Source organism: Haliea alexandrii, from assembly GCF_003719295.1.
Lineage (GTDB): Bacteria > Pseudomonadota > Gammaproteobacteria > Pseudomonadales > Halieaceae > Haliea > Haliea alexandrii.
Genome location: NZ_RFLW01000002.1, coordinates 574,841 through 631,315, shown reverse-complemented (window position 1 = coordinate 631,315; position 56,475 = coordinate 574,841). Strand labels below are relative to the sequence as shown.

59 protein-coding genes (2 of these 59 only partly in view) are annotated in these 56,475 nt (G+C 60.3%); 41 read left to right on the top strand and 18 right to left on the bottom strand.

Annotated elements, in window-relative coordinates; all coding sequences use genetic code 11:
- The 3 genes in view from EGJ68_RS18405 to EGJ68_RS11100 are tightly spaced (at most 49 nt apart) and all read right to left on the bottom strand, a layout consistent with a single transcriptional unit that may run on beyond the window.
- Positions 1 to 28: the 5' end (the start) of a DUF2933 domain-containing protein gene (locus EGJ68_RS18405; protein WP_123034595.1), read on the bottom strand. It extends 254 nt beyond the left edge of the window; 28 of the gene's 282 nt are visible here — the first part of the coding sequence; it begins with the start codon at positions 26 to 28; the stop codon falls past the left edge of the window.
- Positions 29 to 77: 49 nt separating this feature from the next.
- Positions 78 to 2,384 (bottom strand): heavy metal translocating P-type ATPase, encoded by a 2,307-nt coding sequence (locus EGJ68_RS11105; RefSeq protein ID WP_123034594.1) that lies wholly within the window; start codon positions 2,382 to 2,384, stop codon positions 78 to 80.
- 17 nt (positions 2,385 to 2,401) lie between these two features.
- Positions 2,402 to 2,860: a MerR family transcriptional regulator gene (locus tag EGJ68_RS11100; protein ID WP_233248772.1), complete on the bottom strand. Its 459-nt coding sequence runs from the start codon at positions 2,858 to 2,860 to the stop codon at positions 2,402 to 2,404.
- A 1,142-nt stretch (positions 2,861 to 4,002) separates the two neighbouring features.
- On the opposite strand from EGJ68_RS11100, the gene EGJ68_RS11095 reads away from it, so the two are divergent.
- Genes EGJ68_RS11095 through EGJ68_RS11075 form a run of 5 tightly spaced genes read left to right on the top strand, consistent with a single transcriptional unit; the run spans position 4,003 to position 10,995 of the window.
- Positions 4,003 to 5,268, top strand: coding sequence for a TolC family protein (locus tag EGJ68_RS11095; protein WP_233248771.1), 1,266 nt, complete (start codon positions 4,003 to 4,005; stop codon positions 5,266 to 5,268).
- Positions 5,261 to 6,817, top strand: coding sequence for an efflux RND transporter periplasmic adaptor subunit (locus EGJ68_RS11090; protein WP_233248770.1), 1,557 nt, complete (start codon positions 5,261 to 5,263; stop codon positions 6,815 to 6,817). The genes EGJ68_RS11095 and EGJ68_RS11090 overlap by 8 nt, the downstream gene beginning before the upstream one ends.
- Entirely contained in the window at positions 6,810 to 10,004 is a 3,195-nt protein-coding gene (locus tag EGJ68_RS11085; RefSeq protein WP_123034592.1) for an efflux RND transporter permease subunit, read from the top strand. Before EGJ68_RS11090 ends, EGJ68_RS11085 begins: the two co-directional genes overlap by 8 nt.
- Positions 10,001 to 10,492, top strand: a complete 492-nt coding sequence (locus tag EGJ68_RS11080; protein WP_123034591.1) for an ion channel — start codon at positions 10,001 to 10,003, stop codon at positions 10,490 to 10,492. The genes EGJ68_RS11085 and EGJ68_RS11080 overlap by 4 nt, the downstream gene beginning before the upstream one ends.
- Before the next feature lie 44 nt (positions 10,493 to 10,536).
- Positions 10,537 to 10,995 carry a DUF411 domain-containing protein gene (locus tag EGJ68_RS11075; protein ID WP_233248769.1) on the top strand — a complete coding sequence of 153 codons (459 nt, stop codon included), beginning with the start codon at positions 10,537 to 10,539 and terminating at the stop codon, positions 10,993 to 10,995.
- A gap of 477 nt (positions 10,996 to 11,472) precedes the next feature.
- Here the strand turns inward: EGJ68_RS11075 and EGJ68_RS11070 are convergent, their stop codons facing one another.
- Positions 11,473 to 12,081 (bottom strand): transposase, encoded by a 609-nt coding sequence (locus EGJ68_RS11070; protein WP_408609908.1) that lies wholly within the window; start codon positions 12,079 to 12,081, stop codon positions 11,473 to 11,475.
- Between the two features lie 255 nt (positions 12,082 to 12,336).
- Positions 12,337 to 12,744: a Cd(II)/Pb(II)-responsive transcriptional regulator gene (gene cadR / locus EGJ68_RS11065; RefSeq protein ID WP_123034590.1), complete on the bottom strand. Its 408-nt coding sequence runs from the start codon at positions 12,742 to 12,744 to the stop codon at positions 12,337 to 12,339.
- Positions 12,745 to 12,825: 81 nt separating this feature from the next.
- Between cadR and EGJ68_RS11060 the strand changes: the two genes are divergently transcribed.
- A complete protein-coding gene (locus EGJ68_RS11060) occupies positions 12,826 to 13,731 on the top strand; it encodes a cation transporter (RefSeq protein ID WP_123034589.1) in 906 nt (301 codons plus the stop codon).
- A gap of 106 nt (positions 13,732 to 13,837) precedes the next feature.
- Here the strand turns inward: EGJ68_RS11060 and EGJ68_RS11055 are convergent, their stop codons facing one another.
- From EGJ68_RS11055 to EGJ68_RS11025, 8 genes are all read right to left on the bottom strand, one after another.
- Positions 13,838 to 14,746 (bottom strand): cation diffusion facilitator family transporter, encoded by a 909-nt coding sequence (locus tag EGJ68_RS11055; protein ID WP_123034588.1) that lies wholly within the window; start codon positions 14,744 to 14,746, stop codon positions 13,838 to 13,840.
- 132 nt (positions 14,747 to 14,878) lie between these two features.
- Entirely contained in the window at positions 14,879 to 15,073 is a 195-nt protein-coding gene (locus tag EGJ68_RS11050) for a DUF6316 family protein (RefSeq protein ID WP_123034587.1), read from the bottom strand.
- 78 nt (positions 15,074 to 15,151) lie between these two features.
- Positions 15,152 to 18,298, bottom strand: coding sequence for an efflux RND transporter permease subunit (locus EGJ68_RS11045; protein WP_123034586.1), 3,147 nt, complete (start codon positions 18,296 to 18,298; stop codon positions 15,152 to 15,154).
- Positions 18,299 to 18,311: 13 nt separating this feature from the next.
- Entirely contained in the window at positions 18,312 to 19,526 is a 1,215-nt protein-coding gene (locus EGJ68_RS11040; RefSeq protein ID WP_123034585.1) for an efflux RND transporter periplasmic adaptor subunit, read from the bottom strand.
- A 23-nt stretch (positions 19,527 to 19,549) separates the two neighbouring features.
- Complete coding sequence (locus EGJ68_RS11035) at positions 19,550 to 20,821, bottom strand: TolC family protein (protein ID WP_199228009.1); 1,272 nt, start codon at positions 20,819 to 20,821, stop codon at positions 19,550 to 19,552.
- A 99-nt stretch (positions 20,822 to 20,920) separates the two neighbouring features.
- Complete coding sequence (locus EGJ68_RS18135; protein WP_158283625.1) at positions 20,921 to 21,268, bottom strand: hypothetical protein; 348 nt, start codon at positions 21,266 to 21,268, stop codon at positions 20,921 to 20,923.
- Between the two features lie 138 nt (positions 21,269 to 21,406).
- Positions 21,407 to 21,730, bottom strand: a complete 324-nt coding sequence (locus EGJ68_RS11030) for a YkvA family protein (RefSeq protein ID WP_199228008.1) — start codon at positions 21,728 to 21,730, stop codon at positions 21,407 to 21,409.
- A gap of 83 nt (positions 21,731 to 21,813) precedes the next feature.
- Positions 21,814 to 22,089 carry a metal/formaldehyde-sensitive transcriptional repressor gene (locus EGJ68_RS11025; protein WP_123034583.1) on the bottom strand — a complete coding sequence of 92 codons (276 nt, stop codon included), beginning with the start codon at positions 22,087 to 22,089 and terminating at the stop codon, positions 21,814 to 21,816.
- 73 nt (positions 22,090 to 22,162) lie between these two features.
- Between EGJ68_RS11025 and dmeF the strand changes: the two genes are divergently transcribed.
- Positions 22,163 to 23,089 (top strand): CDF family Co(II)/Ni(II) efflux transporter DmeF, encoded by a 927-nt coding sequence (dmeF, locus tag EGJ68_RS11020; protein ID WP_123034582.1) that lies wholly within the window; start codon positions 22,163 to 22,165, stop codon positions 23,087 to 23,089.
- Positions 23,090 to 23,197: 108 nt separating this feature from the next.
- Here the strand turns inward: dmeF and merR are convergent, their stop codons facing one another.
- Positions 23,198 to 23,620 carry an Hg(II)-responsive transcriptional regulator gene (gene merR, locus EGJ68_RS11015; RefSeq protein WP_441316913.1) on the bottom strand — a complete coding sequence of 141 codons (423 nt, stop codon included), beginning with the start codon at positions 23,618 to 23,620 and terminating at the stop codon, positions 23,198 to 23,200.
- A gap of 201 nt (positions 23,621 to 23,821) precedes the next feature.
- Here merR and EGJ68_RS11010 point away from each other — a divergent pair, with 201 nt between their 5' ends.
- The 11 genes from EGJ68_RS11010 to EGJ68_RS10960 all read left to right on the top strand — a co-directional run bounded on the left by EGJ68_RS11010 (position 23,822) and on the right by EGJ68_RS10960 (position 32,372).
- Positions 23,822 to 24,016: a helix-turn-helix transcriptional regulator gene (locus EGJ68_RS11010; protein ID WP_123034580.1), complete on the top strand. Its 195-nt coding sequence runs from the start codon at positions 23,822 to 23,824 to the stop codon at positions 24,014 to 24,016.
- Positions 24,017 to 24,516: 500 nt separating this feature from the next.
- Positions 24,517 to 25,929, top strand: a complete 1,413-nt coding sequence (locus EGJ68_RS11005; protein WP_158283624.1) for a ParB family protein — start codon at positions 24,517 to 24,519, stop codon at positions 25,927 to 25,929.
- Complete coding sequence (locus EGJ68_RS11000) at positions 25,916 to 26,500, top strand: DUF2857 domain-containing protein (protein ID WP_123034578.1); 585 nt, start codon at positions 25,916 to 25,918, stop codon at positions 26,498 to 26,500. The genes EGJ68_RS11005 and EGJ68_RS11000 overlap by 14 nt, the downstream gene beginning before the upstream one ends.
- Complete coding sequence (locus tag EGJ68_RS10995) at positions 26,478 to 27,764, top strand: STY4528 family pathogenicity island replication protein (RefSeq protein WP_158283623.1); 1,287 nt, start codon at positions 26,478 to 26,480, stop codon at positions 27,762 to 27,764. The genes EGJ68_RS11000 and EGJ68_RS10995 overlap by 23 nt, the downstream gene beginning before the upstream one ends.
- A gap of 154 nt (positions 27,765 to 27,918) precedes the next feature.
- The gene (locus EGJ68_RS10990) at positions 27,919 to 28,761 is read left to right on the top strand and encodes a PFL_4669 family integrating conjugative element protein (RefSeq protein WP_158283622.1); all 843 of its coding nucleotides are present in this window, start codon (positions 27,919 to 27,921) and stop codon (positions 28,759 to 28,761) included.
- A 9-nt stretch (positions 28,762 to 28,770) separates the two neighbouring features.
- Positions 28,771 to 29,115: a hypothetical protein gene (locus EGJ68_RS10985; protein WP_123034575.1), complete on the top strand. Its 345-nt coding sequence runs from the start codon at positions 28,771 to 28,773 to the stop codon at positions 29,113 to 29,115.
- 9 nt (positions 29,116 to 29,124) lie between these two features.
- On the top strand, positions 29,125 to 30,276 hold the full coding sequence (parM, locus tag EGJ68_RS10980) for a ParM/StbA family protein (protein WP_123034574.1): 1,152 nt from the start codon (positions 29,125 to 29,127) through the stop codon (positions 30,274 to 30,276).
- Between the two features lie 201 nt (positions 30,277 to 30,477).
- A complete protein-coding gene (locus tag EGJ68_RS10975; RefSeq protein ID WP_123034573.1) occupies positions 30,478 to 30,882 on the top strand; it encodes a DUF3577 domain-containing protein in 405 nt (134 codons plus the stop codon).
- Between the two features lie 105 nt (positions 30,883 to 30,987).
- On the top strand, positions 30,988 to 31,503 hold the full coding sequence (locus tag EGJ68_RS10970; RefSeq protein ID WP_123034572.1) for a JAB domain-containing protein: 516 nt from the start codon (positions 30,988 to 30,990) through the stop codon (positions 31,501 to 31,503).
- Between the two features lie 93 nt (positions 31,504 to 31,596).
- On the top strand, positions 31,597 to 32,025 hold the full coding sequence (locus tag EGJ68_RS10965) for a DUF6573 family protein (RefSeq protein WP_123034571.1): 429 nt from the start codon (positions 31,597 to 31,599) through the stop codon (positions 32,023 to 32,025).
- A 152-nt stretch (positions 32,026 to 32,177) separates the two neighbouring features.
- Positions 32,178 to 32,372, top strand: a complete 195-nt coding sequence (locus EGJ68_RS10960) for a carbon storage regulator (RefSeq protein WP_123034570.1) — start codon at positions 32,178 to 32,180, stop codon at positions 32,370 to 32,372.
- Positions 32,373 to 32,572: 200 nt separating this feature from the next.
- On the opposite strand, the gene cueR is transcribed toward EGJ68_RS10960, so the two are convergent.
- Together cueR and EGJ68_RS10950 are read right to left on the bottom strand one after the other, a co-directional pair.
- Entirely contained in the window at positions 32,573 to 33,076 is a 504-nt protein-coding gene (gene cueR / locus EGJ68_RS10955; RefSeq protein WP_123034569.1) for a Cu(I)-responsive transcriptional regulator, read from the bottom strand.
- 41 nt (positions 33,077 to 33,117) lie between these two features.
- Positions 33,118 to 35,673 (bottom strand): heavy metal translocating P-type ATPase, encoded by a 2,556-nt coding sequence (locus tag EGJ68_RS10950; RefSeq protein WP_123034568.1) that lies wholly within the window; start codon positions 35,671 to 35,673, stop codon positions 33,118 to 33,120.
- Positions 35,674 to 36,551: 878 nt separating this feature from the next.
- Between EGJ68_RS10950 and EGJ68_RS10945 the strand changes: the two genes are divergently transcribed.
- The 8 genes from EGJ68_RS10945 (at position 36,552) to EGJ68_RS10910 (ending at position 42,894) form a co-directional block, all read left to right on the top strand.
- A complete protein-coding gene (locus tag EGJ68_RS10945; protein WP_123034567.1) occupies positions 36,552 to 37,415 on the top strand; it encodes a phage integrase N-terminal domain-containing protein in 864 nt (287 codons plus the stop codon).
- 88 nt (positions 37,416 to 37,503) lie between these two features.
- Positions 37,504 to 37,953, top strand: a complete 450-nt coding sequence (gene pilL2 / locus EGJ68_RS10940) for a PFGI-1 class ICE element type IV pilus protein PilL2 (protein WP_123034566.1) — start codon at positions 37,504 to 37,506, stop codon at positions 37,951 to 37,953.
- A 2-nt stretch (positions 37,954 to 37,955) separates the two neighbouring features.
- Positions 37,956 to 38,201, top strand: coding sequence for a hypothetical protein (locus EGJ68_RS10935; protein WP_123034565.1), 246 nt, complete (start codon positions 37,956 to 37,958; stop codon positions 38,199 to 38,201).
- Between the two features lie 58 nt (positions 38,202 to 38,259).
- Positions 38,260 to 38,964: a TIGR03759 family integrating conjugative element protein gene (locus EGJ68_RS10930; RefSeq protein WP_158283621.1), complete on the top strand. Its 705-nt coding sequence runs from the start codon at positions 38,260 to 38,262 to the stop codon at positions 38,962 to 38,964.
- A gap of 2 nt (positions 38,965 to 38,966) precedes the next feature.
- A complete protein-coding gene (locus EGJ68_RS10925; protein WP_233248794.1) occupies positions 38,967 to 39,536 on the top strand; it encodes a lytic transglycosylase domain-containing protein in 570 nt (189 codons plus the stop codon).
- 1 nt (position 39,537) lies between these two features.
- Entirely contained in the window at positions 39,538 to 40,065 is a 528-nt protein-coding gene (locus tag EGJ68_RS10920) for a PFL_4695 family integrating conjugative element protein (RefSeq protein WP_158283620.1), read from the top strand.
- Positions 40,062 to 42,167, top strand: coding sequence for a type IV conjugative transfer system coupling protein TraD (gene traD / locus EGJ68_RS10915; RefSeq protein WP_123034561.1), 2,106 nt, complete (start codon positions 40,062 to 40,064; stop codon positions 42,165 to 42,167). Before EGJ68_RS10920 ends, traD begins: the two co-directional genes overlap by 4 nt.
- Positions 42,160 to 42,894, top strand: a complete 735-nt coding sequence (locus EGJ68_RS10910; RefSeq protein WP_123034560.1) for a TIGR03747 family integrating conjugative element membrane protein — start codon at positions 42,160 to 42,162, stop codon at positions 42,892 to 42,894. Before traD ends, EGJ68_RS10910 begins: the two co-directional genes overlap by 8 nt.
- 118 nt (positions 42,895 to 43,012) lie before the next feature.
- Here EGJ68_RS10910 and EGJ68_RS10905 read toward each other — a convergent pair whose 3' ends face one another.
- On the bottom strand, positions 43,013 to 43,324 hold the full coding sequence (locus EGJ68_RS10905; RefSeq protein WP_158283619.1) for a hypothetical protein: 312 nt from the start codon (positions 43,322 to 43,324) through the stop codon (positions 43,013 to 43,015).
- Between the two features lie 43 nt (positions 43,325 to 43,367).
- Here EGJ68_RS10905 and EGJ68_RS10900 point away from each other — a divergent pair, with 43 nt between their 5' ends.
- From EGJ68_RS10900 to EGJ68_RS10830, 15 genes are all read left to right on the top strand, one after another.
- Entirely contained in the window at positions 43,368 to 43,670 is a 303-nt protein-coding gene (locus EGJ68_RS10900) for a hypothetical protein (protein WP_123034558.1), read from the top strand.
- Positions 43,671 to 44,121: 451 nt separating this feature from the next.
- A complete protein-coding gene (locus EGJ68_RS10895) occupies positions 44,122 to 44,424 on the top strand; it encodes an integrative conjugative element protein, RAQPRD family (protein WP_123034557.1) in 303 nt (100 codons plus the stop codon).
- 3 nt (positions 44,425 to 44,427) lie between these two features.
- Positions 44,428 to 44,658, top strand: a complete 231-nt coding sequence (locus EGJ68_RS10890) for a TIGR03758 family integrating conjugative element protein (protein WP_123034556.1) — start codon at positions 44,428 to 44,430, stop codon at positions 44,656 to 44,658.
- Between the two features lie 86 nt (positions 44,659 to 44,744).
- Entirely contained in the window at positions 44,745 to 45,095 is a 351-nt protein-coding gene (locus EGJ68_RS10885; protein ID WP_233248768.1) for a TIGR03745 family integrating conjugative element membrane protein, read from the top strand.
- Positions 45,096 to 45,482 (top strand): TIGR03750 family conjugal transfer protein, encoded by a 387-nt coding sequence (locus EGJ68_RS10880; RefSeq protein WP_233248767.1) that lies wholly within the window; start codon positions 45,096 to 45,098, stop codon positions 45,480 to 45,482.
- On the top strand, positions 45,454 to 46,113 hold the full coding sequence (locus tag EGJ68_RS10875) for a PFL_4703 family integrating conjugative element protein (protein WP_123034555.1): 660 nt from the start codon (positions 45,454 to 45,456) through the stop codon (positions 46,111 to 46,113). Before EGJ68_RS10880 ends, EGJ68_RS10875 begins: the two co-directional genes overlap by 29 nt.
- Complete coding sequence (locus EGJ68_RS10870; protein ID WP_123034554.1) at positions 46,100 to 46,909, top strand: TIGR03749 family integrating conjugative element protein; 810 nt, start codon at positions 46,100 to 46,102, stop codon at positions 46,907 to 46,909. The genes EGJ68_RS10875 and EGJ68_RS10870 overlap by 14 nt, the downstream gene beginning before the upstream one ends.
- Positions 46,910 to 46,923: 14 nt before the next feature.
- On the top strand, positions 46,924 to 48,333 hold the full coding sequence (locus EGJ68_RS10865) for a TIGR03752 family integrating conjugative element protein (RefSeq protein ID WP_123034553.1): 1,410 nt from the start codon (positions 46,924 to 46,926) through the stop codon (positions 48,331 to 48,333).
- On the top strand, positions 48,290 to 48,700 hold the full coding sequence (locus tag EGJ68_RS10860) for a TIGR03751 family conjugal transfer lipoprotein (RefSeq protein ID WP_123034552.1): 411 nt from the start codon (positions 48,290 to 48,292) through the stop codon (positions 48,698 to 48,700). The genes EGJ68_RS10865 and EGJ68_RS10860 overlap by 44 nt, the downstream gene beginning before the upstream one ends.
- A complete protein-coding gene (locus tag EGJ68_RS10855; protein WP_123034551.1) occupies positions 48,697 to 51,465 on the top strand; it encodes a conjugative transfer ATPase in 2,769 nt (922 codons plus the stop codon). The genes EGJ68_RS10860 and EGJ68_RS10855 overlap by 4 nt, the downstream gene beginning before the upstream one ends.
- A complete protein-coding gene (locus EGJ68_RS10850; protein ID WP_158283618.1) occupies positions 51,458 to 51,961 on the top strand; it encodes a TIGR03757 family integrating conjugative element protein in 504 nt (167 codons plus the stop codon). Before EGJ68_RS10855 ends, EGJ68_RS10850 begins: the two co-directional genes overlap by 8 nt.
- A complete protein-coding gene (locus EGJ68_RS10845) occupies positions 51,958 to 52,980 on the top strand; it encodes a TIGR03756 family integrating conjugative element protein (RefSeq protein WP_123034549.1) in 1,023 nt (340 codons plus the stop codon). The genes EGJ68_RS10850 and EGJ68_RS10845 overlap by 4 nt, the downstream gene beginning before the upstream one ends.
- The gene (locus EGJ68_RS10840; RefSeq protein WP_123034548.1) at positions 52,980 to 54,335 is read left to right on the top strand and encodes an integrating conjugative element protein; all 1,356 of its coding nucleotides are present in this window, start codon (positions 52,980 to 52,982) and stop codon (positions 54,333 to 54,335) included. Before EGJ68_RS10845 ends, EGJ68_RS10840 begins: the two co-directional genes overlap by 1 nt.
- Positions 54,319 to 54,696: a hypothetical protein gene (locus EGJ68_RS10835; RefSeq protein ID WP_158283617.1), complete on the top strand. Its 378-nt coding sequence runs from the start codon at positions 54,319 to 54,321 to the stop codon at positions 54,694 to 54,696. The genes EGJ68_RS10840 and EGJ68_RS10835 overlap by 17 nt, the downstream gene beginning before the upstream one ends.
- Positions 54,693 to 56,258, top strand: coding sequence for a conjugal transfer protein TraG N-terminal domain-containing protein (locus EGJ68_RS10830; RefSeq protein ID WP_123034546.1), 1,566 nt, complete (start codon positions 54,693 to 54,695; stop codon positions 56,256 to 56,258). The genes EGJ68_RS10835 and EGJ68_RS10830 overlap by 4 nt, the downstream gene beginning before the upstream one ends.
- 5 nt (positions 56,259 to 56,263) lie before the next feature.
- On the opposite strand, the gene EGJ68_RS18130 is transcribed toward EGJ68_RS10830, so the two are convergent.
- Positions 56,264 to 56,475, bottom strand: partial view of a hypothetical protein gene (locus EGJ68_RS18130; RefSeq protein WP_158283616.1) — the 3' portion only. The gene runs 115 nt beyond the window's last position; the window shows 212 of its 327 coding nt (coding positions 116-327); its start codon lies beyond the right edge, outside the window; the stop codon is at positions 56,264 to 56,266.

The following is a 56,475-nucleotide window of genomic DNA, read 5'->3' as shown; positions in this document are numbered from 1 at the left end:
TGGTCCAGTATCCGGGTTTGCTTGCCATTGAGTTTCTCCTTCGCCGCCTCAGGCAGCGCTGTTAATTCGGAATCGGGTTATTTGTCCGCATTCAGTTTCACCCGCTTGAGGCGTAGGGAGTTGCCGATCACCGACAGGGAGCTGCTGGTCATGGCGATCACCCCGATCATGGGATGAAGCAGGCCCACCGCCGCAATGGGAATGGCCGCCAGGTTGTAGAACCAGGCCCAGAACAGGTTTTCCACGATCTTGCGGAAGGTGGCCCGTGACAGGCGAATAGCTTCCACCACCTTGGACAGTTCGCCCTTTACCAGAGTGACATCCGCCGCCTCGATGGCGACATCGGCACCAGCGCCGATGGCAATGCCCACATTGGCCTGTTTCAGTGCCGGGGCGTCGTTGATGCCGTCGCCCACCATAGCCACCTGCTGACCATACTTGGCCTGCAGTTTTCTAATGGCGTCCACCTTGCCTTCCGGCAGGACGCCCGCCAGCACCTCGTCGATGCCCACCTGGTTCGCCACATGGCGGGCAGTACGCTCGTTGTCGCCGGTTATCATGACGGTGTGAATCTCCAGCTCATGAAGCGCGGCAATGGCGGCTTTCGAGTCCTCCTTGATGGTGTCGGCCACGGCGACAATGCCAGCGGCGCGATCTCCAGCGGCCACCAGCATGGCGGTCTTGCCCTCATTTTCCAGTCGGACCAGCGCCTCTTCTAGGTTGCCCAGTTCTATGTTTGCTTCATTGAGAAGCCGGCGGCTACCGACGCGAATATGTTGGTCGTCCACCCGGCCCTCCACTCCGCGGGCGGTAATGGCGCGGAAGTCGGCGACGGTCGGAACATCTAGGCCTTTCTCGCGGCCACCGGCTACGATGGCTTGCCCCAGGGGGTGCTCGGAACCCGCTTCCACCGAAGCCGCGAATCGAAGCACGTCGCTCGCATCGAAGTCGGTGGTGGCAATCACGTCGGTCAGGGCGGGCTCGCCTTTGGTGATCGTACCGGTCTTGTCGAGGACCACGGCCTTGATATCCTTGAGGGACTGAATGGCTTCGCCGGAACGGATCAGTACACCGGATTCGGCGCCCAGGCCCGAGCCCACCATAATGGCGGTGGGAGTGGCCAGTCCCAGAGCACAGGGGCAGGCGATGACCAAGACGGAAATGGCCGCTAAAACCCCCAACATTAAGGGTGAAAGTTCCGGATTGACCCAAGGCAGGAATTCGGCACCCCAGTAAAGAATCGGCCGCAGCGGCTCGGCGAACAGCAGCCAGACCACCAAGCTCGCCAAACTGATGACAATAACTGCCGGGACGAATTTTGCGGTCACCTTGTCGGCGAATTCCTGGATCGGCACCCTGGAACCCTGCGCCTGTTCCACCAGCCGAACGACCTGTGACAGGAAAGTATCGGCGCCCACCCGTGTGGCGCGAACCTGGAGCATGCCTTCCTTATTGATTGTGGCACCAATCACCCCGTCGCCGGGCCCTTTCTCCACCGGCACGGACTCGCCGGTGGCGATGGATTCATCCAGGTGGCTGTTGCCCTCGACGATCTCGCCGTCGGTGGGCACTTTGGCGCCGGGGCGGACCACCATAATGTCTCCCACCTGGAGTTCCGCCACCGGCACTTCAATTTCTTGTCCATCTCGCAGTACAGCTGCTGTTTTGGCGCCCAGTTTGAGCAGCTTCTTGATCGCTTGGGAGGCCCGCCCCTTGGCCCGGGTTTCCAGGTAGCGGCCGAGCATGTGAAAAGTCATGATGGTGGCGGCCATCTCAATAAAAGAGGTCATGGGGTAGACAAAGCCCACCAGCCCAATCAGGTAGGGGGGCAGGCTGCCCATGGAGATGAGTACATCCATGTTGGCGGTACGGTTGGTGAGGGAGCGCCAGGACGAGCGGTGGGTGGCCCAACCACCCCGGAGGAACACCACGGGAAAGCCGAGCAGGGCCACCCAGGCCAGATAACCTGGCACCGGCATCCATAGCATGTGTACCATCATCAGTACCATGATCAGGGTGGTGGGTATGGCGGCGAACCACAGGCGCTTCCATGCCTGGTCGAGGTAGCGTTCCTCGACGGCTTCATCCGCCTCCGTATCCGCCCGCTCTCGGTTTTCGTTGACGCCGGCCACCTCGTATCCCGCACGTTCAATGGCTTTTTTGATAGTTTCTGCATCCGCCGTTGCCGGATCAAAGCGAACCGTCACCTTGTGATTGGCAACGTTGGTGGAAATGTCAGTAATGCCGGCGAGACGCTTGATGGAGCTGGAAACCAGTCCGGCACAGTGATCGCTGCCCATACCCGGTACTACGATTTGGATGAATTGCTGGCTGTCGCGATCGCTGACTGCTTGTGATTGTGAGGAGGAGCTGGGCGTATCCATGAGATCTCTCCGATTGTTTATGCGCCGTTGTAGACAGCTGCCGCAGTGTGGTCAAATTCTTCGATCAGGTGGCAGATCATCTCACCTGTCGGTGCTCGGTCCGGCTTCTGGTTCCAGGTTTCAATTGCCGATGTCATACGTTCGCGAAGTTGCACGCTGTCTTGAAAGCTTTTTTGAGTTTCGATCAAACGCTGCTGGATTAGCACCCGGACCAGTGGGCAGGGAGAGCGACCCCGTTCGGCGGTACTCAGGATTTGACCAATATCCTCCACCGAAAAACCCAGTTGTCTAGCGCTCAGAATAAAACGCAGCAGGCGCCTTTCCTTGTCGCCATACTCTTTATATCCATTGGTAGGGTTCTTGCTAGGGTTGAGGTAACCAACGCGCGTGTAGAAGCGCACTGTATCCGCGGTTACCCCAATCTCGTTGGCTATTTGGTTGACTCGCATTTGATTCGTATCCTCTTTACCCGCCATTAGCGATCTGGCTAGACCTCCTAATGATTTTCACCAATGATCTATGTTTAGCTACCGGGTTCTAGACCTAGGTTGTACCGTAACTATCGGCACGATAAACCTGTGTCATGAACACAGGTCAAGTGGCGTTCGAATTTAGATGCCACATTATCCAGATAGTCGTCTTTCTCCGAGCGCTCGGGCCAAGGTCCGCCTCGAGATATCGTCGCTTGTAATTGCTGATTACACTCTCCTGCAGGACAACTCTGTGCAGAAAAATGGCGGTGCAGGGCGCAATGGCTCTCGCTATTTGCTTGGTCATGATCCGCAACCAAGGAAGCTACAGATTCCGCTATGCATCGCATGCTAAGCAACATGAAACAGTTATCAGTAGGGTAGAGGGAAATGCCTGTCAGTCGCATGACGCTAAAATTACAACAATGTAATGTGGGGGTAATCTTTCTGTTGGTCCGTAAATTCTACTATGGGGGTCGTGTGTGGCTTCCTTAAACAATATTAGAGCGGCAAATAGGTGCCGGGTTTTTATCGTTACCAAATGGTGTGATGTCATCATATCTGCAACGATTATTTAAATACTGGACGAAGCGGTTGCACTGAGGAGCGGCCGGAGTGGTTGCAATTAACATAGCTGGACTCCTGCTGATCGCGCTCATGGTATGGGGGTTCTGTCTGTACAAAGACGAAACAGATGTTCAAGTGGCCGGTGATACGGCTCCATCAATTCCGGTCAGTCACCAAAGCTGCTCATTTTGAGAGTTTGTGAATCCCCTTGCGCAGCGGTAGTTGTGTCCGCTGATGTAAGTGTTAGCCAGGGTCTGATAGTGGATGCAGTGTTTGAAGTCGCTGTGCCTGCTCTCCCACTGAGAAAATATGTGTTTACGTGCCAGATGCGGATGTATCGGGGTGGTTTAACTGTGAAGGAGGTGTGATATGACGAGTGCCGAGAATGAAGCAAAGCAATGGCTTACGTCTAGAAATATCGCCATCACTGCGTGATGAGATCGAATCGCACAAAGCCAAACAAAAAAGGAAAAATTAGCATGGCCTGCTATTTATCCAACAATCTCGCTAGATTCTGCAGCCGCAATCGGGTTCGCACTTCTCGAGGTCGAGCGGTATTGCGATTGCTGATGTTGTGCCTAATGACGATTCTACCGATAAACGCAAATGCTTCGGAGGGCGGCGCTACGGACCCAGTTCTGACGGCGCGGGCAGCGGTGTTGCTAGCGCTTGAAGACAATCCTGGCCTTGCAGCAATGCAACATCGCTACGAGGCGCTGCGGGAAGTGCCTAGGCAGGTCGGTAGCTTGCCGGACCCCATGCTCAACATCAACGCGATGAATTTCCCAACGGACAGTTTTGATCGCGATCAGGAGGGGATGACGCAACTGCAGTTCGGGTTTAGCCAAGAGTTCCCCTTCCCCGGGAAACTGGATCTCAAAGAAGAAGCTGCGACGTTTGATGCGATCGCCGCTGGCTACTCTGTAGACGAAATGAGAGTAAGGCTAGCGAACTCCGTCAAGACAACCTGGTGGCAGATACACTACCTCGATCGGGCGTTGGAGACGCTGGAGAAAAACAAGGAGCTACTGCGTCAGTTTATTGCAGTGGCCGAAACCAAATATGAAACGGGCAGGGGACTACAGCAGGATATTTTGCTCGCGCAGCTGGAACTTTCCAAGCTGATTGAGCAGGGCATAAGTCTGGTGGCTTTGAGAAAACACCAGTCGATACAGCTTAATACGCTCATGGATAGACCGGCCAGCTCTCCTGCGGCGCTCGCTGACGTTGATATCAGCTCGATGCCGGGCATCCTCAGCGAAACCGAGCTCTTTGCGATCGCGAACGAATCCAGGCCGACCTTAAAAGAGAAGGAGACTCAGATGCAAGCGGCTCTAGCGCGGCTCGAGCTAGCCAAGAAAGACAGGTTTCCGGATTTCAAGCTCGGTGTCATGTATGGAGAGCGGGATGGTGATAACCCGCCTTTCATGGGTGGATCACGAGCGGATCTCTTCTCGGTAATGTTTGGAGTCAAGATACCGCTTTATGCAGGCCGCAAGCAGTCAGGAGCTATCTCTCAAAAAACCGCGGAAGTCGCGAAGAATCGCTACGCGCTTATTGATGAGAAAAGTGCCGTGAGATCTGCCATTGCAACCGCTATCACCGACTATCAGAAATCGAGGGAGCAGAACGAATTGTTCAGCACAGGCATCATTCCACAAGCCGAGCAAACGGTGCAATCGATGCTCGCTGCCTATCAGGTGAGCGAAGTTGACTTTCTCAACTTGGTTCGCAGTCAAATGACTTTGTTTAACTATGAGCTTCTGTACTGGAAGTCGTTCAGTGAAGCCAATCAGGCGTTATCGCGTCTGGAGGCCGCAGTAGGAAGGGTGTCCATCTATGAGTAAAGCGACAATTGCAACAGCGGTCATCATGCTTGGCCTCGGATTGGCCGGCGGCTACTGGTTATCTCAGGACATCACAGGCGAAACAGTCGCTGAGGAGGGCGGCCCCGAGCCGCTTTACTACCGTAATCCAATGAACCCAAGCGTCACCTCGCCCGTCCCGGCGCAGGACTCGATGGGGATGGACTATATCCCCGTATACGCGGAGGAGGGGAGTAGGTCTCGCGACCGCGATATTTTGTACTACCGAAACCCGATGAACCCGTCGGTCACTTCGCCTACCCCCATGAAGGATTCCATGGGTATGGACTATGTACCGGTGTACGCCGAAGGCGAGAGTAGCGATGTCGTCGGCACAGTAAAGATCGATCCTGTGGTCGTTCAGAATATCGGAGTTCGCACCGCGATAGCGAAATCTGAATCCATAAGCCGGACTATAAGAACCGTTGGTCGCGTTGACTTAAATGAGGAACGCATGGCGCGGCTTCATCCAAAAGTACAGGGCTGGATAGAGGAGCTGTACGTTGACAAGACTGGTGAAGCTGTCGCATCCGACGACATACTCCTGAGCATCTACTCCCCGCAGTTGGTTTCCACCCAGCAGGAATACCTACTGGCACTGAACAATCTGGCTGCGCTGGGAGAGAGCCCCTTTGAAGAAATTCGCGAGGGTGCCAAGAACTTGGTGAGGAGTTCGCGTGAACGGTTGCAGTTTTTGGATGTACCCGAACACCAGATAGAGGAGTTAGAGAAAAGTCGGGAGATCAAGAAGAGCATTCACATTCACTCGCCTGTGGATGGCACGGTGCTGCGAATTGGGGTTCGTCAAGGACAGCATGTAACGCCCCAGCAAGAGCTCTACATGCTGGCCGACCTGAGAGAAGTATGGGTACTGGCTGACATCTATGAAAACGAGATTCCTTGGATAAATGTCGGCGACGAGGTGGAAATGACGCTCACATCTGTACCCGGTAAGACCTTTACAGGTGAAGTGGCTTACATCTACCCCTATTCGGAGGCAAAGACCCGGACCACCAAAGTGAGACTGGTGTTCGACAATCCTGACCTCCTGCTCCGGCCCGATATGTTCTCCAAGGTAAAGATACTGTCCGACACGCGCACCAACTCCATTGTCGTGCCATCAGAGGCAGTCGTGCGCTCTGGAGGCAACCCGCAGATATTTGTCGTCAGGGAGCCCGGAAAGTTTGAGCCCAGAACTGTGAGGCTAGGCGTGGAATCAGGCGGTCGCGTCGAGGTACTAGACGGTGTTGCTGATGGAGAAGAGGTGGTGACATCGGCGCAGTTCCTGGTTGACTCCGAATCAAATCTGCGCGAGGCCACCGCCAAAATGATGGACGCACTTAAAGGCGAAGATCTTCAAACTGAGACTGATCACTCCGCGCACTCAGGTGATCGCGAGAACATGGATGGAAACGATTCTGAAATGTCTGAGGGGCAGGGCGGTGCTCGTAGCGATACGGGGCATGAGATAAGCGAGGAACCAGACCATGAGATGGGCGAAGACGCTCACGGAGGAACGGTTCATGATTAAGGCGATCATCAATGCGTCCCTGCGTGATCGATTTATGGTTCTGGTGGCGACCTTCATTATCGGCGTGGTCGGCATTTTCTCTTATAAGAACGTTCCGCTGGACGCGATTCCCGATTTGTCGGATGTCCAGGTCATCATCTTTACGAAGTACCCGGGGCAGTCGCCGCAGGTTGTGGAAGATCAGGTGACCTATCCGCTGACAACCTCGATGTTGGCTGTTCCCGATACGAAAGTTGTGCGGGGCTATTCGTTTTTTGGCCTGTCGTTTGTTTATATTATTTTTGAAGATGGCACTGACATGTACTGGGCACGCTCGCGTGTTCTCGAATCAATCAATTACGTCAGCGGACGATTGCCTCAGGGTGTTACGCCCACATTGGGGCCCGATGCAACCGGCGTGGGATGGGTCTATGAATATGCGTTGGTCGATAGAAGCGGTAAACACGACCTGGCGGAGCTTCGCTCTTTGCAGGATTGGTATCTCCGCTACCCACTTCAGACGGTAGATGGCGTATCGGAGGTTGCATCTGTTGGTGGCTTCGTCAAGCAATACCAGGTCGAAGTAGATCCCAATGCACTACTTCGCTACAACATTCCCCTTGGCAAAGTCACGATGGCGATCAAGATGTCCAATAAGGACGTAGGTGGCCGCCTGGTCGAGATGGCCGAGACCGAGTACATGGTGCGGGGTCTGGGCTATATACAATCCATCGATGATCTCAATTCGATACCCGTCTCCGTTGATGACAATGGTACGCCAATCCGTCTGCGAGATGTCGCGAATGTGCAGATCGGCCCTGAACTGCGGCGCGGACTCGTGGATCTCAATGGAGAGGGCGAGGTTGCGGGTGGTGTAGTCATTATGCGCTTTGGTGAAAACGCGCTGGCAACAATTCAGGCTGTGCGGGCAAAACTGGAAGAGCTGAAAGCAGGGCTTCCCGAGGGCGTTGAGATCGTCCCAGTCTACGACCGTGGTGATTTGATTGAGCGAGCGGTTGACAGCCTCAACACATCACTCGCCCAGGAACTGGTTATCGTAAGCATCGTGGTGATTTTGTTCTTGCTACACGCGCGCTCTGCGTTTGTAGTCATTATCACTCTGCCTTTGGGCGTTCTGATGGCCTTTATCGTGATGCGGGTCCAGGGCCTTAACGCCAACATCATGTCTTTAGGTGGGATCGCAATCACCATCGGGACCATGGTGGACGGTGCCATTGTGATGGTGGAGAACGCGCATAGCCGACTTGCCATGGCTCGCGACGCCAAGGGCAGTGATCTCCCGATCGAGGAGCGTTGGAAAACGATCGGCGAGTCTTGTCAGGAAGTAGGCCCAGCTCTGTTTTTCTCCCTTCTTGTGATTACTGTATCGTTTCTCCCCATTTTCACGATGCAAGCGCAAGAAGGAAGGCTTTTTAGTCCGCTGGCTTTCACCGCGACCTATGCCATGGCGGCCTCGGCAATACTGGCCATCACACTGGTACCGGTAATGATGGGTTACTTTCTGCGAGGCAAGATCATTGCGGAGCACAAAAACCCGTTGAACCGCGCGCTCCATGCACTCCATCGGCCTGCTTTGAAAACGGCGATGCGCTGGAGGGTAGTGACTGTCGTGTGTGCTATAGCGCTTCTAGGCGCTACCTACTACCCCTATTCCAAACTGGGCAGCGAGTTCATGCCGCCGCTCGATGAGGGCGACATACTGTATATGCCCACAACGTTCCCCGGAATATCGATCACCAAGGCAAAGGAACTGTTGCAACAAACGGACAAAATACTCGCCACGTTCCCCGAGGTACATCATGTGTTTGGCAAGGTCGGCCGTGCAGAAACTGCGACTGACTCCGCGCCACTGGCAATGATCGAAACCACTGTGCGGTTGAAACCAAAAGAGGAATGGCCCGATCCGGGCAAAACAACGAAAGAGCTGATGAGCGAGATGGACGCCGCGATCCAGTTTCCTGGTCTCGCCAACGCATGGACCATGCCGATCAAGACGCGCATCGACATGCTTTCTACTGGCATCAAAACGCCCATCGGCATCAAAGTATCGGGGCCTGATCTCAATGTCCTGCAGGAAGTCTCTCAGGACATTGAGCAGGCCATGAAAACGCTTCCCGAGACGACCTCCGCGTTTGGGGACCGCGCAGTCGGTGGCTACTACCTCGATTTTGACATCAATCGGGAAAGTGCCGCGCGCTATGGACTCACGGTTGGCGCAGTACAGGACGTTATTCAAAGCGCTATCGGGGGCATGAATATCACCGAAACCGTGGAGGGATTGGAACGCTATCCCGTAAATCTGCGCTACCCCAGAGAGCTTCGGGATGATCTGGAAACCCTCAAGCGCGTGATTATACCCACACCAACCGGTGCGCAAATTCCTCTCGCTCTGGTAGCCGAGATCAACTATACGAGAGGTCCGCCGGTCATCAAGAGTGAAGATGCGAGACCCAACGCCTGGATCTATGTAGACATATCAACATCAGACATTGGCGGATTCGTGACTAAGGCCAAAGAGGTTGTTAACCAGCAGGTCGACATTCCGGCTGGTTATACGCTGACGTGGTCGGGCCAATTCGAGTACATGGAAAGAGCGGCGAAACGGCTTAGCATCGTAGCGCCTGCAACGCTGTTCATTATTTTTCTGTTGCTCTACTTCAACTTTCGCAATGTTATCGAGCCGGTTGTCGTGATGATATCGATACCCTTTGGTCTGATAGGTGGAATCTGGCTCATTTATTTCAACGACTACAACGTGTCGGTTGCGGTAGCGGTTGGGTTCATTGCGTTGGCGGGCATGGCGGCAGAGATTGGCGTGCTTGTGTTGAGCTTTATCGATACAGAAATTGCCGAGCGCAGAAGTGAAAGCGCAAGGCGTCTTACATTAGAGGAGATTCGGGATTCTGTACTGAACGCAACATCTAAACGAGTAAGGCCGGTAGCAATGACCGCCATTTCCACGATGGCGGGTTTGATACCAATCATGTTGAGTAGTGGCACAGGATCAGATGTCACCCATCGAATCGCCGCGCCCATGCTCGGCGGAATGCTGACCGTGATGATACTCAATCTGCTGGTGCTGCCTGTGATTTATAGCTTTGTTCTCCAGTTTCAGGAAAAGCGACGCGTTGTGGCCGATAGCTCTGAAGTACAGGCCGCAGATGGGCCAGCAGGTTCGGTTTCATGATTATTGCGATCGCGTTAGCGTTCGGGCTGGTCGCCTTGACGTTTATGTTTCATTACCGGGCGTTACTTTGGCTGGGATCAAGAGTTACCCAGTTTAGAATTTCTACGCAGGCAAAAGTGCTATTTGTCGTTGTGACGCTCTTTCTGGTACATATAGCAGAGATCGGAATGTATGCGATCACCTACGGTGTCTCTGTCTCCGTTCTGGAGCTTGGAGTTTTTCAAGGTGCCTTGATCACGGATGCGATGAGCTATCTCTACTATTCGGGCGTGATTTATACAACGCTTGGCCTGGGTGACATTGAGCCCCAGGGCCACATCCGCTTTATCACAGCCATGGAAGCACTCAACGGTTTTCTACTTATTACATGGTCTGCGTCATTCACTTTTCTAGCGATGGGGCGTTTTTGGCCATGGGAAAATAGATGCGACAAACCGTTTGCGCATGTGGACACGACACTTGTCAACGAGAGGGGAAGTAGAAAATGATTAGAATGAGGAGATTATATGCTGCTAGGGCAGCGGTAGCGGCAATGTTTGCGATGTTTCTAGTTGTGGCCTGCTCGGAAAAGCAACTTGTTCCCGGTCAGCAAAGCGGGGTCAACATCATCAAGATGGAGGTGTTCAAGACCCCAACTTGTGGTTGTTGCAATAAATGGGTAGATCATCTAAAGAACGAAGGGTTCGCAGTGATCACGAAAGATCGGGTGAGTCTTGATGCAATAAAAGAGGGGTACAACATAGATCCTCACTACCAGTCGTGCCATACGGGTGTAGTGGATGGATATGTCTTTGAAGGCCATATTCCCGCGAGGTTGATTAGGCAATTTCTAGACGACATACCGGAAGGCGCACTCGGATTAGCAGTGCCCGGCATGCCCATAGGAAGCCCTGGTATGGAAATGGGTGAGCGATTCGATAGCTACGATGTGCTGTTGCTGAAAAGCGACGGGACCAGCGAAGTATTTTCCCATGTTGATGGCCCAGAATAGGTGGACCGGTGTCTAGTTGATAAGAGCGGGTGGGAGTGTCACGGCCCTTTTGGTGGCGGTCGTGTTGTTCAATGTAGGCATTTCGATGCACAGTGAAGCCTGTGATGCCCATTGACAAGCTTATATGCAGCAGTGCAGCAACTCCCATCTGACTTCGGGTGACCTGTAGAGCCTTGCGCAGCTTTCATTTATTGCGGTTCATCGTGAGCATTGGAAGGATCCTTTTTATCAGGCCCTGCTCACCGGGGCTGCAAGCGCTCAATTTTCCTATTGAGCGGTTTTTTAGCCCGCACTGTTTTTGGCGGGGTTGGCTCGGTTACTGGTGCGTAATTCAGTGAAAATACCCCTTGCAGGATTCCCATCCGTCACGACCTTCCTGTTGCTGGACCTGGCGTTTATCCTAATGGGTAAGGCGATGTCGGCACTCCAGGTAGTGTCCCGTCAAGCGGTGTAATCCCGGTCTCCATTTTCATCGCGTCAGGCGGCCTTAGACTGTGGCAGTGGGTTGGCCTGGTCTTCCTTGCTCAGCACACGCGCCAACGTCTCTTGGCTCATGTGGCGGCGTGTCACCTGCCACTCATCTGCTTGCTCAGCCAGCAATGTTCCCACCAGCGGCATGATGGCGGCGTTGTTCGGGAAGATACCGACCACCCGTGAGCGGCGTTTGATTTCCTTGTTCAATCGCTCCAGGGAGTTCGTTGGCGCCAGCTCATGCCCATAGCCTGCACCAGCTTCGTCCACCTTGCGAGTCGATATAGCCTTCACATAGGCCTCCTGCACGACGGCAACCAGCGCTTGCTCCGAGGCCTTGCGAGGTTCAATGAAGCTCGGCAGGTAACTGCCTGTGCGCAGCTTCGGAATGCGTAACTCCATCGTCCCCAAGCGGGTCACCAGCGTGCGCTCTCGGTAACCGTTGCGCTGGTTGACGCTGTCCTCGCTGCGCTCGTGCCGACCCGCGCCACAGCGTTGCTCTGCCTCGGCGTCCATAAGCCGTTGCAATACCAACTGGCCCAGCTCTCGGAGCAGGTCATCGTGGTGTCTCTCCGTGTCTGGTTGTCTCGCAACCTCCAGTTTACGGAGACCCACGGTGGCCGCCACCACCGTGAAGATTTACACCACTCATGGGGACACTATGGCACTTCAGAAAGCGGATATTATTGGTATTTCCTCATTGCCTGTCAGCTTTGAACAATGATTGGGTCGGTGTCAAATCCACCTGAGGGGCGATTCTGGAGCAATTGTTGGTACTAGAGGTTTTCCTGCTCTTTCTGGGGCTGGCCAGAAGGCAACGGAAAAATGCTCCTGTTGCAGAACCTTCAGGAGAGTTTTTGGGCCCCGGCGTCAGCTGTGGGAAGCCGGAGTAGCCGACAAGTTCCGCAATATGCCGCATTGCTCCACTGTCCGACGGTTTGAGCAACTGAGGCGCAGCATTCTCAGTTGCTCGTTCAGCTTGGTGAGTTCCTGGATACGCGCCTCCACCTGCTCGATGTGCCTATCCATCATCCGGTTCACGTCGTCGCACTGCGCACCGGGCGAACGGTTTAATGCCAACAACTGCCGAATCTCCTGCAAACTGAGATCCAGGCTGCGACATTGCTTGATAAACAGCAGTTGCTCAACGGCAGCTTCATCGTATAAGCGAAAATTGCCTTCACTGCGTTCTGCAGAGGCAATCAAATGCTCCTTTTCATAATGGCGGATGGTTTGCACGGAGAACCCAGTCACTTCCGACACTTCGCCGATTTTCATGATCTTTCATTACTCCGATTGACTCTATAGTTGTTATAGAGTTTATAGTGGCGGTCTGTACACCCACAAGGGCTTTATTCGATGTCTGACCCGTGCAATGACAATTGTCAGAGCAACAAGATTGCCAATGGCCCCACCTCTGCAATAGCCAATACTGATATGGCTTCTCAACATGGCTATGTCAGTGACTACCGAGTGCGAAAAATGGACTGCCCATCGGAAGAGGGGATGATCCGCATGGCCTTGGACAGTATTGAGCCCCGGGTTTTACTGGAGTTCGATACACCGAATCGGAAGGTGCGGGTATTCCATGGCGACAATGGGGCTGCCATCGAGGAGAGGATGCGCTCCCTGGGGCTGGGTGCCACGCTCGAAAAAACCACCCCGGTGGGGGAAGAGGATCTAGTCTTGGCCAGGGAGAAGGAAGAGGCAACCGCCCAGGTCGAAGCCGGTATTCTGAAGTGGTTGCTGGCCATCAACGGCGTTATGTTCGTGATTGAACTGACGGTAGGCTGGCTGGCGCAATCCACTGGCTTGATCGCGGATTCTCTAGACATGTTTGCTGATGCCGCCGTCTACGGCGTGGCACTGTATGCCGTTGGACACAGTGTGCGGATGAAGCTGCGCGCTGCGCATTTTTCAGGCTGGCTGCAGTTGATTCTGGCGCTGGGAGTCCTGGCTGAAGTCGGGCGGCGATTTGTCTTCGGCAGCGAACCTGTATCCGCGTTAATGATGGGTTTTGGTGTTGTGGCCCTGGCCGCCAACGTCTGGTGTCTGGTGCTTATCGCAAGAAACCGGCACGGCGGCGCACACATGAAAGCAAGTTGGATATTTTCCGCTAATGATGTAATCGCCAATGTGGGGGTTATCGTCGCCGGTGTATTGGTCGCCTGGACGGGTTCCCGTTATCCCGATCTGGTCATTGGTCTGATCATCGGTCTGATAGTGCTGAATGGCGCCCGGCGTATTCTGCAACTGCGCTATTAGTCCTGGCCCTTTCTCGCTGCTCGGATTCATGCCGGCAGAATTCCGCGCCTGGGCGGCCTATTGAAATAGTCTCCGTTCTTGCCGGTGCTTATGGAGAATTTCTCTCTTAACCATGCCCATAGGTGTGGGCATCTTTGTGCATATGGTCCGGGTGCTCGAATTCCAGTGTTGAATGACTGATGTTGAATTCCTGCGCCAGAGCCTGCTTTATCCTGTACTTGATGCTCTCAAGCTGATCCCATGCACTTTCCTCGATAATTACATGGGCCTCCAGCGAGGCATCGTGTTCGCCCATCTGCCAAAAATGCACATGGTGAAGGTCGACAACGCCTTCAATGTTGGACAGGGCAACGATGACGGCATCGGTATCGATATCCACCGGGCTGCCCAGCATGAGTGTCCTGATGGTGCCGCCGATTTCTGTCAGACCCAGGTAGAGAATGTAGCCCGCGATGCCGATGGTGATGGCAGGATCAACCCACCGCATGTCGTAGAGTAAAATAAGGGTCCCACCAATGACCACGGCGACCGACGCCAGTGCATCCGACAGATTGTGCAGGAACAATGCACGGATATTGACACTGCCTTTTTGCATCGAATAGGTGAGCAACGCTGTCAGTGCGTCCACGACCAGGGCGATACCACCCAGCCAGACGACCCACCAGCCCTTGACCTCTGGAGGATCAATGATCCGCATGCCACCTTCGTAAATCAGGTAGAACCCGATAATGATCAAGGTAGTGTAGTTGATGAGGGCAGCAACGATTTCAATGCGTCCGTAGCCAAAGGTCATCCTTGCGTCAGCCGGGCGGCGCGCAATTTTTTGCGCCGCGAACGCGATGACGAGTGATGCCATGTCAGAGAAGTTATGGAGGGCGTCGGCGATGAGGGCGAGACTGCCGGCAAAAATACCTCCCCCAATTTGAGCCAGGGTCAAGATCCCGTTCGCCCAGATGGCGATAGCAACGCGTTTATCCTTGATCTCGGGGGGCATATGCACATGATCGTGGCTCATCGGACTAACCTCGCTGGGGGCTATTGATAAAAATGTATTTGGTGTACTTAACCTACTCTTTACATAGTTACCTGGTTACCTGGTTACCTGGTTACCTGTGCCTTGGCGACTCTGTGGGTATTGGACCATTGCTTATTCACCCTTTTTGGCAGTTTTCAGGAATTCCGCCAAGCCTTCTTCTGCAGCTTCTTTGGTCGAAAACGGTCCGATATTTTGACCTTCACGGGTTAAAAAATACCAGTCACTGTTAATGGCGTGGATGCGATGTGTTCGAAAGGATGGAACTTCTTTCGAGTCGTCTTTTCGTTGCTTCCTTGGATCGTTCATAGTCTTTCCTGAGTATAAAACGCATTAAAGAACGCTGAAAAAACCATGGGGAGACTCCTCCCCATGGTAGGGCTTTGGTTAACTATCAGAGTCGTGTTTAATGTCGCCTGTGGGCTCGGAGTCGCTGGTACTTCTGCCATGCAACAACGCATAGAGCACAGGGAGTACAAACAACGTCAACAGGGTAGACGAGATAATCCCGCCGATCACCACGGTCGCCAGAGGACGCTGGACTTCGGCGCCGGTGCCTGTATTGAGGGCCATGGGCACAAAGCCGAGACTAGCGACCAAAGCGGTCATTAAGACCGGCCGCAGGCGGATCAGGGCACCTTCGACAATGGCCTTCATCAGGTTACCCTGCTCGTGCCAAAGATCGCGGATAAAGGCGATCATCACCAAGCCGTTTAACACCGCCACCCCGGAGAGGGCGATAAAGCCAACACCCGCCGAGATCGACAGGGGCATGTCTCGCAGCCACAGGGAAAGAACTCCACCGGTGAGGGCCAGAGGCACGCCGGTGAAGATGATCAGGGCATCCTTCAGGGAGCCGAAGGCCATCACCAAGAGTGCGAGGATGATGGCGAGGGTCACCGGCACCACGATGGCAAGCCGCTGGCTGGCGGATTGCAGTTGCTCAAAGGTACCGCCGTAATCCAGCCAGTAACCAGGGGGCAAATCGACTTCGTCCGCAATGCGTGCCTGTGCTTCCTCGACAAATCCACCCAGGTCGCGGTCTCGCACGTTGGCGGTGACTACCACCCGACGCTTGCCGTTTTCCCGGCTGATCTGGTTGGGCGCGGGTGCCAGTTCAAAATCGGCCACTTCCGACAGGGGTACATAGCCACCGTTCGGCAGGGGGACTGGCAGGTCCGCGAGGCTGTCCACATCCCGGCGGATGTTTTCGGGCAGACGCACCACCAACTGGAAGCGGCGGTCGCCTTCGTAAATCAGGCCGGCGTTTTCGCCCCCGATACCGGCTGCCACCAGATCCTGGAGATCATCCACGGTCAGCCCGTAGCGGGATAGCGTCATGCGCTTGGGGTGAACCGACAGCATGGGCAGCCCGGTGACCTGCTCGACCTGGATATCCGCCGCACCCTCCACGGTTTCCAGCACCTTTTGGATAGCCTGCGCGGACGTTAGCAGCAGCGCCATATCATCGCCAAAGACCTTGATACCGAGATCGGCGCGCACACCGGAGATCAGTTCGTTGAAGCGCATCTCGATGGGCTGGGTGAACTCATATTTGTTGCCGGGAAGCAGTTCCACCGCTGCTGCCATTTCCGCCACCAGTTCATCCTTGGTCTTGCCAGGATCCGGCCACTGGGCGCGGGGCTTGATGATGACAAAATTGTCCGCCACACTCGGCGGCATGGGGTCGGTGGCGACATCCGGCGTACCGATTTTGGCGACGACCTTGTCCACCTCCGGAAATGACTTCAGCACATCCTCCAGTTGGGCTTGCATCTCGATGGACTGCTCCAAGCCCGTGCCCGGAATACGCAACGCGTGGAGGGCGATATCCCCTTCATCCAGTTGCGGGATAAACTCTGAGCCTAGGGTGGTGGTGAGCCAGATACAGCCCGCCACCAGTGCGGTAGCGCCACCCAACACCAGCCAGCGGAATCGGAAAGCGACCAGTAGGGCCGGCCTGTAGAGCGATTTGGCGCCCTTGATCACCGGGCTTTCCTTTTCACTGATCTTGCCGCCCATAAAGACCGCCACAGCGGCGGGCACCACGGTGAGTGATAGCACCATGGCCGCCAGCAGGGCCATCACCACGGTGGCCGCCATGGGGTGGAACATTTTGCCCTCGACGCCGGTGAGGGCAAAGATCGGCAGGTACACCACGGTAATAATGGCGACACCGAACAGGCTGGGGCGAATGACCTCGTTGGTGGCCTCGAACACCAGTTGCAGTCGCTCCTTGAGGGCTAGTTGACCATTGTGCTGGGCCTGGGAAAGACGCCGGATACAGTTCTCGACGATGATGACCGCGCCGTCGACGATCAGGCCGAAGTCCAGCGCACCCAGGCTCATCAAATTGGCGGACACGCCCGCTTGCACCATACCGGTGATGGTGGCGAGCATCGAAAGCGGAATGACTGCTGCCGTGATCAAGGCGGCGCGCAGGTTGCCCAGCAACAGAAACAGCACCACGATCACTAGCAGTGCCCCTTCAAGCAGGTTTTTCTTCACCGTGGCGATGGCCTTGTCCACCAGCGCCGTGCGGTCGTATACCGCCTCCACCTTGATCCCGTCGGGCAGCGACGGTTGAATGGCGTCCAGCTTTTCGGCCACCGCCTGTGCCACTGCACGGGAATTTTCCCCCACCAGCATCATGGCCGTGCCCATCACCGTTTCCCTGCCGTCGCGGGTGGCGGCCCCGGTGCGCAGCTCCTTGCCAATGGCCACTGCAGCTACATCGGCGATTTTCACCGGCGCGCCGTCCCGGTTGGCGATCACCACCTGTTCGATATCGCCGATGGTTGCCAACTGCCCGGGGGAGCGTACCAACAGCTGTTGTCCGTTGCGTTCGATATAGCCGGCGCCGCGATTTGTGTTGTTGGCCCGCAGGGCACTGACCAGTTCATCCACCGTGATGCCGAATTCCAGCAACAGCTGGGGTGACGGCGTGACGTGGTACTGCTTGTCGTAGCCGCCAACGGTGTTGACCTCGATCACGCCGGGCACTTGGGCCAGCTGGGGTTTGATGATCCAGTCCTGGATCTCCCGCAGTGCCGTAGCATCCAGCGGACTGCCATCCGCTTGAGTGGCGCCGGGCAGGGATTCTACGGTGTACATGAAAATCTCGCCCAAGCCCGTGGCGATGGGACCCATCTCCGGCTCCAGGCCGGGAGGCAGGGCGCTCTTGATGGCGCTCAATCGCTCATTGATCAGATTGCGGGCGAAGTAGATATCCGTGCCTTCTTCGAACACCACCGTCACCTGGGACAGGCCGTAGCGGGACAGGGACCGGGTATAGGACAGGTTGGGCAGGCCGTACAAGGCCGTCTCCACCGGGAAGGTGATGCGCTGCTCCGCTTCCAGGGGCGAATAGCCCGGTGCCTCGGTGTTGATCTGCACCTGGACATTGGTGATATCCGGCACCGCGTCGATGGGCAGGCGCTGAAAACTCCACACGCCCACGCCGACCAGCACGAGAATAAGGGATAACATTAAAAACCGTCGCTCTACCGAGAGACGTACGATGGCATTGATCATCATAGCCTCCTGGTTAGTGGTCGTGGGATGCGCCGGATTTTTCGATATCGGCCTTGATCAAATAACTGTTTTCCACCACATAGCGATCGCCTGCCTGTAGGCCTCCCAGCACCTCAGTCAGGTTGCCGTCGCTGCGGCCCAGCTCCAGTGGGCGGATCTCGTAGGTGTCATCCACCTGAATAAACACCACGGTCCAGTCCCGGAAGGATTGCAGGGCGCGGTTGTCAACCACCAACGGGGCCTCCACCGTTTCCACCACGATCTCTCCGGCCACCAGCAAACCCGGGATCAACAGGCCTTTGGCGTTGTCGACTTCGACCCGGGCCAGGGTGTAGGGCGCGTTGCCGGGTGCCGGCAGCAGGTGGCGGATGGCGCCTTCCCGCGCGATGCCGTCAGCCTTCAGGCGGGCTTTCTGGCCAATGGCAACCTCGGCCCGCTGGCCAGGGAAGACCTTGAGTTCGGCCCACAGAGTGGTCAAATCGGCAATGGCGAATAGGGGTTGCTCCCCGGCCATTTCCCCGTTACTGATCCGGCGCTCAATGACGATCCCATCGATGGGCGCTCGCAGTGCGTAGGTTTGCAGGCTTTCGTTGGACTCGACTTGAGCGAGTACGTCACCACGTTCGACTCGATCGCCCAGATTGACCTTCACCTGACTGACCACGCCCGGGAAACGGGCGCGGATCCGGGCAATCTGCTGCGGTGCCGTGGCCAGGCTGCCGTAGGTGGTGAGGCTACGCTCGATGGCACCCGGCCCGGCTGCGGCCGTTGTGATACCCGCTTTTTGGGCGATAGCCGGGGCAATCCGGGTGCGACCTTCATGGGATTCCCAGAGCCAGCTGTAGTTCTTGCCGTCCATCGCGAGGGTCACTTCCACGTCGAAGGAGTGGGGCTCGATCACCACGCCATCTCCCAGCCAGTAGTCCCCCCGGTAGGCGAAGTCGAATGTGTCCACTTGCCCGCCCAGGCGGGTGAGCTGGACATTGAGGTCAATAGCATCGGTAACGGCGCGGCCACCCCTGGTGACCCAGGCCCGGTATTCCGGGGGAACGCCCTGCTCAAAGATTTGCAGTTCGACGGTGGCGTCGTTCTGTTGCAGCAGTATGCCGCCGTGAGGCCCTTTAGCCTCGGCCTGCGATTCGCCCTGTTGTTCCTCGGCAGCGTGCAAGGGACTGACGGCAAGGCAGCTGGCCACCAGAATCAGACAGAGTTGTTTTATCAGTTGCATGGTGTGAGTCCTGAATTCGTGGGTTAGCGCGCCGGGGCGCTCGGAGTAGTCGCGAGTGGCTGCGCCGTAAGTTGTTCGATCAACGCCTGGTTGAGTAGCGCCGTGGTCGCGGCGTCGACCAGTACCTCCCGTGCTGAGAGCAGCTCACGCTGTGCGGCGGTCCACTCCACATAGCTGTAGCGGCCGTTTTCATAGGCTTGGCGGGTCTGAGTGAGTGCATCGGTCAGGTCGGGAAGCATTTGGCTGCGAATCTGCTCAACAGCCTCAATACTTTGTTGTCGCAAATGGTAGGCATCGAAGAGGCGCGAATGGAGGCGCAGCAGGGTATCCTCCCGGCGGAATCGGACCTCATCCCGCGCCGCCAGGGCGGCCTGCACCTCGCCCCGATTGCGCCGTCCGGAAAAGAGCGGTACCGAAAGCCCAGCGGTCAAGGCCGTATCATCCGTCTCTTCGAAGCGCCGGATGCCGACCTGCCAACGGATGTCGCTCTCGGACTGGCTGCGCGCCAGCTGAATCTCCGCTTCACGCATACGCTGTTCGCTCGCGTAGATTTGAATGGCCGGGCTTGCGCTGACCCGCTGGTACAGGGCATCGAAGTTGTCGGAGGAACCGAACTGGAACAGATCGCCTTCCAGCATTTGGAAGTCCGGGCTGGTATCGCCCCACAGGGAAGCCAAAGCCATTTTCCGGCTCGCGAATTCGGTTTGCCGACGGGCCTGCTCAATACGACTCTGGGTGAGCGCGGCCCTGGCGCGCAGGACTTCGGCCTGCGGCGCTGCGCCGCGGTCGGCACGTCGGGTGACGATCTCGTGGGTGGCCTCGGCCAGCGCCACGGCTTCAGCGGCTAGTTGGAGTTTTTCCTGCAGGGCCAGGGTGGCGACAAAACGCTGGGTCGCCTGTCCCAAGAGATTCAGGGTCTCGGCCCGGCGCTCGACCTCGACCCGCCCGTATCGTGAGTTAACCACGCTCACGCGGGCCTGACGCTTGCCGCCAAGTTCGAGAGCCGATGACAAGGACAGGGTGTACTCCGCCCCGTCGACCCCTTCCAGATTGTCGCTGCCGAGGAAGTTTTCCACTTCCAGGCCGGCCTCCAGGGCAGGATTTTGATCTGCCGTAACGCGGCGACCCTCAAGGCCCTGAAGGCGAAAATCGAAGACCTGGAGGCCGGGGTTTGCCGCCATGGCCCGCGAGAGGGCCTCGGACAGAGTGAGCGGTTTGTCACCGGCATGGGCCAGGGCAGAACCGAATGCCAGCGCTAAGAGGCAAAAAGCATGGACAATAAAGTGGCACGGCATTGCGCGCCGCCCGTTTTTTACGGGCATTCTGAAAAGCATAAGACTGCTCCTACGAAAGTCTAGATGACAGTTCCCCGGGTGGGGAAGGTATTCGCAGGATCAGACGATAGGAGGGCGGAAAAGGGAGGATTGAACCCCGGTGGTGAAGTTGACTTGGTAGTCGGACAGTACTATTCCCGCAGTCAAGCCGGAAGTGTTGGTGAGGGTTCCCAGCAACACCATGTGGAAGCAGCTATGGCTGTGATGGCAATGGTCCGCTGAATGATTGGGGCTGTCGGGAGACGACTTGGTTGCCTGATTTTCGCTGAAAAAATCCGCTGATTCGTGTGAATGCTCATCATGATGTGGGATTGCAGGGTTGTGCGGCTGTGCCTCATAGGCAATAGATGCCATCGACTGCAAAGCAATCAACAGCGTCATTGCGACTATGAAACAGCGTTTAATCATGCAGGCGGTCCAATAATGTGAGCAAGAGCCTAGCAGAAAGGCAACCGCATAGAAAGGACTGGACTCCCATGGCGTTAGGTGAGTCCGTCGTGGGGTGGCCTGAGCAAATCAAGTGGAGGCGATAATTAAATTGCGTCATCAATATCCCCATAGATAGATTGATACCGCTATAGCGGATAGCCACAGACCGATAATGACGCCTGCCGCGACCCGGCTGATCGGCGTTGGGTGGTGAAGTTTAGCGCGTTCACGACTGTCCTGAATAACAATCTTCGGTGTCATTTTTACTACCAGCCAGATGCCCACCGGAACGATCAATAAGTCATCCAGGTAACCAATGACCGGGATGAAGTCTGGAATGAGGTCGATAAGGGAAAAAGCATAGGCACCGACGACGAAGGCCAGTATTTTGGTGTGCAGAGGTGTGCGAGAGTCCCGCGCAACCAGCCACACCGTATACATGTCCTGCCTGATAAGTCTGGCCCATCATTTCAGGTGCGTTCGCAATGTCTTCACCGGTATTTCGGAATTAATCGTTGAATGACTTATTTTAAATACGATCGCAGTATGCCGATGACATCATCGAGTTCCTGCTGACGCTGTGTCTGAGAAATGTTTTCGGCGCCTAGATGTTCACGCAGATGACCTTCGAGCACCTCGGACATCAGGCCATTGATAGCACCGCGTATGGCCGCTATCTGTTGCAGTATGGCTGTGCAATCCTTGCCCTGATTCAGGGCTTTTTCAATGGCTTCTGCCTGCCCCTTAATGCGTCGAACCCGGGTTAAGAGCTTTTTTTGATCCCTGTTGGTGTGTGCCACAAGCACTGCCCTCTAGTGTTTGAATATATACTGGGGTATAGTATATACCGCGATGCACTAAGGTGCCAGTCCGGTGGAAAAATTCGACAACACCATTCCTTGGCAACACTCCCATATTTTTGATAACGGCAATCCGTTAGCGGAACGAAACACCCGGTGGGCCGTTTGGCTCACTGCAATTGCCATGGTGGTGGAAATCGCCGGGGGATGGATTTACAACTCCATGGCGCTATTGGCCGATGGTTGGCACATGAGTTCCCATGTCATGGCGTTGGGTTTGTCGGTCCTGGCTTACCGCGCAGCACGGCGTTTGGCCCATAGCAAACGCTTCGCCTTCGGCACCTGGAAAATTGAAATCCTGGGCGGCTATACCAGTGCGATAATGCTGGTCGGGGTCGCCGGGTTGATGTTGTTCCAGTCTGTTGAACGCTTGTTAACACCGAGCCCCATTCACTATGACCAGGCGATCATTATTGCCATACTAGGTTTGTTAGTGAATCTGGCCTGTGCCTGGTTATTGAAAGATGGACATGCTCATCATCATGGCACGGATAGTCACGATAACCATCATCATGACCTCAACCTGCGTTCTGCCTATCTGCATGTCATGACCGATGCGGCAACCTCGCTATTGGCCATTGTCGCCTTGTTTGGGGGCAAGTGGTGGGGGGCCAGTTGGCTGGACCCGGTAATGGGTATTGTGGGTGCAGGCCTGGTTTCCGCCTGGGCCTACGGGCTTTTGCGGGATACCGGTCGCGTGCTTCTGGACGCAGAAATGGATGCGCCTGTGGTGGCGGAGATACACGATGCCATCAAGTCGGAGCCGGTAGAGGCGGCAGTATCGGATTTGCATGTCTGGCGAGTAGGGAAGGGAAGCTACGCGTGCATCTTGTCGCTCGTGGTGGATGAAGCCGTGGCGCCTGACGATATCAAACGGTATTTAGGCGTACACAAAGAGCTTGCTCATGTGACCGTGGAGCTGAATCGAGTCAGAGGGTAGCCCGCCGGAATCATCCTGATCTTTGATGCCCCGCCAAATCTTCGATGATTGCATCGTAAGTAGATAAGCATGCATGGGCCTTTTCGTGATGCGGATCTGCTGTTGCCATCATGGAGTAACTGCCTCAAACCCCTGGTGGAGGGAAGCGATCAGCGGGCAGGTGACATTATCTTTCTGCGTACAGCACTCCTCGACGAGTCGGTCGAGCACGCCTTCAATTCGCTGAAGACTGTGGATCTTGCCTCGCACGTTGCACAGCTTGCGCTCGGCCAGTGCTTTGGCCTCGTCGCAATGGGTGCCGTCTTCGAGTTTCAGCAGTTCTCCGATCTCCTCCAGGCTGAATCCCAGCCATCGTGCCCTGCGGATGAATCGAAGTCGTGCCAACGCGTCCTCGTCGTAGCGGCGAATCCCGCCTAAGGGCTTATCAGGCTCTGTCATCAGCCCCAGCCGCTGGTAGTAGCGAATAGTTTCAAGGTTTATCTCTGCCGCCTTGCCTAGACTACCGATGGTCATGGATTTGGAGCCGGACACAATGCTTGACTCCGTTCCCAATGACGGGTCTGTATCTGAATGTAGCCTTATGCTTGGCCGGGTCGTCACCATCGGTAACCTGGCGGAATTTTACATAGCGGCTGAAAGCCGGCCAAGCCAGCGCGGACTTTCTCGTTGGGTTTGGGTCTGTACTGTGCAGAATCACTCACTCTGTTTCGAATCGTTCAAGGATGAGATGCCATGCACAGTTCAGTTTACTTGTCGGATACCGCCATCGCGCAACGATTTCAGGTTAGCCGCGCCACGGTCTGGCGCTGGACGCACTCTGCTGCCTTTCCCAAGCCCATCAAGCTCTCGGTGGGCTGCACACGCTGGCGTCTCACGGAGATTGAAGCGTGGGAGGAGACACGAAATACACGGGGCCGTAGACGTTAGCTGGACCTGGACTTGATAAGCGCGGGCTTGAGGTGCTCATTTCAATGACGCGACTATTTTGCGCAGCACCGAATCCACATCCTACCCGTAATCATGGCCGCCTAATCGGTCAAGGAATCTCCCCCGCCTTAGGGCACCGGGTATCGCTCTGCGGTAGTTGGGTGTGATCGGACCAATTTGGACACAAATGATGAACGCAAGTTTTTCTATCGGTGCTACGTTTAGAGAGTTGCGAGGAAAAGGATTTTCTCCATGATCTCTCCGTTCCGGCTTCTGCATGTCATAAACGACCGCGCGTCTCCCGGGGGTTCGCCCCAGCTTGTCACATCCCGCCCCAAGCCGCGCTGGGCTCCCCGATCAGGTTCCTTGCGACCTGATCGCTATCGCGGACACCCATGTCGGAAGTACCCCGGTCCGCTGGTGATTCTTACAGCGAGGGTAGGAGCGTGAATCGGCAGCCGGTTTTACCGGCCGACCAGCAAGCAGCCTCAGGCGCTCTGATGATGCCGCTCTCTGACCTACAGCCGTATGAACATAACCCCCGGCATGGGTTCAACGCAGAATACCAGCGCATCAAGTCATCCATCCGCGCGCAGGGTCTCGACCAGCCCCTGGTGGTCACTCAGCGCCCTGGTGAACGCCACTATGTACCGCTTGTGGGTGGCAACACGCGTCTCAAAATCCTGCAGGAACTCTACCAGGAAACCCGGGATGAGCGGTTTGGCACCGTTAACTGCGTCTATAGGCCCTGGACGGAGGAATCCCAAGTCCTGCTCGCGCACCTCAGGGAGAACGAGCTTCGGGGGAGCCTGATCTTCATTGACAAGGCGCTGGCGGTGATGGATCTCAAGGCCATACTCGAGTCTGAATCACCCCACCGCACGCTCACGCTGCGGGGGCTTGCCAAGATCATGACCCAGCGGGGCCTTGGAATTAACCACACTGTGATTTCCAAGATGGTCTATGCGGTGGAGCGCCTGTTGCCGCTGATCCCGGAGGCCCTGAATGCCGGCCTGGGTCGCCCCCAGGTGGAAAAGCTACAGGCGCTGGAAAACGCTTTTCTCGAGCTCTGGTACCGTCATGCGCTCGGTCCGGAGTCCGAGTGCGCGGAAATCTTCGCCGCGCTCTGTCAGCGCTACGATTCGTCCGACTGGAACCTGGAGCTGCTGAGGACCGCCCTCGAGAACGAGGTGGGGGAAGCAACGGATACCAGTCTCCATAGCGTACGTCTCCAGCTGGATGCACTGCTCAGTGGCTCCGGCTATACCGAAGTCGTGCTGGAGCCTCTGCCGACTGCGCCCGAACCAGAGGCTGTGGAGCCGGTTGGTGTTAGGGAACCATCGAACTCGACGCAGTCGGAGAGGAGGGTGGATATACCCCCCAAGGCCGCGGCGCCGGTCAGCGGAACGGTCTCTTTGCCCGAGGATCCACTGGCCTCCCTGCGGTTCACTGCCTACACACTGGCCGCCAGTCTGGCAGAGCACTACGGACTCGCCGTCCTGGTGGTTCCGCTGCCGGATCAGGGTCTCGGCTTCATGTTGACCGATGTGCCGCCCCCGGAGCTGCGCGACACGCTGGATCCGGCCCTGTTTGGCGAGGTGGCCTGCCTGTGGTGGCAGCTGGCGGCCTGCGCGGAGCTGACGACGGCACCGGTGAACCAGGTCCTTCCCCATCTGGTGAGTGATTCGGTGCTGCACACGGCGCTATCGCTCCGGGATCCTGGCCTGCTCTACCCGCATGTCTGGACACCGGATCCCGGACACTGGGGCTGTCAGCTGTGGCGGTCGCTCTCCGATACGGACTGGCGCGATCTGCTGGCGCTGATGACAACCTACCGTGCGATCCACGAGGCTGCGAATCGCATGGGTCTTGATCTGTGGTTACCCGGGGAGGGGAGCGATGCCAACCAGTAAGGAGTCTGACTTAACCACCGCGGTACTCCTTTACGCGGTCCGCTGCCTCGACGAAGGCGATCAGCTCGCATTGCGGGCCATGCAGTTCGGTCCCAAAGAGGTCGACGCTCTCCAGCAGCTCAACATTACCGATCTCTGCCGGACCGGGACCTTTCGGGGGCACTGCCTGCAGGTCCAGCTCGACCGGGAGGTGTTCTGGCACCTGGTGGCGCGTCTGCGCCAGCAACGTGAGTCTGATCATCTGCAACTCACCCTGATGCAGGCCGATGCCCCTCAGGAGATGATGCGCGCCCTGTTCGGACTGGGGTCCAAGGAGTACGCGCGCTGGCGTCGTCTGCTGGGATTTACCGCCGCGGTGGGCCGCCCCAGTGAGCCCGACGAGGAACCCGCCCATACCCTGTGGCTGGCCTGGCAGGCTCGGGCGGGTGACGACGGCGAAGTCTCATTGACCGCGGAGGACTATCTGGCCCTGAAGGACGCCACCGGGCTTGAGCTGCGCACCATCTGGTGTCTGACCCAGCGCTGGACCGCCTACGGCAATCCCGAGGGTGAGTCTGCCGACGACCATTGAGGCGACCTCCATGTCCGGCATCGAGCGTGAACCCCAGCCGGAGACCTATGCCCTGGATCGCCTCATCCAGGCCGCCACCAGCCGCACCCAGAACTCGGGGCAGGATAACCTGCTGTTTCTGGGGCACTGGCACCAGGCGTATCCCACCGCGGTCGTCTGCGACCCGGTACTGGAGCCGGTGGATAAAGTCGTGTGGATGGTCATCATGCTGCAGGCCCACGAGACCGGCGGCCGGGCGGCGTTCCCCCGCTATGAGGTGATTGCCGAACTCGCCAATATCGCTTCAACCTCCACCATCGCCCGGGCCATTGCCATCCTGCGGCTGACCCGCTGGCTGTCCCTGTGCGCCCGGGTACGTGCCAGTACGGGGCAGTTTCAGGGTAACGTCTATGCTCTGCACGACAACCCGCTGCCCCTCGCCGATGCACTGTACTTAGACGAGGGGTATATGGCCTTCGTGCACCAGTGCGAGCGCCACAGCCACGCCCGGGTGCGACGGGTGGCCACGGCAGTCTTGGCCACTCTGGCGGGTGCGGTGGAGCAGGGTGAGGACCCCCTGGCGCCGTTACCGTATATCGAACAGCGGGTGCGAGAGGCTATGGGCTCCGCGGACAGTGCTGGACCGGCGCACGGCAAACCGCGCTCCCTGGCGGACCTCACCGCGGGATTGCTGGATGCGCAGGATGACCGCCTGTCGCAACCCGATGCAACCCGTGCCATTAACCAGCACCAAAATTCGAAGGCGGTTGATTCAGGGACGGTTGTAGGTGGTAGTAGTTGTAGTAGTAATACAACAACAACTACTACGACAACCACCAAAAAGTCCGCCCAAAATTTTGCACCGCGCACATCGCCGTTGCCGGAGACCCCAACGCGGGATGCACTGATTTTTCCGCGGCGCCTGACGGACAACCAGCGCACACTGGCGCTGCAGTACCTGACCCCGATCCCAGTTGAGCTGCACCAGCCCCTGCTGGATGAGCTTGCGGGCCGGGTGCAGGCTGAAACCCAGGGCGCAAAGCCGCTCTACGATGAGCTCCGATTTTTCTATGCGCTGTGCCGCGCCGCCCGAGCCGGGACCTTCGTGCCCAATCTGGGCCTGAAAGTCGCCGACGCGCGCAACCGCAGAAACGCTGACACCCTCCTACCCACCGAGCCATCTTCAGTGCCACGTACCGAGGCCGAACGGGATGCCCTGCGCCAAACCGCCGCCGAACAGCTGGCCCTGATCCAGCAGACCCTCGGTCGGGGTCCACGGCGCTAACTCCCACTGGATTCACGAAAACTTGACCGCAGTAAAGTGGTTACACTGTAACCACTAACCCCGTCGGACGCTGACGGGGTTTATTGTTGTTGCGACAGTGCCCTCGATGCGTTCATAGCCGCCAGTGAACGCGATCCGAAAGAGGTCAGCCGCCGTGACAGCCCAACCACGCAATGCGCTCAACGAATCCTCGACAGCCGCTACACCCACAGCCAGCCAAGGGCGGGTAGGGCGCCTGACCGGCGAGGCTTGGCTTGAAATCCACACCGACCAGGCCCAGCGCCTGATACGGGGGCGGGTACGCAAAGGCAACAAGCCCGCGATCACCGGCCTGCTGGGATTTGCTTCGCAGATGAACACTCTCTGGCAGGCCGCCGCGGACGATGATCCTTACGCCGACTGGTGGTTGGTCCGGGTGGAGGAGGCGATTGCTGCCGCTCAGGCCTTCCTCGCCACCCAGCGGGTCCAGGTGAACGGCGTGGCGCTTGACAATTTCAGGTTCCGCGTCGGAATTTCACACTCACGCCGCCCCCAGACCCTGATGCTGCAGTTTGCCACGCCCCACGCCTACCGTGCCGCGCAGCTGTTGGGGGAGTACGATGCCCTGGTCTGCCAGTGCCTGACCCTCAAGCATGTGGGGGCCTGCCCCTCCGGTCAGATGGGTGATCGGATTGCGCTGGGTGCACACCGCCTGCGGGGTGTGTTCAGCCTGCCCCAGGGCTTTCGCGTCTTTGCCATCAACCGTGCCGATGTCCAGCACAACACCCAGCGGGCCCAGCAGGCCCGAGCGCACCTCGGTGAGCTCCCGCTGGACATCCTGAGCGGTGAACGTAGCGCAGGCCATGCGCGGTCACGGGTATCGCCGTTGGCGCATGCTGAACCACGCAGTCTCACGGATACCGAAGATCAGCTTGAATCCACCACCGCGGAGCAGCTGGAAGGTACCCCCCCTGAGTCGATGCCAGTCGCACCCGCGGCCGCAAGTGGTCCCCGGTGAGCACAGACGGTGGCCGGGCCCGCGCGCAGCCCACAGGTGCGGCTGACGGTGGTGCTCGATACCCGGCTTCCGCTGGAGGCGCTGTTGATCACCGCGCTGCGCCGCAATCCCGCGGCCCGTCGCCAGGAATGGCTCCGGCAGGTGTTGCTGCAGGGATTTCGCAGCGAATGTCTGGGACTGCGTCAGGCGATGGCCGCCGCGCCCGCACGGGTCTCAGTGCCTCTGCACATCGCGCCAGTGTCCCGCCCGGACCCGGCGGCCCCGAGGGCTGCCGCGGAAGATATTCACGTCCCGCTCACCGCCGGTACGCCGAGCGGCAAACCCCTGGCGGGTCTTCGTACAGTGATTGGATGAGGACGGATCATGCAGAACAGTCAGCTTGAAAACGCCCGGGAGCTGCCCCCGCTGCCTGCCCCGCAGACTGCGACCGAGCCCGACGTCGGCGCGTCCTTGGAGGAGGTGAGCGCCGTCAACCACGACGACAACGGGGCCGTGATTCAGTTGGGTCTGGACGATGGCTATGCCTACACCAAACTGGCGCTGGCCGACGGCCGCCTAGTCGCCATCCCCTCCCGGGGCCGCATCGGTCAGGCGGGGATTACCTGGATGGACGCCGCCCAGCAGCAGATTTTTGAGTACGACACCGAGGGATCCCGCTATGCCGTGGGCCAGATCGATGGCGAATCCACCTGCTATGACGGCTATCCGATTTCCGGACTGCACCGCGCCATCGTCCAGCACGCCTTCCAGGAGGCCAAGCTCGCCGGCCATTCGGTGCACGTGGTCTCCGGCCTTCCAGTGTCGTCCTTCTATTTCAAGGACGGCCAGAAGCGGGAACAGGCGATCAGTCTAAAATGCGACTCCCTCAAAATTGCCGTGCAGCCGGTGTCCACTGGTGGTCTGTATGCGACCCAGCGCCTGCCGGTGGCGGTGGCCTTTCACGAGGTGATCCCCGAGGCGCTGGCGGCCTGGTATGACCAGGTCATTCGGCAGCGCGCGGACGGGGTGGCGCTTGACGCGCGCCTGCTGGAGGCCTCCATGGCGATAGTGGACATCGGCGGCCGCACCACCGACTACGTGGTGGTGCAGAACCAGGGCATCGTGCACCGTTCGTCCGGCTCGCTGACTCGGGGATTGTTGGATGTTCAGGCGCAGGTCGCGCGGGAAATTCAGAAACGTTTTGAGCTTGAAACCTTGGGCGAGCAAACCCTCGCCGCCGCGATGTCTTTCGGCAGCGTCCGCCTCCACGGCAGGGCGCACGATGTCTCTGGGTTGGTCAAAGCGGCACAGCACGAGCTGGTGGTGCAGATCCATGCCGAGACCCGACGCCAGCTGGGCATGGGCGCGGAACTGGACACGGTGATCTTTGTGGGCGGCGGCAGCGCCGCCCTCGCGGAGCAGCTGGCCGACTGGTTCCCGCAGCAGCGGATCGCCGAGCACCCGGGCTTTGCCAATGCCCGCGGCATGCTGAAATACCTGCAGTACGTCTGCGAGGAACCCGCCAGCCGTAACTAGCCCTAACAGATCGGCTTTACCCGTGGCCACTGCGGATTCAGTGGCAGGCAGTACCAGAGGTACCGACGGATTGTGCAACCGGTACCACGGCAGCGCCGCCAATCCACGCTTCCAGGCAACTGGAGTAACCCCCCTGTCGGGAAAGCATCCCGCCAGGGCTCCTGCTTTCTTCGGCGTTCACCCGCAAACGGAGAATGTGTCATGTCTCAAGACAACAAAACGAAGTATTTCGATCTTCATCTGAACGGCCTGGGTTATATCAACAAGGTGCGTGAAGTCACACCGGAACAGGGATCGCCCTTCTGGAGTGTCGAGCTCACCGCCCTGCACGGCCCCGCCGACAAGGTCCGCCACACGTATTTCGACTGCATCGTGGCGGGCGAGGAAGCCAAGAACCTGGTCCCCCAGCTGCAGTTTCTGGTGGAGGCCGGGTCCCGGGTACTGGCAGGTTTTCTGCTCAGTGACCTCAAACCGGCACCGTTTATCTTCAAGCAGGGTGAGCACGCAGGAGAACCCGGCGTGCGCCTGAAAACCCGGCTGTTGCGGTTCGACTGGATCAAGGTCGACGGACAGCCCTTCCTAAAACCCCAAAAAGCCGCTTCCTAGTGCCTTACCGGACCTGATCTCGTGATCAGGTCCACCTTCCAATCCAGCGGGGATACAGCTCCCCGCGGAGCTGATCTCTGCCTCTTTTTCAAGCAGGAGTCAGCCATGACAACAACAGCCCCCACCCGGTCTCGCCGCGCGGCCAACCGGGTTCTGGCCCTTGATATCAAGCAACTCACCGTGACCGAGCAGGAGCGACTCGTCGACCTTGCCCTGTCGGTGCTGCAGGAGCGCCATCAGCCCGGTGAGGTATTACACAGTCCCCGCCAGACCCGTGACTACCTTCGGTTACGGCTGGCGGGTTTCACAGCTGAAGCCTTCGGCTGTGTGTTTCTGGACAACGCCCACCGCGTGCTCGCCGTGAAGGAACTCTTCCATGGCACGATCGATGGCGCGGCGGTCTATCCCCGCATTGTGGTGCAGCAGGCGCTGACCCTCAACGCGGCGGCGACCGTCTTCTACCACAACCACCCCTCCGGGGTGGCCGAACCCAGTCAGGCGGATCGGCGGATTACGGAACGTCTCCAGGCGGCACTCGCACTGATCGATGTGCGGGTGCTGGACCATATCGTGGTCACCCACGGCGACACGACGTCCTTCGCGGAACTTGGCCTGCTGTAACACTCACTACCGACCCCCCGGGAGGCGATCTGCTTCCCGGGAGGGAAGGAGGTCTGTCTTGCGGACATTCTGTAATACAAAGGAAATGGACCTATGCAAGACAATCAACCCCCGTCGTCCCTGAACGACATCTTTGGTCCCGTCATTGTGCGCTATACGCGTGCCCAGGCGTTGGAGGAGGGCGTACTCGTAGATGCGGGTTCGCTGGCCAGTGAGGCCGGTTTTCAGTGGCCGGTGGCCCTGACCCGTGCGGTCTGGGAGGACTGCGTCGCCTGGCAGGTGACGGATAATCAGCGCCAGATCGGCCAGGATCCAACCGGCCGGCTTTGGGATGTGCTGGTGATGGCCGTCATGGCCATACGCGGCAGCGCCCGCGGCGGCAACCAGCTGTCCTTCAGTCTCTACCGGGTACCACGAGATGGTGTCAGCACCACCGCGGACGAGGTGTCACTGAAGCTGATCGTGGGCCCTGGTGATCAAGGCGAACCGGTCATCACGATCCTGCAACCGCATGAGGATTAATCACCGTTGCTTCCAGCAACGATCTCCCTGGCCGCTTGGGTAAAGCGGCACCCTCTCCCCTGCAATAACAATTCATCAAATGTGTCCCCGGTACAGCCATGTCCGCGGTCGGCACTTATACTCGTCCGACAGCCATTCATGGAGGAATGCAGATGCTGATACTTACCCGATCCATTGGCCAGACCCTCCTCATCGGCGATGACATCGTCGTTGAAGTTCTTGCGATTCATGGTCGACAGGTCCGACTGGGCATTACCGCCCCCGAAGCCATCGCCGTCCTGAGATCTGAACTCGTGTCGCGCCAGGCTGACGCCACGCTGCTGGACCCACAGATGCGCAAGCGCTGACGGGAGCAACAGCGCAGCTGATGCAGCGCATGCGAAAGGTGACGACCGGGCGACCCACGCACAGTGTGAGGCGGAATCTTTTCCTCACAATGAACGGTTGCTCTAGTTGTGGACTCGTGTTCACGCGAACCTGAGCGGTGACGACTATCAAGAATCGCTGACTTCGTCTGGGTAAGACGGAGTAGATATGTTCACGGTCACTACGCCTTACGAGTGCCGGTACTGGCTCGATCTCGCGACGAGGCCGGCGTATCGGTCCCAAACAGTGGCGCCTTGCTCTGCACTCCTGCTCGACGCTCTGTTGCGACTGCGGCGGTTCGCTCAGCCAGATTTTCGATTATCGGGCAATCCGGGCGATCATTGCCGTGACAGTGGTTGGCCAAGTACTCTAGTGTTTGCACCATGGCTTGCAGTTCAGCAATCTTAGCCTTCAGACCGGCGGCATGGGCGAGCGCCATATCCTTGACGTCGGCGCTCGCGCGGTCACGGTCGCGCCACAAGGCCAGAAGTTTCATGATCTTCTCGACAGAAAAGCCGAGGTCGCGCGCGCTACGGATAAAGTAGAGGCTATGCACGTCCGACGAATTGTAGGTGCGATAGCCGGCACCTGAACGGGTTGCGTTCGGGATCAAGCCAATCTTTTCGTAGTAACGAATCATTTTCGCTGAAACGCCGGACGCCCTAGCCGCTTGACCGATATTCATTGTTCTCTCCTTCTGGGAATAACAAAGCGCGTGATCTCAGTCTACACCGTCGACGTTTCCATGGGCGTAAAGGGCACACCGGTGCGCCTTTCAACCGACCCTGGTGCCTGGAAGCGCTTGAGCCGCAGCGCATTGCCGAGCACGAAGACACTGGAGAGCGCCATCGCAGCCGCCGCGAAGATTGGCGAAAGCAGCGTGCCATTCACCGGGTAGAGCGCGCCCGCTGCGATTGGAATCAGCACAGCATTGTAGGCGAAGGCCCAGAACAAGTTCTGCTTGATATTGCGAATCGTTGCCTGACTGAGCGCGATGGCATTCATCACGCCACGCAGGTCGTCCGACATCAGCACCACATCGGCCGTCTCGATCGCCACATCAGTTCCCGTACCGATGGCAATCCCAACGTCCGCCCAGGCGAGCGCCGGCGCGTCGTTGATACCGTCGCCCACGAAAGCGACACGTGCGCCATTGATCCGGAATTTCTTTAGCGCCTCGACTTTGCCGTCAGGCAAAACCTCTGCTGCAAATTCATCGATGCCGAGCTGCCTGGCGATCGCCGCGGCCGTGGCCGCGTTGTCGCCGGTGATCATTGCGACCTTGAGGCCCAGCGCGTGCAACGCCTTGATCGCCTCGGGCGTCGTCTCCTTGATCGGATCGGCGACCGCGATCACCGCCGCTAAACGGCCGTCGATCGCGGCGTAGAGCGGACTCTTGCCTTGCTCGCCCAGACGCTGGGCGTCGGGCAGGAAACTTGCCACATCGAGACCTAGCTGCGTCAGGAACCGATCCGCGCCGACGGCGACGGCGCGACCGGCGACTCTGGCCGACACGCCGAGGCCCGGTGTGGCGTCGAAGCCTTCGATGCGTGCAAATGTGAGCCCCAGCTGCTTGGCGGCGGCGACGATCGCCTCGGCGATCGGGTGCTCGGAGCGGGACTCGACCGCGGCGACCAGAGCGAGCACCTCGTTGTATTCGAAACCCTCGGCGGGGACCAAGTCGGTCAGCTCGGGACGCCCTTTGGTCAGCGTGCCGGTCTTGTCGAGCGCGATGACGCTCACATCCCGCAGTGCCTGCAGGGCTTCGCCCTTGCGGAAGAGAATGCCGAGCTCCGCTGCGCGCCCTGTACCGACCATGATCGAGGTCGGCGTGGCCAGCCCCATGGCGCAGGGGCAGGCGACGATAAGAACCGCGACCGCATTCACGAGCGCGAAGGTCAGTGCCGGGTCTGGCCCGAAGACCAGCCACACCAGAAAGGTCAGCGCCGCGGCTGCCATCACCGCCGGGACGAACCACATGGTCACCTTGTCGACCAGCGCCTGGATTGGCAGCTTGGAACCCTGCGCTTGCTCGACGAGGCGGATGATCTGGGCGAGCACCGTATCGGCGCCGACCCCGGTCACGCGGAAACTGAAAGCGCCCGTCGTGTTAATTGTGCCGCCGACGACTTCGGCGCCCACATTCTTCGACACGGGCACCGGCTCACCGGTGATCATGCTCTCGTCTACGTAGGAGGCACCTTCGACAACTTCGCCGTCGACCGGGATCTTCTCACCCGGACGAACCAGCACGACGTCACCGGTGGTCACCTCATCGAGCGCCATCTCGACTGTTTCGCCGTTGCGCTGAACGCGCGCTGTCCTCGCCTGAAGTCCGATGAGCCGTTTGATCGCCTGCGAAGTTCTTCCTTTGGCGCGCGCCTCCAGCGAGCGCCCGAGCAGGATCAAGGTCACGATGACCACAGCGGCCTCGAAGTAGACATTGGCGGTGCCTGGTGGTAGCACGCCGGGGGCGAAGGTCGCGACCACTGAATAGCCGTAAGCCGCTGCGGTGCCGATCGCAACCAGCGAGTTCATGTCGGGGGCGGCGCGCAGCAATGCAGGTACGCCCTTGCTAAAGAAACGTAGGCCCGGACCGAATAGCACCAGGGTGGCGAGCGCGAACTGCACATACCAGCTTGTCTGCTGCCCAAGGACTCCGATCACCCAATGATGCATGGCGGGAATCAGGTGCGAGCCCATCTCGAGGACGAAGACCGGCAAGGTGAGGACGGCGGCTATGCGCAAAGCGCGCCTCAGCTCCCGGGCCTCGGCCTCACGACGCTCGGCGTCCTGATCGCCCACATTCGCCGTTTCGGCGGACAGGCGGCGCGACGTGTAACCCGCCTGCTCAACCGCCGCTTCAAGATCGGCCGCATAGACGGTACCGGCAAGATGACGCACCCACGCACGCTCGGTCGCCAGGTTGACAGTGGCTTCGAGTACGCCCGGGATTTGTCCGAGCGCTCTTTCGACCCGGCCCACGCAGGACGCGCAGGTCATGCCCTCAATCGCCAGCTCGGTGATTTCGGTTGGGACGGTGTAGCCAGCGCTCTCGATGGCGTGTACAGCCGCCTGCGGATCGGCAGAGCCGGTAAAAGTGATGTCGGCGCGCTCGGTGGCGAGATTGACCACGGCCGTATGCACACCGGAAACCGCTTTCAGCGCGCGCTCGACACGGCCCACGCACGACGCACAGGTCATGCCTTCGACCGGCAGGCCCAGACGATTGTCTGAGGACCTGGATGAATTGGAGACTTGTTGGTGGGCTACGGAAGCCATTGAACTACCCCTTGAATGATTGTGGTATGGCCAATCCTAAAGTTTCCAACGATAGGAAGGTCAAGGCCTGACGGCGACTTGTTTCGCAAAGTGCGGGTTCGGCGGGCCGTCGACCCCGTCCCGGTCGTAATCTGGGTGTGCGTAGCTCTCCCAGCCGCCCTATGGGCCGCAGTGGCACGCTAAAAGCCGGCGCCAGCCATCTCATGAACCGGGTGAATCTTCTGTCGCGGTCGCGTTCAGCGCGCATGCATGGGTTGCACTGATCGACGTCTGTGGATGTGCGCCCTCGTCACTACAGAGCGCAGCGGGGTAGTGACGAGGGCTCCGAGCCCCGAAAGTACGCTGCGGCGAGGCGGATTTTCGGCAGGACGCGCGCGTGACGGGTTCCTAACATACCCAGCGTAGACCGAATTACCCGTGGCCACTGCGGATCAGTGGCAAAGAGGGCGCCCGCCCTCGACCGTTCGGTCACAACGGGCCCGTGCGTCCAGGACTGCACTCGGCGCACCGACCTCAGGGTCGACAGTCCATTCTCCACGCCATCGACTCCGGTCGGTGCTTTGCATCAAACCCCCTCGTTGCTTCCGGCATTCTCCAGGCTTGCCTGCAAAGTGTCCGGGCAACGTTTTCATCCACATCGCGACAGATCGTCGCTTAACTCAAAGGAGGTGTTTATGTCACACCCGTTATCAGTCGGCCCCCTGGGGCCACGTGTGTATACACGACAGCGATCTCCCCCAGGAGATGGGTTGTGTAGCCTGTTTACAGGCGCATTCAGGTTGTAAGGGAGTGGTGTCCCGTGATCCTTGCCGGTTTCCGGATGCGGTGGGTTAGTCCCCCCGCCTGATCAGAAACACTCACCGAGACAGGTAAACACCATGAGAAACCTGAACTACCAACTCAAACAGCTCTGTCAGCGTAACCACGATGGCGGTTACGCCACCCGCCACAACCGGGAGCGAACCCTGACGCTGATCGCCGACCAGCTGCACCTGCTGGGGTACCGCAGGATGAGCGCGCAGTCACTGAAGCCGAAGCATGTAGAGGCGCTGGTTGCCCGCTGGCAGACCGACGGACTGGCGATTGGTACCATAAAAAACCGCATGTCGGCGCTGCGCTGGTGGGCCGAGAAAGTAAACAAGCCCAGTGTGATAGCCCAGAGTAATGAACACTACGGCATTCCAGATCGGCAGCTGGTCACTGGTGTGTCAAAAGCCCAACAGCTGGGAAGTGAGGCATTGGAGCGGGTGCGCGATACGCACGTGCGCATGAGCCTCGAGCTGCAGCGCGCCTTCGGCCTGCGTCGGGAAGAGGCCATCAAGTTCCAGCCGCACTACGCCGATCGCGGCGATCATCTGCTGCTGAAGGCCAGCTGGACCAAAGGCGGCAAGGCCCGGATGATTCCGGTCAGGACACCCGCACAACGGGAACTGCTTACCCGCGCCCACCAGCTGACCGGACGCGGATCCCTGATTCCGCTGGATCGCGATTACCGCCGGCAGCTGAGGGTCTATGAACGCCATACCGCGAACGCGGGACTGACCCGGATGCACGGCCTGCGCCATGCCTATGCCCAGGAACGCTACGCGACCCTGACCGGACGCCTGGCGCCGGCTGCGGGCGGCCCTGCAGTGGCGACCCTGCCCCTGGCGGAGCGGCAGCGGGACCAACAGGTGCGGCAGCAGATCAGCCGCGAACTCGGGCACGAGCGAGTCCAGATTCTGAGTGTCTACTTATCTTAGCGCGCCAGGGGTCGACCGGGTTTCCGGTAGTGCAGGACGGGTTTGCCCGGGATCATCGGCATCATTCTCAAGCAACCCGGTACCCACCATGTCTCTCAACACTCCCCTGCTACAACAACCACGCGCCGTCCTGGCGGGCTTGGCCGCACTCCTGCTGCTGCACGGTGCGCACGCCAGCGCCCAGACTCTGGTGGTTGATCGCTACACTGTGCTGGCCGCGACGCCGACGACCGCACAAGAGGATCTTCTGGGTGGCATCAACCGGATACTGTTTCCGCTAGAGGTGGTGACCGTCGGCGATGCACTGGCTGCTGCCCTGGAAAGCTCCGGCTATCGCCTCGCGGTCTCAGCCGAAAGTGATGCCAGCCGCGAGATCCTGATGCCGCTGCCCCTGCCCGACGCCCACCGCACCCTGGGTCCTGTGCCCCTGCGGCTGGCACTGCAGACGCTCGCCGGTCCCGCCTGGCACCTGCTGGAGGATCCCGTACACCGATTGGTCGCCTTCGAGCGCTGCTCGGCTTTTAGGGAGGTGCGCTAGCCATGGTCGATGCCTTTCTGGTGATGGTGTTGCTGATGGCTGGACTGACGTGGACGAACGGTGACCCCGATGCCCCGGCGGCAGAGCGGCGTCAATCGGACGCGCCAATCACTGAAGGCTCTGCAACTGAACTCACGGCCTCCGCGCCATGCGCGACCCCGGGACCACACTGGCGTGATCTGAGCACGCTGGATCGCGTGGCGGATGCCGACAGGGTACGGGAGGAGGGCGCTACCGATGCGCGGTAGGCCCGTGTGGCCAGGGACCGCGCTCCTGCTGGGTTTGTGTCTGGCCCCTGTCACAGCCATGACAGACCCGGCCCACGACGAGAGTACCCTGACCCCGTCCGAGCGGGTTAGCACAGAGTTGACCGCTGTGGAGCGCGCGCGTGCCGAGCACTGGGCGCTGACCCCGCAGGAATGGCAGCGCTACCGTTTTTTAATGCAGGGCATCCGCGGCAGCATCAGCCCGACGACCCTGTCACCGATTGAGGCGCTGGGTATTCACGCCCGGGATACCGCCGAGCGTAACCACTTCGCCGAGCGCTGGGCGGCCCTGATGCTGGAAGACGCCGAACGCATTCTGGCGTTCCAGCAGGCCTATGATGCGGCCATCACGCGCCTGGTGGGCGAGCAACCCCTGATCAACCGGTCGCTGTTGCCGATAAAGCAACCGAGCCAATCTCCCCTCGCCCGTACCGATCGGGTTCTGCTGTTTGTCCGACCCGAGTGCGCCGCCTGTGAGGCGGTGCTCGCACGCCTGCTGGCCCGCCTGGATACCATCGCGGGGCTGGACATCTATCTGTCCGGTCTCGCCCCGGGTGATGAGCAGGCCATCCGCGAGTGGGCGGTGGCTCAGGGCGTAGACCCCGACTGGGTACGACAGCGCAGGGTGACACTCAATTTTGAGTCGGGGGTTTTAGCGAGCATGGCCCCGGGCGAGGTGAACCTTCCCTATCTGTTGCGCCGCCGCGGTGAAATGCTGACTCCGCTGACAGGGGCTGCCCTGTGATCATGCCGGGCAGCGCGTCGGTCGCACTATTACTTGCACTGGCAGGCGTCGCCGTGGTCGCGGCACCGTCCGAACCCGACGCGGGAGCTAATCGTGCGCAGCAGGCGGTGCCGTCCGGCTACCGACAGGTGGCACAGGAGCATGGGATCCCGCCCGCGCTGTTCTACGCCATTGCGCTGACGGAAAGTGGCTATACGATGCCCGCAGTCGAGGGCATACGGCCCTGGCCCTGGACTCTGAACATCCGGGGCGAGGGCCGGTACTATCCGTCCCAGCGCGCGGCGACGACTGCCCTTGCGGCGACGGTGCACAGTGGTGAGACCGCGGTGGATGTCGGGATCATGCAGATCCACTGGCACTACCACCATGCGGCGCTGGGTGGGATCCGCCGGGCATTGGACCCCTACCACAACCTGCGGGTGGGGGCGGACATTCTGGCCCAGTGCTACCAACAGCGCCTGGAGTGGTGGTCCGCCGCCGGCTGCTACCATGCGCCCAACAATGCCACTCTGGCGCGGCGTTACCAGGCGCGTGTGCAGCGGCACTGGCGCACCGTGGTACAGGATCTCTGACATGCGCCGCAGGTGTTGGTTGCGTTCCCTCTGGTTCCTGGTGCTACTCGCCCCTCTGGGAGTCCGGGCGGAGCCGGTTGTTTTACAGGACAACGGCCAGACCTATCCGCTGGCCCCGTTTTTGGGCGTGCTGAGACCGCCAGACGCGCCCCCCTCGGCACCGGCAGTGCCGGACCTGGGCGCCGCCGACCCCACCCGGCTGCTGCCACTGCGCTCCCCGGGACTGACCCCGGGGCCAGTTCCCCCGCGGCCAGTGCCCGCTCTCTACCGGAACGCGCTCACGCGCCCGGTCTTTCTGGTGGGTGCCGATCCCCTGTCGCAGACCTGGCTGCGGCAACACCGGGCTCTCCTGCTTTCCCTGGGCGCGGTAGGGCTGCTGGTGCAGGCCGAGACCCCGGAGGACCTGCACACCATGGCCGCGATTGCCGCGGGTCTGCCACTCCTGCCTTCTGCCACCACCGATCAGGCAGAAACCCTCGAGCTGACCCATATCCCGGTCCTGATCTCCCGGCACGGCATTGAGCAGTGAGCGTCAGTCCGGTCGAGGCACTCCTGCGGCCCCCGGTGGAACTCTGGTCGGCCCTGGTGGCGGTGGCGACCGGCGGCGTGGCGCTGCTGGCACCCTGGGCGCTGATGATGCCGCCGGGCACTGCCACGGTGGCCGCCAGTGCCCTGTTTTTGCTGGCCGGAGTACGCACCCGGCAGGCCTGGCGGGTGCTGCGGTACCAGCGCAATATGCGCCGCCTTCCGTTATACCGGATGCGGGCGGAGCGGATTCCGGTGAGTCGCCACAAGCTGTTTCTGGGGCGCGGCTTTCGCTGGACCCAGCGCCACACCCAGCGCCTGCGCGATACCCTGCGTCCCGAAGTGCAGCACTATGTGCAGCCCGGTGCGCTCTACCGCTGGTCGCGCCGTAAGGAAGTGCAGTGGGAATCAACGCCAGTCCTGAAAACCCTCGCCGGGTACCTGCGCCAGCCGCGCTGGTGGAATCCGCTAAAACCGCAGCCACCGGTGGGCGGTATGCCGGCCCTGCATGCGGTGGAGCCCGATGAGGAGGATGCCTGGATGGATCTCGGTGAGCGGGTTGGCCACCTGCTGGTACTGGGCACCACCCGGGTCGGCAAAACCCGGCTGGCGGAACTGCTGGTTACCCAGGACATCCACCGGGGGGATGTGGTGATCGTGTTTGATCCCAAGGGGGATGCGGATCTGCTGCGGCGCATCTATGCCGAAGCGCAACGGGCGGGGCGGGCCGATGTTTTTTACCTGTTCCATCTGGGCTTCCCGGAGATCTCCGCACGTTACAACGCGATCGGGAGTTTTTCCCGGATCACCGAGGTCGCCACCCGGATTGCCAACCAGCTGCCCAGCGAGGGTAACTCCGCCGCCTTCAAGGAGTTCGCCTGGCGCTTTGTCAATATCGTTGCCCGGGCGCTGGTCGCACTGCAGCGGCGCCCGGACTATCTGCAGATCCGCCGCTACATTAATGACATTGAACCGCTGTTTGTCGAGTACGCACGCCACTACCTCGCGATGCACGGCCCGGAGGGCTGGTCCGATGCGGTCGACGACATCGCCGCAAAAATCAGTGAGCGCAACCTCGCCGCCGCACTGCGGGGTCGCGATCGGGAGGCCATCGCCCTGATGCGCTACCTGCAGGCACAGGATCTGTATGATCCGGTGCTGGAAGGCCTGGTATCGGCCTTCAAGTACGACAAAACCTACTTCGACAAGATCGTGAGCTCCGTCGGACCCCTGATGGAAAAGCTCACCACCGGATCGATCGCGGCGCTGATCTCCCCGGATTATCTGGACGAACAGGATCCGCGACCGATCTTTGAATGGCTAAACGTCATCCAGCGCAAGGGTATCGTCTATGTAGGGCTGGATGCGCTGACCGATACCACCGTTGCCAGTGCGGTGGGCAATGCCATGTTCGCCGACCTGGTGTCGGTGGCGGGGCATATCTACAAGCACGGTGTCCCGGGTGCGGAGGCTGGCACCGTGCCTACCATCTCCCTGCACGCCGATGAGTTCAACGAGCTGATCGGGGATGAGTTCGTACCACTGCTCAACAAGGCGGGCGGTGCCGGCTTTCAGGTAACGGCCTATACCCAGACCTGGTCGGATGTCGAGGCGCGCATCGGCAATCGTGCTAAGGCGGGCCAGGTGGCGGGGAACTTCAATACCCTGATCATGCTGCGGGTGAAGGAGCTGGCCACCGCTGAGATGCTGACCGACCAGCTGCCGCGGGTCGAGGTGGTCACGCTGATGAGTGTGTCGGGTGTGGATGACTCCTCCGATCCTACCTCGGGTGTGGATTTCAAATCCCGCAACGAAGACCGCATCAGTGTGTCGGAGGTGCCGATGCTTACCCCGGCGGATCTGGTGCGCCTGCCCAAGGGTCAGGCCTTCGCCCTGCTGGAAGGCGGGCGATTGTGGAAACTGCGCATGCCGCTGCCCGATGACCGCGCGGATGCCGCCCTGCCACCAAGCCTGGCCGCCATGGCGGAAGACATGCAGCGCCGCTATGTGACCAACGAGCACTGGTACCGGACTGCGGAACGTTGGTGGCACCCGGTCGCTGATACCGAGGGTCCGATCCGACACGACAGCGAGAACCATGGTTGAGCGCGGCAGCGCGCACCCTGCGCAGACCGCGCAGCAGGGCACCCTGACGCGCCTGCTGGGCCGAGTGAGCCAAACGGTTTACTGGTTACTGTTCGCTCTGCTGTTTTCCATTTCGCTGGAGTGGCTGGGGATGGTGTTCTGGTGGCCAGACGAGGGCCTGGGGCACAGCCGGGAAATGCTGGAGGCGGAGGTGGGATATCTGCAGGCAGATTTCCGGCGTAGTCTCGTGAGCAGCGATCCGGCACGCTTCGCCCAGACGGTGGCGGACAAAGCCTATATCGTTCTGTTCGAGTGGACCCGACTGGTGGATGTCCTTGGCTGGCTTGGCACGACACCAGCGGCAGGGGAGAGCGGCCTTCGGGTTCAATTGCACCAGCTGTATGAGCCGCTTGCCAAGCATATCCTCGCAGCTCTGCAGATCACTCAGGTCTTCGCGCTACGTCTGGCCATTCTGCTGCTGGCCACACCGGTCTTCCTGCTGTTTGGTGTGATGGCTCTGGTGGACGGCCTGGTGCGCCGGGATCTGCGCCGCTGGGGAGGCGGGCGCGAAAGCTCCTTCATCTACCATTGGTCCAAGCGTTCGGCGTTGCCGCTGCTGGTCACGGCCTGGGTCATTTACCTAGCGCTGCCGTTCAGTCTCCACCCGAGCTGGGTCATACTGCCCTTTGCCACACTGTTCGCCCTCAGCATTGCCATTACCGCGAGCGCCTTCAAGAAATACCTGTAGCAGACGCCCAGGTTGGATGATCTGGTGGCTGTTGTGAGTCAACCTATGGGATGCTGAGTGTGGAGTCGATGTGGGACGTTTGCGTGCGTTTGGCTGTTTGGTGTAACGCGACGCGTTCCTAGGTGAGCACGGCCGGGGTGTCTCTCCGTCGACGCAGAACCGTACCGGACTCTTTGATCATGTAGTCATCGTTGCCAAGTGCAACGACTTCAACAACGTCATCAATGAGATAGCTGATGACGGGCTGCGATTTGGTCTCACCGCTGAATGACTTGAAAGGAACCTCGTATCGGACACACTGAACCAGATAGGTGACGCCGTCCTTGCACATTGCTTCGAACTCATCCAACTGTTCCCACGTTGAAGCCATAACTCCCCACACCTCCAGTTCTGAGAGCTGATTAATCGTCACCCGCTGCGGGTTCGGCATATTCCGGGCGCCGCATCCTGCCAACAAGGTCGCCCCAAAGTTCATGGCCGAAGAGTCGCGGGTTTCGTTGCAGTCTCTTCACGGTCTCGCGATGGCTCTGGCCCCAATGATCAAGCCGGACGTCCGCGGACGTCTCAAACGTATCGCCCAAGGACTTTTTGGATCCGAGTGGATAGATGATTTCCTGTTCGATGGCCGGGCGTGGCTCGATCAAGCTGGTTTCGCCACGACTGAGACGCAATGGCTTATGTGCGGGATGCTCGGAGATGGCAACGTTATCGACGGCGTTGCCGTCTGCGCTCAGGTTGAGCGTGCCAAGGTTTGCGTATGGGTGGTCGAGGTGTGACGCGACGTTGTATGCACGGATCCCCTGACGCCTGTGATGATCAACCCGAATTGGATGCCGATCTGGCAGGATTGGCTCTGCCTACTGAGAAAATCCCTTCATCCCCGAACTTCGATCTCTTCCATTGGTTCTTATTTTTGTGGTCTTTTCAAGACCGGATAGATGCTGCTGGCAGACCTTGTACAGGTGTTGTCAATGTGTTGTCAAATCGGTAGGCCACTCGACATTGGTCTCGGGCATTTTTGAGTTCGATCAGGCGTATGCGGTGATGGACTTCGCGAGGCCTGACTAGAAAGACCCAATGCTGTTCTCGTGAGAGAAACGCGGAATTTAAGCAAAGCAGATTCTTCCACCAACAACCCGGCCACCCAGCGCCCCGGTTGTTGATGGCGATGCAAGCAGCGCTTGGTCACCATCTCCCTCACACAACACTGTGCGGGACGACAGACTCATGACAGGACACCGATTTGCCACGGCCACACTGCTGGCGCTGACTTTCATCGCACCGGGCTCCTGGGCTGATGCCGACGCCGAGCGCGCCTTGCTCGCCCGCCTGCTCCAGGAAATCGCCCACCTCGAACCCATGATCGCGCGCAGCGAGGCCGAGGCGGACCCCGATGCCCGTATCCATTTCCAGTATGACTGGCTGCGCCAGGATCTGGAGCGGGTGCGCGCGGGTATCCAGGCGCACCTCGATGCCCCGGGCAATACCCCGCGCCCGGTGCCGCCGCTGCGCGGTGACTACCGGCAGTGACTGATGACCCCGGCACAGACAGCGGCCTTCGAGGCCGGATCCGGCGCGACACCGGCAGCGCTGCTGTTCGCCATCGCCAGCGTGGTGCTGATCCTCGCGTTTGTCTGGGTGATCTGGATCACGGTAGGCAGCTTCCGGGCCTGGCAGGACGGCCAGGCCAGCCTGTTCGACCTGCTCTGGGCAACCCTGCGCGCGAGCATTGTCTTGCTGGTCCTCGGCTTCTACCTGCGCTGAGCCTGCCGATGTCCTGTAACTCTCACCTTTTTTCCACGACTGCACACTGTATCCGCGCACTGTTGCGCCCATTTGGAGAACGCCCCATGACCACACCCCAATACCCTTCAAGATTTGCCGTCCTCGCGACCGCGGTCTGTCTGTCGCATCCATCCGCCTGGGCGGTGCTACCGACCCCGGTGGCGCCCAGCACCGCACCTGCCGCGGGCGACTGGATCGGACTGATCGAAGGCTACATCAAGGACGGCGGCCTGGTCCTCGGCCTGGCGATTGCGGTGCTCGGCTTTCTCTGGGTCGCCTACCTGGCCTTTGCCAAGTTCAATGAAGCCCGTCAGGGCAAGGCCGAATGGGCCGAGGTGGGTGTGCTGGGGATTGTCGGTGCCATCGTGCTGATCTTCGCCAGCTACCTGCTTACCGAAGCGGCCGGCGTGATCTGAGTGGCACCCATTGAAAGCCAGGATGTCCTCGCGGACCGGCTCAATGCGGAGCCGGTCATTTTTAGGGGCTGCTCCGCCAGCGAGCTGGGTGTCATCGTCGCGCTGGCCGCCGTGGTCTGGCTGCCGCTCAGTCTGCTGCTGGCCTGGCTTGGTGGGGCGGTGACCATGGGCTTTGGTTTTGCCGGAATCGGTATCGTTGCCACGGTGCTCGGGATCGCCAGTCTCTTTCAGCGCCTAAAACGCAACCGGCCTGATGGCTACTACCAGCAGCGCTGTGCGCTGTGGCTGGATCACAAAGGCCTCAAACGCGCACCGTTCATCAGCCGCAGCGGCACCTGGGATATCGGCAGGAGAGGGCATGTCACGCTACCGCTTCGCCATCGATAATGCCCAGGCCCACCTGCGCTCTCTGTGGATGGTCATCGGTCTGCAGATGCTGGTAATTGCCATTCTCTGCTACGGCTGGAGCCGGGCGCCCGAGCATCTCACGGTGCACATCCCGCCGGACCTGCGCTCTGGCGCCGTGCGGCACCACACCGAAGTACCCGCCGCCTCGGTCTACGCTTTCGCGTTCTACCTGTTTCAGCAACTCAATCGCTGGCCGGAGGATGGCAGCCGCGATTATGGCCGTGCCATTTTTCGGATCGCCCCCTATGTCACACCTCGCTACCGGGCCGAACTGCTGGCCAATCTGGACGAGAAGGGACGACGCGGGGAGCTTGCCTACCGGGTGCGCGCGCTGCAGGGCATTCCCGGCCTGGGTTATTCCGAAAACCGGGTCGACATTCTCGACAACCAGACCTGGCAGGTCTGGCTGGATCTCGAACTGCTGGAGTCGGTCAAGGGCATGACCGTCAAGCGTACCCGGATCCGCTACCCCCTGCGAGTCGTGCGCTACGCCGTCGACCCGGAATCCAATCCCTGGGGACTGGCCCTGGATGGTTTTGGAGCCGACGGCCCCCGTCGCCTCACCGACGCCGATTTTTTAGGGGAGGACATTGCCCATGCAAACCAATAGTTTTCAAGGCTCCTCCGCGTCTCGCACGGTTTTCTTCGCTGTCATTATCTCGCTGTGTGGACTGCTGCTGTTTAGCACCACGGCAGCCGTCGCGCTGGAACCCACCGAGCGGATCGTCTGGCGGAAATCCCCGATTGCGCTGGAGCTCGGCGTCGGCCAGGAGCGCATGGTCCACTTCCCTGGCCCGGTGAGCGTCGGGATTCAAGGCTCCCTGCAGGGTCGGCTGCGCATCCAGAGCAGTGGCGGTACCGTGTACTGGCTGGCCCAGCAGGCCTTTCCGCCGACCCGGATCCTTGTGCGGTCGCTGGATGACGGCCAGGTCTATCTGTTTGATGCCGCCGCGTCCCCGGAGGGAGGCAGTGCCGCGCCGATGGAGATCACCCTGCCACGGCAACCGTTCCCTGCAGCGCATGACCAGACCCCCGCCGGTCCCGCGAACCACGGCTACGTCAGCCTGACCCGCTTCGCTGCCCAGCAGCTGTATGCACCCCAGCGCCTGCAATCACCGTTGTCGGGCGTGGTCCGGGTGCCGGTTCCCAACGGCTCCGTACCGCTGGTGCGCGGCGGTGCCATTGTCTCGACTCCCCTGGCCAGCTGGCGCAGCGGACAGCGATTCGTAACGGCGGTACAGCTCACTAACGCCAGTCCCGATGCGCAGGAGTTGCAGGCAGAGGCCCTACGCGGTGCGTGGCTCGCCGCCACCTTCCAGCACCACCGGCTGCTGCACGCGGGCGATGAGGCAGACCACACGGTGGTCTACCTGATCTCCGACCGCCCCTTCAGTCACGTGTTTTAGGGGAGAGCCCGCCCATGCCCCATGCCGTCTCCAATCGCCTGTTGCCCCTGCTCGCCACCCTGGTGCTGCTGGTGTTGCTAGGTGTAACCCTAAAAACCTGTTCGGCTGACAGCGAGAATGGGCTGCTGCTGACCGGGGTGCCGACAGCCCCCGCGCCGGATGCCGATACTCCGGCGGACACAATCAAAACCCTGACCGCCAATGTGGCTGCGATGACCACCGCCGTCACCGCCCTGCGCCAGGACAACGCAGTACTGCGCAAGGAGAACCAGACCCTGATCAACAATCGTAGCCAGATCGAGGAGAACGTGGCCACCCGACTGCGTCGCGAGCTGCGCAGCCGCGAACAGGATGCGGACAACCAGGCCCGCCGCGATTCGGGGGTTTTACAATCACTCACCCAGCGCGTCGATTCCCTGGCCGCCTCCCTGAATGAGGTCCAGAACGCACAGCCGGATCAGCCCATGCCGATCGGCCTCGGGCTGGAAGGCTGGGAAGGCACCGATAGCAGCCCGGCGGACGCATCCGCCCTGGTCTGGATCGCGCCGCTGGATGCTGAGGCGGAGCCTGCAGCCGCCGGCGGTCTGGCCGGCGCGCGCCAGACAGCGAGCGGTTACCTAGGGGATGTCCGTCGACATGGCGGTCAACTGGTCACGGACATCCGGGAGCGGGTCGAGGCACAGCAGGACAGGCCGGTATACACCGTGCCTCGCAATGCCACCCTGATGGGATCGACCGCCATGTCCGCCCTCGTGGGACGCATTCCCCTGCGCGGTCAGGTGCAGGATCCCATGCCGTTCAAGATCATTACCGGTGCCGACAACCTGGCAGCCAACGGACTCACGATCCCCGGCGTCCAGGGCATGATCTGGAGCGGCACCGCGGTGGGCGACTGGACCCTGTCCTGTGTGTCCGGTCGCCTTGAAGCGGTCACCTTCGTGTTTGACGACGGCACCATCCGCACTGTCGCCAGCGATGATGGTCAGGGGCAGGGGGGTCGTGATGAGCCGCTGGGCTGGATCTCCGATGCCCAGGGTATCCCCTGCATCAGCGGTACCCGTAAAAGCAACGCCACCGCCTTTCTGGCCCAGCGCATCGGTGTGCAGGCGGTGCAGGCCGCCGCCGACGCGGCCGCCGCGGCCGAGAGCACCTCGGTGATCACCAGCGCCGGTGGCATTACCGGCGGCGTCACCGGGGATGTCGGCGCCTATGTGCTGGGCAAAACCGTCGCCGGAGGCAGCGAGGAACTCGCGCAGTGGCTGCTCGAACGTCAGTCCCAGAGTTTTGACGCCGTGTTTGTTCCCGCCGGTATTGCCGTGGCGATCCATGTGGATCGCGCCATTCCCATCGACTTTGAGCCCCAGGGCAGGAAACTGAGCCATGCATCCCTATTGTCCCCCACTGCTCCGCACACTCTCGATTAGTCTGCTGCTGACCGGCTGTGCCGGCAGCAAGGAGACCATCCTGCCCCAGGATGGCCCGACCATGCGCGAGATCTATGACGCCCATGTACAGATTACCGAGGGTGAGGCGCCGCGGCATCGCCAACTCGCAACGCCGCTGCGCCCGCCGGGACACCATGTCGCCGACCTCGGGCCCGCCGCCCGGGCTGACTACCAAGACCTTAACACCCGCTTTATGCGCGTGCCCAACCCGACGCTGGTGATGTACATCTTTCCGCACCTGGCGGGTGTGCACCGGGTCCCGGTGCCCGGTTACAGCACCGTGTTTCCCCTCTACGAACGGCCGGAATATGCCCTGCCGGGTGAGCACGCGGTGGATGCCCCATGAGCGGTTCCTCTGCCCGCCAGGGAATACCCGCTCAGGACACAGGGTCGAACCTGGGAGAGCCATCGCGCCCGAGGGCACCGGCGCCACTCACCCACCGGGATGTGCAGGCGCTCTATGAACGCCCCCCGTCCTTCACACCCTTTTTACCCTGGGTGGAGTACCTGCCGGACAGCCAGTGTTTTTTACTGGAAGACGGGGTCAGCGTCGGTGCCCTGTTCGACCTGACCCCGGTCGGCACGGAGGCGCGCACCGGCCCGTTCATGGTGGCTCTGCGCGATGCCATCCAGACCGCGCTCAGCGAAGCTCTGCCGGAACGCGACGACGGCCCCTGGGTGTTGCAGCTCTACGTACAGGATGAGCCCAGCCTCGACAGTCTGGTTCAGTCACTGAAACACTACCCGGGGCCGTCCGTCCGCGAGCAAGCTTACTCACGTTTCTATCAGACACTCATGCGGAACCACTGTGCCCGTCTCTGTGCGCCGGGCGGGCTGTTTATCGATACCGCGCTGACGGGCAGCCCCTGGCGGGGGCAGATCCGGCGGGTGCGGGCGGTGCTGTACCGCCGTCAGACCGCGCGCCACCGCACCGCCAACCCCTATGAGGCCGAGGCGGAACTGAACCAAGTGGCTACCCAGCTCACCGCCGCACTGGCCGCGGCGGGTATCCGTACCCGGCGGTCCTCCGGCATCGACCTGTACCGCTGGCTGTTGCCGTGGTTCAACCCCGGCGAGGGATCTACCGATACCACGGGCGCGTTATTGCGCAGCCTGGACGATGCATCTGAAGACGCCGAACTGCCCTACGGCCTTGACTTTGCCGAAACCCTGACCCTGTCCCTGCCGTACTCGGATGCCACGTCCGCCACCTGGTGGTTCGATGGCCTGCCCCATACCGTGATCAGCATCCAGGGCCTGCGCCGGGCACCGGAGATCGGTCACATGACCGCCGAGCGCGCTGCCGGGGATCATCTGTTCTCTGTCTTTGACCGGCTGCCCGAACACACGGTGATGGTGCTGACCCTGACCGCCAAACCTCAGGACGCTACCCGCAACCACGTGGCCCTGGTCAAACGCGCCGCCGTGGGGGATTCCGCCGAGGCCGCACTGACCCGGGAGGATGCCACTCGGGTGGAGCGGGAGATGGCCGCAGGCGACAAGCTCTATCCGCTGGGCATGGCCTTCTACGTGCGCGGGGATTCACCCGACAATCTGCGGCAGCGGGTCAACCAGCTGCACGCGCTGCTGCTGGCCAACGGCCTGCAACCGATAGGCCGCGAGGGCGATCTGCTGGGGCTCGACAGCTACCTGCGCAACCTGCCCATGGCCTACGACCCGGCCTTTGACCGTAAAAGCCGCCGCTCGCGGCTGGTGTTCTCCCGCCACATCGCCAACCTGTTACCCGTCTACGGCCGCTCCCGCGGCACTGGCCATCCCGGGCTGGTGTTCTTCAATCGCGGGGCGGAGCCGCTGGTGTTCGATCCCCTGCACCCGGACGATCGCAAGAAAAATGCCCACATGCTCATACTGGGGCCCACCGGGGCGGGCAAGTCTGCGCTGCTGGTCTACCTGCTGCAGCAGATGATGGCCATTCACCGGCCCCGGATTTTCATTATTGAGGCAGGCGGCTCTTTCGCCCTGCTGGGGCAGCATTTTAAAAGCCACGGCATCAGCGTGAATCAGGTCACCCTGAACCCCGGCTCCGATGTCAGCCTGCCACCCTTTGCCGATGCGCTGACCCTGCTGGACCGGGAGCGCCGGATCCGGCTCGCCAGCGACCCCGAGGCGATCCCTGAGAGTGAGGACGAGGAGGAGGGCAGCGGCGGCCCCGGCCGCGATATTTTAGGGGAAATGGAAATTGCCGCGCGCATCATGATCACCGGCGGTGACGAGCGCGAGGATGCCCGCATGACCCGGGCCGACCGCCTGCTGATCCGCAACGCGATCCTGCTGGCCGCGAAAACCGTCTCCCAGCGCGGTGGGGACCAGGTGCTGACCCGCGATGTGGTCGCAGCCCTGAACGCCCAGGGCCAGGAGTCCACCCTGCCGGATCACCGGCGTCACCGCGCCACGGAAATGGCCGACGGTATGGCCTTGTTCTGCTCGGGGCTCGCGGGCGACTTCTTTGACCGCCCCGGCTCCCCCTGGCCCGAGGTGGATGTCACGCTGGTGGAGATGGGGGTGTTGGCCCGGGAAGGCTATGAGGACCAGCTGACGGTGGCCTACACCGCCATGATGAGCCACATCAACCAGCTGGTGGAGCGCCACCAGAGCGATGGTCGCCCGACCCTGGTGGTGACGGACGAAGGCCACATCATCACGACCAATCCGCTGCTGGCGCGCTACGTGGTAAAGATCACCAAGATGTGGCGCAAGCTCGGGGCCTGGTTCTGGATCGCCACCCAGAACCTGGAAGATTTCCCGGACGCCTCCCGGCGCATGCTCAACATGATGGAGTGGTGGCTGTGCCTGGTCATGCCCAAGGAGGAAGTGGAGCAGATCGCCCGATTTAGGGACCTCACCGCGGAACAGTGCAGTCTGCTGCTGTCAGCCCGCAAGGAACCGGGCAAGTATGTTGAAGGCGTGGTCCTGTCGGACCAGCTGGAAGGACTGTTCAGGAACGTCCCCCCACCCCTGTCCCTGGCACTGGCCATGACCGAAAAACACGAGAAAGCCGAACGGGCCCAGATCATGCGCGAGCAGGGCTGCTCCGAACTGGAGGCTGCCCACGTCGTGGCCGAGCGGCTGGAGGGACGTCGGGGTGGCTAGGCTGACTTACACAGCGCCCACCCAACCCGGCAGCCACGTCCGGTGCGGGGGCGTCGTCGGGCCGTTGGCACGGCTGGCATTGCTGACAACCCTGCTGACGTCTCCGTTCAGTGTCGCGGCGCCGCGCTATCAGGTGGAGCTGTTTACCATCGCCGCGCATCCGCCCCCCGCGCATCACAACGTAACGGGCGAGGACATCCAGCTGACCGTCTATCACCTGGACGGTCTTGCGCGCCTGAACGCCACCCTGTCCCACCAGCTGCCGCCCCAGCAGTCGGCGGCGAAGGCGATGGCGGCGACACGACTCGGTGCGCTGACCGAACGCCAGCAGGCAGACCTGCGTGCGACCGCCACGGGGTTGTTGGCCGCCCAACGCTACGGGCTGACCCGCTACCCGGCGATGGTGGTCAATGGCGAGGCGGTCTATTACGGACTGACCGACCCGACAGCGGCTGTCCGCCAGTATCAACGCTGGCGCGGGGAGGCCGAGTTGTGAGGGCTGGAATCTGGCTCGCCACACTACTGCTGACCCTGCACTGGCCGCAGGCCAGCCAGGCAGCGTCCCTCTCCACCGCCGGGATCGTGGCGCAGACCAGCAATGCGGCATTCGCGTGTATGCAGTGGCGCCCGGTGGGCCTGTGTTTCTGGCTGGAATGCGATCTTTTAGGTTGCAGGGTCAACTCCTCACTCAAGGTGGGACACTACAACCCGGATCTGGTCGTCAGTGCCTACAATGTCTTGGGGGGTAATCCCTGGTCCGAGATCCGCGCCACCCTCGGTGCCGCCCAGCGCGCCGCAGCCCAGGGGCTTCTGGGGCGCCTGCTACCAGTCCCCGTGGACAGCGCGGGTAACCGCACGGAGGGCACTCACAACCGTCTGGATCACCGCAACCTGTTGTTCCGGGAGACCGATGCCATCGGTCATCCCCTGACCCTGCTGGCGGATGTGGGCGGGGCGGGCGGGCTGGTATGTCCCTCCCAGGCCATACCCTTCGTGCCGTATTTTCAGTCGGGGGTGAATGCCCTGGCCTGGCGGCTGGAGGTCCCCGAAATGCTCTATCCCGCCAGTCTGATCCCGGGCCTGCGCGAAGTGGGCCACTGGCCCATTCAGACCTGGGGCGGCCTCTATCCGCGCACCGGCTGGACCACCCAGTCTGAAGAACCCAAGGGCGCGGCGATCAACGCCCAGCGCGCGGGGGATATCGTCACCCGCACCGGCCAGCCCCACGTCTATCTGCCACTGCAGGGACCCTTTACGCCTGACATGCGTGTGTGGCCACCGGGTCCACTGGTGGAAGGGAATGCCCGCACCGGCACCTGGCAGATGCTGGCGCCGCGCGCCGAATCCAGCTGCGCCGTATTCGGCACCAATGACCTGTTCAGCGCCGTAGGCTGGGGCGGTGGCCGTGTTGATCCCGGCGGTGATTACGCCTGGACCCTGTGGCGTCCCTACCAGTGCTGCCAGCGCGAGGGGCAGGTCTTCATTACGGATATCAACTGGACGGGGTACCCCTGATGCGACGGCACCATCCCACCAGAACTCAAGGCACGATTGCCGCTTTGCTCCTACTGTCGCTGATTGCGTCACCCGCCTTAATAGCCGCGGAAGGCCCCACTGAGGACAGCTTCTGGTACTACGAAATCGGCGGTGCCCAGCCGGTCTCACCCCCGCCCAACCCCTTGGTGACCTCGGTCACCCTCGGTGGTTCGGCCCAGCTGGGTCTGGGCTACAGCTGTGCCAAGTTCGACCCCCTGCTTGCGGTGACCCACACCCTGAACAACATCAAATCGGGTGTGGATGACATGATGAACGCGATGACCGCCGCGGCATCGTCCGCCATCGCCGCGCTGCCCGCCCTGATCCTGCAGCGGGCCAACCCCGGTCTCTATGACCTGTTCCAGAATGCCCTGTTGAAAGCTGAAGAAACCATGAAACTCGCCACCAAGTCCTGCGAGCAGATGGAGACGGAGATCGCCAAGGGCAAGAATCCCTATGCGGACCTGATCACGCTTTCCAAGGGCAACGACTGGAAAGTGCAGATGGGCATTGGCTCCAACGATGCGGTCAGCGCCAAGGAGGCCGTGGAATCCGCCAATGGGGACAACGGCGTCCCCTGGATTGGGGGCCAGGCCGGTGGGTCTGGTCAGCCGGTGCTGCGCTTTACCGGCGATCTGGTGCAGGCTGGGTACAACATCAATCTCAACCGGCCCATCACCGAGACCGCCTCGGTGCCCGCCAGCGACGCCACCCGCCTGTCGAAAATATGGGGCTCTCCTACAGAAGCCCGTGACTGGGTGGTCGCGGTGGTGGGGGAGAACATCGTGACCACCTGCGATACCTGCCGTAAGGACAGTATTCCCGGTACCGGCCTGCTGCCCACGCTGTACCGGGAATCGGCTGAAGTGACGGTTGATCTGCAGGCGCTGGTGGAGGGGGATGTGCCGCCCACAAGAACCAACCTTAACGATGTCACCGCCCCGGGGGTCGCCGTCACCCGCCAGGTCATCGAGGCCATCCGGGAGATGCCCGCCACCGAACAGGCCCTGATCACCAGCCGGCTGGTGGCCGAGATCAGCACCGCCCGCACGGTGGAAAAGGCCCTCTATGCCCGCCGCCTGCTGCATTCCGGCCGTCAGGTGCCCGAGGTCTATGCCACCGAGGTCGCGCGCCAGCACGCCGATACCGCCATTGCCGAACTCGACAAGGAGATCGAGAGCCTCCTGTTTGAAACCCGTGTGCGCCGTGAGGTGGTCTCTGAAACCGTCACCGTTCTCCTGCAGCGCGCCGCGGCCCGCCGTCAGTCCGCCCTGGATATCCCGCAGGCGTCACCCCGTGATCCAAGACCGCTGAGTCATGGCCGTGTCCAGTAACCCGCAACACCGACGCCGTTCCTGGCTGGTAGGCTGTTCTTTAGTGGCGTTCCTCGCCGCCCTGGGTGTCGGCCTGCTGCTCTGGCAGGCCGTGGCCCTGAGTTCCCTGGCCACCGTTGCACAGCGCGTCAGCGAAGCTAAACCCCTGCTGGGGTCAGTGCGCCTGGGTATGATCGCACTGCTGGCCCTTCTGTGGCCCTGTCTCAGCGATTGGCTATGCAAAAAGCGGCATAGCTCATTATCCAAAGCCGAGTCCAATCGCCTCCGCTGGCGGGTCGTCGGTTGGCTGGTGGCCATCGAGCTGCTGATCGGCCAGAACCTGCTACATCACCTTGCCGCATTCGCTGGTGCCAGTCCGTGAGTGTCGACAGCTATCTGGAACTGTTTACCACGCTCTTCGGCTGGGCCTTCTATGGGGTGTTGTGGGATGTGCTGGTCAGCACCGGTATTGTTTACCTGCCTTTTCTGGGGATCCTGATCGACAACTGGCGGGAACCGGCTCAGGGGGGCGAGTTCGGCTCGGTGACCGGACTCTCCCTACGCCGTATGGAGATCGATCTGTTCATCGCCCTGCTGGTGGTGGTGCTGGCGGGTCAGCCCGCCGCCCTGACACCACTAAACGCCAGCACACTCAGCTATGTCCCCCAGCCGACCACGGCGGATCCCACACCAACCACCGCGACCACAACCGACCCCCAGAGCACCTACGGCGTCACCGGCTTTACCGGCTCCCCGGCCACGGTCAACCTACCGGTGTGGTGGTATGCGGTGCTGTCGATGTCCTCGGGCCTGAACCATGCGGTGATCGCAGGCCTCCCGGCCGCCAGTGACCTGCGCACCTACGAGCAGCAGGCACGCCTGGCCACAATCACGGATCCCCGGCTGCGCCAGGCCGTCAGCGACTTCTTTAGTCACTGCTATATCCCGGCCCGCTCAAAATACCAGGCCGCACAACCGGCAACCCCCGCGATCACGGTCCTGCTGGACACCTACGGCGATGACGATCCGGACTGGTTGGGGTCGCATGTCTATCGGCAGACCCCGGGCTACTATGACGAGCTGCGCCCCCCAAAGCAGGTCCCGGGCTGGCCCTACAACGCGCTGCGCGATACGGAATATGATCCCGCCGATCCACCGGAGTGGGGTAAGCCCACCTGCAAGCAATGGTGGGAGGAGGGCACCGAGAGTCTGCGCCAGCAGCTGATCAATGCGGCGGACGCCACGGCGGGCGGGCTGTCCGGCCTGGTCGTCACCATTGCGCCGGTTTTGGCCAGTGAACAGCAACAGGATGCCGTCGCCCGCACGGTACTGACCAACGCGCCCCCGATCTGGTCCAGCAACGACCTGGTGGCGGGAAACACGGCCAACACGGGCTGGCTGGCCACGGCAGAGAATCTGGTGAAGGGCGGCCTCGCCGCAGGTGGGGTGGTCACCGCCTCAGGTTTGTTTGCGGTCACCATGACCGCTGTCCTGCAGGCCCTGCCCATGGTGCAGGCCTTGCTGCTGCTCAGCATCTATGCCCTGTTACCCATGATTGTGGTGTTATCGCGCTATTCAATCGCCATGATGGTCACCGGTGCCATGGCAATCTTCACCGTCAAGTTCTGGACCGTACTGTGGTATCTGGCGATGTGGGTGGATCAGAACCTGATTGGCGCCATGTACCCGGACGCCAATACTTTCCTACTGATATTCGCCAATCCCGGCGAACACGATGCCAAGCGCATGCTACTCAACATGATTACCACCAGCCTCTACCTGGGACTGCCCCTCCTCTGGAGCGGCATGATGGCCTGGGCAGGGATCCATGTCGGGCGCGCAATCAGCGCTGCATCCGCCCCTTTGACACTTCCCAGTGAAAACGCAGGGCGACAGGGTGCTGCTATTGGTAAAGCTGCCGTCAGCCGCGCCGGTAGACGATAGCTATTCTAATCCCGTTCATACCACCCAAAAGGGTCGGTGCCAGCGTCAAGGCGGCCGGTGCGGTAGTTGTACTCGCCCACCAGATCAGAGTCATGAAGTCGGCGCTGGTCCTCCTGTAGCTCAGCCGATCCAGCCACATCGCCGATAAACCGCCACACTGCTTTGATAACAGCGAAAACCACTTGAAACGGCGCTTCTTTCATTGCGTCCACCCCGA

Bases quoted from the DNA above. Each gene is read 5' to 3' on its own strand.
- EGJ68_RS11060 (WP_123034589.1), top strand. From the start codon at position 12,826: ATGTCTGACCCGTGCAATGACAATTGTCAGAGCAACAAGATTGCCAAT.
- EGJ68_RS11075 (WP_233248769.1), top strand. From the start codon at position 10,537: ATGTTTGCGATGTTTCTAGTTGTGGCCTGCTCGGAAAAGCAACTTGTT.
- EGJ68_RS11035 (WP_199228009.1), bottom strand. From the start codon at position 20,821: ATGCCGTGCCACTTTATTGTCCATGCTTTTTGCCTCTTAGCGCTGGCA.
- EGJ68_RS10910 (WP_123034560.1), top strand. From the start codon at position 42,160: ATGGTTGAGCGCGGCAGCGCGCACCCTGCGCAGACCGCGCAGCAGGGC.
- EGJ68_RS10935 (WP_123034565.1), top strand. From the start codon at position 37,956: ATGGTCGATGCCTTTCTGGTGATGGTGTTGCTGATGGCTGGACTGACG.
- EGJ68_RS10925 (WP_233248794.1), top strand. From the start codon at position 38,967: ATGCCGGGCAGCGCGTCGGTCGCACTATTACTTGCACTGGCAGGCGTC.
- EGJ68_RS11100 (WP_233248772.1), bottom strand. From the start codon at position 2,860: ATGGCGGGTAAAGAGGATACGAATCAAATGCGAGTCAACCAAATAGCC.
- EGJ68_RS10890 (WP_123034556.1), top strand. From the start codon at position 44,428: ATGACCCCGGCACAGACAGCGGCCTTCGAGGCCGGATCCGGCGCGACA.
- pilL2 (WP_123034566.1), top strand. From the start codon at position 37,504: ATGTCTCTCAACACTCCCCTGCTACAACAACCACGCGCCGTCCTGGCG.
- EGJ68_RS11000 (WP_123034578.1), top strand. From the start codon at position 25,916: ATGCCAACCAGTAAGGAGTCTGACTTAACCACCGCGGTACTCCTTTAC.
- EGJ68_RS10855 (WP_123034551.1), top strand. From the start codon at position 48,697: ATGAGCGGTTCCTCTGCCCGCCAGGGAATACCCGCTCAGGACACAGGG.
- EGJ68_RS10970 (WP_123034572.1), top strand. From the start codon at position 30,988: ATGACAACAACAGCCCCCACCCGGTCTCGCCGCGCGGCCAACCGGGTT.
- EGJ68_RS10905 (WP_158283619.1), bottom strand. From the start codon at position 43,324: ATGCCGAACCCGCAGCGGGTGACGATTAATCAGCTCTCAGAACTGGAG.
- EGJ68_RS10950 (WP_123034568.1), bottom strand. From the start codon at position 35,673: ATGGCTTCCGTAGCCCACCAACAAGTCTCCAATTCATCCAGGTCCTCA.
- EGJ68_RS10875 (WP_123034555.1), top strand. From the start codon at position 45,454: ATGTCACGCTACCGCTTCGCCATCGATAATGCCCAGGCCCACCTGCGC.
- EGJ68_RS10960 (WP_123034570.1), top strand. From the start codon at position 32,178: ATGCTGATACTTACCCGATCCATTGGCCAGACCCTCCTCATCGGCGAT.
- EGJ68_RS10945 (WP_123034567.1), top strand. From the start codon at position 36,552: ATGAGAAACCTGAACTACCAACTCAAACAGCTCTGTCAGCGTAACCAC.
- EGJ68_RS10975 (WP_123034573.1), top strand. From the start codon at position 30,478: ATGTCTCAAGACAACAAAACGAAGTATTTCGATCTTCATCTGAACGGC.
- EGJ68_RS11005 (WP_158283624.1), top strand. From the start codon at position 24,517: ATGATGCCGCTCTCTGACCTACAGCCGTATGAACATAACCCCCGGCAT.
- EGJ68_RS10920 (WP_158283620.1), top strand. From the start codon at position 39,538: ATGCGCCGCAGGTGTTGGTTGCGTTCCCTCTGGTTCCTGGTGCTACTC.
- cadR (WP_123034590.1), bottom strand. From the start codon at position 12,744: ATGAAAATCGGCGAAGTGTCGGAAGTGACTGGGTTCTCCGTGCAAACC.
- EGJ68_RS10870 (WP_123034554.1), top strand. From the start codon at position 46,100: ATGCAAACCAATAGTTTTCAAGGCTCCTCCGCGTCTCGCACGGTTTTC.
- parM (WP_123034574.1), top strand. From the start codon at position 29,125: ATGCAGAACAGTCAGCTTGAAAACGCCCGGGAGCTGCCCCCGCTGCCT.
- EGJ68_RS10965 (WP_123034571.1), top strand. From the start codon at position 31,597: ATGCAAGACAATCAACCCCCGTCGTCCCTGAACGACATCTTTGGTCCC.
- EGJ68_RS11090 (WP_233248770.1), top strand. From the start codon at position 5,261: ATGAGTAAAGCGACAATTGCAACAGCGGTCATCATGCTTGGCCTCGGA.
- EGJ68_RS10900 (WP_123034558.1), top strand. From the start codon at position 43,368: ATGGCCGAAGAGTCGCGGGTTTCGTTGCAGTCTCTTCACGGTCTCGCG.
- EGJ68_RS10885 (WP_233248768.1), top strand. From the start codon at position 44,745: ATGACCACACCCCAATACCCTTCAAGATTTGCCGTCCTCGCGACCGCG.
- EGJ68_RS10835 (WP_158283617.1), top strand. From the start codon at position 54,319: ATGGCCGTGTCCAGTAACCCGCAACACCGACGCCGTTCCTGGCTGGTA.
- EGJ68_RS10860 (WP_123034552.1), top strand. From the start codon at position 48,290: ATGCATCCCTATTGTCCCCCACTGCTCCGCACACTCTCGATTAGTCTG.
- cueR (WP_123034569.1), bottom strand. From the start codon at position 33,076: ATGAATATCGGTCAAGCGGCTAGGGCGTCCGGCGTTTCAGCGAAAATG.
- EGJ68_RS11105 (WP_123034594.1), bottom strand. From the start codon at position 2,384: ATGGATACGCCCAGCTCCTCCTCACAATCACAAGCAGTCAGCGATCGC.
- EGJ68_RS10895 (WP_123034557.1), top strand. From the start codon at position 44,122: ATGACAGGACACCGATTTGCCACGGCCACACTGCTGGCGCTGACTTTC.
- EGJ68_RS11080 (WP_123034591.1), top strand. From the start codon at position 10,001: ATGATTATTGCGATCGCGTTAGCGTTCGGGCTGGTCGCCTTGACGTTT.
- EGJ68_RS11045 (WP_123034586.1), bottom strand. From the start codon at position 18,298: ATGATCAATGCCATCGTACGTCTCTCGGTAGAGCGACGGTTTTTAATG.
- EGJ68_RS11055 (WP_123034588.1), bottom strand. From the start codon at position 14,746: ATGAGCCACGATCATGTGCATATGCCCCCCGAGATCAAGGATAAACGC.
- EGJ68_RS11040 (WP_123034585.1), bottom strand. From the start codon at position 19,526: ATGCAACTGATAAAACAACTCTGTCTGATTCTGGTGGCCAGCTGCCTT.
- EGJ68_RS10865 (WP_123034553.1), top strand. From the start codon at position 46,924: ATGCCCCATGCCGTCTCCAATCGCCTGTTGCCCCTGCTCGCCACCCTG.
- EGJ68_RS11010 (WP_123034580.1), top strand. From the start codon at position 23,822: ATGCACAGTTCAGTTTACTTGTCGGATACCGCCATCGCGCAACGATTT.
- EGJ68_RS11050 (WP_123034587.1), bottom strand. From the start codon at position 15,073: ATGAACGATCCAAGGAAGCAACGAAAAGACGACTCGAAAGAAGTTCCA.
- EGJ68_RS11030 (WP_199228008.1), bottom strand. From the start codon at position 21,730: ATGTATACGGTGTGGCTGGTTGCGCGGGACTCTCGCACACCTCTGCAC.
- EGJ68_RS11095 (WP_233248771.1), top strand. From the start codon at position 4,003: ATGACGATTCTACCGATAAACGCAAATGCTTCGGAGGGCGGCGCTACG.
- EGJ68_RS10840 (WP_123034548.1), top strand. From the start codon at position 52,980: ATGCGACGGCACCATCCCACCAGAACTCAAGGCACGATTGCCGCTTTG.
- EGJ68_RS11085 (WP_123034592.1), top strand. From the start codon at position 6,810: ATGATTAAGGCGATCATCAATGCGTCCCTGCGTGATCGATTTATGGTT.
- EGJ68_RS10930 (WP_158283621.1), top strand. From the start codon at position 38,260: ATGACAGACCCGGCCCACGACGAGAGTACCCTGACCCCGTCCGAGCGG.
- EGJ68_RS18135 (WP_158283625.1), bottom strand. From the start codon at position 21,268: ATGATTAAACGCTGTTTCATAGTCGCAATGACGCTGTTGATTGCTTTG.